Here is a 57,671-nt window from a genome sequence, read left to right as displayed (position 1 = left end):
AACAGAAGACATCTTTGCTGCCCTGGCACGTGACATTTCTGGAGACTCCACCGGCGGACGGCTTGATCAATACCGCCTGCCCTATCAAGCTGAAACAGAGCTTGACCAATGGATTACTGACAGCGCACGCCGCGCAGGCGATGTAGCCATCCTACCATTGCCCTCTCCCGAGGGTAGCGATATCGTGCCGGGCTACGCCCTTGTCTACTTCCGTGAATTCTCCGAACTGGACACATGGCAGTTCTTGGTGCGTGAACAACTGCTTCAAAGAGCCTATCACGGCGACCCCGCGCCCGGCACCGATGAAGAGGAAGACCCGGCTAGAAACATTGGCTTCCTGGCCGAACAAATGGAGGAGCACCCCATGCCCATAATCCGTTGGCCGGCGCGTATGTTCTCACTAGAGCGCAGGCTGTAAACCACAATTACACTCATATTCGCCGCTTTACGGGCGACCGTTCTTGGTCGCCCTCCACTCTGATTGCCAAACGATAAGGAGAATCATCATGAAAACTTGGCTAAAACTTGCCCTGCTCATGGCCGCGATAGCCGCCATTGCCTTGATTGCTTTCGGTTGTTCGCGCATTGATGACGAAAATGAACCCGGCACCCCAACCGGCCCGCCGGCCATCACCGCGCCCACGCCCAATCCGGCGTTCCATGAAACGGCGCTGGTTATCGATGGCGTGGAAATCTCGGTCATTGAATACAACTATTTCTACGCCCGCCTATTTGGCGCTTACATGGAAAGCACGCAAGGCCTCGGCGCCGATTTAACAGTCCCGCTTGACCAACAACCCTCCATGTTTGACGAAGAGCAAACCATCGATGAAATGCTGCACGAACAAACAGTATCGCAAATCCGCACCATGATTGCGCTCTCTAATGCCGCTGATCGTGCCGGCATCTCACTGGATCCATCCGATCATGACGAAATCCGCCAATATCAAACGGCTGTCGAAGAGCAGGCCGCCGAGATGAATGTCACTCCCGACGAGTTGATTGCCTACCACTTCGGCTACGGTGCCGATATGGCATTGTTGCTGCATGACATGGAGCGCTCCATCTTGGTCAACCGCTACGTCGACCAATTCCGCGACAACTTGACTTTTACCGACGCCGAGCTGGAAACTGCCTACAATGAAGACCCCAATGCCGTTGACTTCGTCGACTTTCGTGTCTTCTCTTTTGACGGCACACCAACAGGCAATGACACCGAAGAGGACGCTATGGCACAAGCCCGCGAGCGCGCCGAAGCCATGATGGCCGCCGTTGATACCGAGGCCGATTTCATCGCCTATGCCAACGAAAACCGCCCACCTGAGCAAACCGGCTTTGACGGAGACCAACACACACTAGAAGTCGGTTCATCCTATACACGCACGCCTGTCTTGGTGCGTGAGTATTTGTTTGATACAGATCGCCAAGGCAGTGACATTACTGTCATTGCCGGTCAATCTGAATATTTCGTCGTCATGTTCCTGCGCCGTTACCGTCCCGAGGGTCCTGCCTCGGTTGATGATGTAGAATCCATCGACGTGCGGCATATCCTGATTGGCTTTGAGGAGCGTGACGGCGTGCCCGGCCACATGCGTGACGATATAACTGACGAAGAGCGCGACGATATACGCCATGCTGCCCAAGACATTCTTGACCAGTGGCTCGCCGGCGCAGCAACCGAGGCAAGTTTTGCCGACTTAGCACGCCAATACAGCGACTGCCCATCAGGTCAACAAGGCGGCATGCTCGCCAACACCCAGCGCGGACAAATGGTGCCTGAATTCAATGACTGGTGCTTCGACAGCACCCGCCAAGTCGGTGACTACGGCGTTGTCATGACCCAATTCGGTGCCCACGTCATGTATATGTCGTCCATCGGCACGCAATGGCAAGATTTAATTCGCCCGATTTTAGAACGAACTGCCGTCGATGAGCATATTGAGACACTCACCGAAGCCGCTGAGGTCGTCGAAAATGATGACTTCGACCGCACCTTTATGCTCACTTTCTTAGAAGAGCCCGAAGAGGCCGCTCCACCCACCAACGATGAAGAGGAAAACGAAGACACAGCCGAGGGTGATGAAAACACCGAGGAAGGTGAATAAAAAAAAAGCCGCCTACGGGCGGCTTTTCTCTTACTTAAAACTCACATCATCAATATACACATTGCCAATTTCGTCGGTATCTGCCTTAAAGCGAATGATTGCCTTAACCACACCGTGCGGCGCTTTACACGTCGTCACGCGGTAGTAGCCATAGCCACTGCACTGTGTGTTGAGATCGCCACGCCGTATTTCAACGACTGCGCCGCGTTCACCTTTGTGTCGCGTTTCAAACAACACCTCAGCCGTCAAACCGGCATTGCAATCGTCACTCTTAGCAAAGAATGATAGCTCGCAGCAAACGCCCTCATCCACATGATGGATGGTCTGGTAGATGCAACTGCGACGCGACAACGCCACCGCACTCTTGCCCGTATGCACAGTCCCGCGAGCTGTTGTACGCTCAATGCTTCCATGTGGCTCATAGCCCATATTCGGTTCAATGTGACAGCCTTCCCAATCACGCGGCAATCCGTTTATCCAAGTTTCAAAACCAGGATTGCTGACTCTTTCACAGGCATTACACGGCTTGCCGCGCTCGCCTCTCGGGCCTCGTTCACCCTGTTCGCCTTGCTCACCCCGACGTCCGCGCTCACCTTGCTCCCCGCGTTCGCCTTGATGCCCGCGCTTGCCGCGTTCGCCCGGCTCACCTTTTTCACCGCGCTCGCCTCTTTCGCCCTTCGGACAGTCACAAATCACGATACATTTTCCCGGTTTTGGCCTTATTCCGTGATGCTTGCCCGACTGCTCATCATCGTCATCATCACAGTCACAGCCTTTATCCGGTCGCTTTTCATCATAATCATCATCTTGGTCTTCGCCTTGACTGCCTTTTTGACCGCCGTCGTAATCTTCGTCTTGATTCTCATTTTGATTGTCTCTTTTGTCATAGTCTTCGCCTTGGTCATCATGGCCCCGCGGCACAAATCTTTGGTAAAAATTCTTCTCTTCCATAGTTAGTCTCCTTACAATGTTTTACTGATGGCATCCCGTCCATACTATGTCGAAATTCGCCGACATGACACATTGACACACCCCGCCTTTTCCTGTATGATAGAGATATTCAGGAGGTGACGCATGGAATTATCCGCCGCATGGGTGCAATCGCTTGCGCCCGACACCTTCGCCAACGCGCAAAAACTCGCCATGAGTAACGCTGCTTTAAGTGACTTACACATCCATCAAACCATCCTATCCGGCCAATGCGCCGGCAATGGTAACAAGATTTATCGCCTTTGGGTTGACTTCAGCAACAGTGCAATGCCCCTGTCGAAGTGCAGCTGCCCCAGTCGCAAAAAGCCTTGCAAACACGCCCTTGCTCTGCTACTCGCCTACATCTATACACCCCATCACTTCACAACTTCCGCCACCCCGCCCGAATACTTCACGCCGCGCAAGCCCTCTAAAAAAACAGCACTTCGTACCGATAACAACAAAAAAATGGTACAACAGCTTGATGGCATAACACAAGCGTTGACATTACTTGAAGCCATGGCAAAGCAAGGCTTAGCCTCCATCGACGGCAAAAGCCTATCTCACTACACCGCGCAGATACGCCTCTTGGGCGATTTCTATATCCCCGGCATCCAACAATCACTGTTGACTATGCTCGACAATTTCCTTATCATCGACACTGAAATCATGCACGTCACATTACACGAAAACGTATCGCGCCTCCACGCCGCCTTGTGCCGCTGCCAGCGCTACTTACAAGACCGCTTACAAGGCAAAGCACGTGACACAGCGTCTGACATTGAATCCTTTATCGGCACCGCGTGGCAACTGTCGGAATTAAAAACATTCGGCTTAACCATGACCGATGCAAAATTGATACAACTGGCATTCACTGTCTACGACAACGAACCGTTGTTGCGCTATGAGGATATAGGGTTATGGCTGTCGCTCAACGACGGCATCATCTACACCACACGCCACGTACGCCCCTATACAGCGGGCACACATCTACACGCTGAAGATAGCATAGAGACCATATTAACCATTCCGACACTGTACCGCTACCCCTCCGAAAACCTCAACCCTCGTATCCGTTGGGAGTCCGCGCCACATGCGCAATTACCAACCACCGACGTGTGGTCAACAATCATGTCACACGCGCAAAGCGACTGGAAATCAGCGTTGCATACCGCGCGCAAACAATTGATAAACCCTTTATGTCACAACGCCTGTTATATCCTGCTCACTTTTGATGCATTGGGACACGTTGATGGAAATCTAGCCATTCGGCAGAACGAAAGCTGCATTACACTGCACAGCCCCCTCTATGACGGCTTCCCACCCACCATACCAACATTGACGGCATTGGGTAGCCAACCCAAGTCTTGTATGCTCGTACAAATCACATGCCGCAACCACACCCTACAAATCGCGCCGATTTCACTGATAACTCGCACAGGATTAATTCATTTGCAATAGGTCCCACTCGGGCATCCCGCATATACGCTACATCGTGACTAAAAAGGAGCCATCTCATGTCCCTCGTCCAGGCCACAACAACAGAGCTGCGCCGCATAACACTTGCCGGCGCTCATTGCGCGCGCGGTGACGCCATATTACAAGCTCTCGCGGCACAGTTGACAGCTGCAGGGCAAAGCGTGCCCGTCTACGGTAAACTTGCAGTGTCATTGGGACAGTGCGCCGACGCTGCTACAATACTACAAGCCTCAGCATTGGCATTGGCCGTCAACGTCACCCAAGCCGAATACCTTGCATCTCTGGAAAACTTCAAGCCATTGCGTGGCAAGCCTTGTAAACTCTCCTCTCCCCTACCTCATACTCAACTGGCAGCCTTACGCCGCGCCCTTGAAGACCCTGCGCAACTGCCTCAATTGCAAGAAGCCTTCTATGCTGGAAAGTTACGTGACATTCGCCTCATTGCGCCACTATGTCAAGCCCTGCTCAATACTTCACACGGCATCGCCATGCTTGCAGCACAAGCGCTGTGCAGCGTAGACAATGCTTGCCTGCCGTTGCTCGAACCGCAATTCAACCCGCAAAATCCGCGCCATTCCATCATTCTTCGCGTGCTGGACGCATTAAAAAGCAGCGATAAGCTCATTAAGAAAACTTACACATCTGCGTGCCTCGAACTCCGCACCGTCGCCGTATCACTGATGGGCCGATACGAAACGCTTCATCCACTGCTAAACACCTGCCTGCTCGACAATGAAAAATCCATACGCCTCGCTGCGCTCAACGCCACAGTCATACGCGGCGACAAAGCTGCACTGCGTATCCTGCAGTCAACACGCAAACACATCATCTCAGATGAACGCCCGCTCTTCGACGGCTGCATCAAACTCCTCAAACTCCCCAAATATGCGCGCCAGCACCCCGATTTCTCCAATTTTACAAAAGGCGGTAATTTCTCATGACACAGCTGCGCCTGCCAGCCGAGCAGCAATATCAGGCCGAATTAAACGCACTCGTTGCCAACGACAGTGCCGAAAAACCATACGGTTGGCGCCTTTCGCCACGCGCCGTATTACTCTACATTACAGGCGGCCAATGCGGCGATATAAACATTACACCCAAGTACATCGGCCACAAACGCCTCGTTGAAATTGCTATTGCCACCCTGCAAACCGACCGCGGACTGCTGCTCACCGGCGACCCCGGCACAGCAAAATCGTGGCTGAGCGAACATCTTTGCGCCGCGATTACCGGACAGTCCACCAATGTCATTCAAGGCACCATGGGCACCGATGAGTCACAAATTAAATACGGCTGGAACTATGCCATGCTCATCGCCAACGGCCCAACGCCCGATGCGCTTATCAAATCGCCTGTCTACACCGCCATGGAAAACGGCGGACTGATTCGTTTTGAAGAAATTTCGCGTTGCGCCGGTGAAGTCCAAGATGCTCTGATTGGCATCATGAGCGAAAAATTACTCCCCATACCCGAGCTGTCACAAACGGTGCAAGCCGCCCGCGGTTTCAACATCATCGCCACGGCAAACACCCGTGACCGCGGCATCCACACCATGTCCGCGGCACTCAAACGCCGTTTCAACACCGTCATTCTGCCGTCGCCTGAAACACCTCAAATCGAGCAAGAAATCGTCACTGTCCGCGTGGCACAACTATCACAGCATCTACCCTTAACGGCGAAGCCGCCCAATGACGAAACCATTGCCAAAGTCATCAAAATCTTCCGTGAGCTCCGTGCCGGTGCCAGCGACAAAGAAAAATTCAAACAGCCATCAAGCCCTATGTCCACCGCCGAGGCCATCAGCCTGCTCATTAACGCTATGGCGCTGTCAAGCGGTTTCGGCGACGGTAATATCAATGATAGCGACCTTGCTGCCGGTCTCCACGGTGCCATTGTCAAAGAAGAACAAGACGCGGCCATTTTCAAAGAATATCTTGACATTGTTATAAAACACCGTGACAAGCCCTTATACACAGCGTGCCGGGAGTTGGTGTAGCCATGCAAATCTTCGGCATCCGCCACTTATCGCCTGCATCTGCGTTCCATTTGTCGCGCCTGCTTGATGCCGTCCAACCGCAAATCGTACTCATCGAAGGCCCTGACGACGCTACGGCGCATCTCGACACACTGACGCACTGCGAGACACGCGCCCCCGTCGCGCTCATGGCCTACACCATCGATCCGCCCATTCGCTCCATTCTCATGCCCTATGCCGACTATTCGCCCGAACTCATTGCCATCCGTTGGGCACACGCAAATGGCGTGACAGCACAATACATCGACCTGCCGTCAAGCATTTTTTGTGCGCTACACGGCAAACAGTCCGACAATGACCGCACAGACCCCAACGCCATTTACCACGATATTGCCCGCCGCAACGGCTATGACAACTATAATGCCTATTGGGAAGCTGTTTTTGAACATTGCGCAAGTAGCGAAGATTATGCCCTCGCCATATCGGAATTTGCCGAAACGTTACGAAAAATCCAGCCGCCCAACGCCATAAACTTGGTGCGTGAAGCCTATATGCGTCGTCAAATTGCGGCGGCGCGGCAGTCCGGTATACCCGATAATAAAATCGTCGTTGTCTGCGGCGCCTACCACGCCCCCGCTTTGTACAACGGTGACGGCATGACCGACCAAGAGCTCTCGCAGTTGCCGGCACTCGAAACTGCATTAACAGCCATGCCCTACGCCTATTCGCGCCTGTCAACTCAAAGCGGCTACGGTGCCGGCAACGAAAGCCCTCACTATTTTCAGCTATTATGGCAAGCGCTACAAAATAACACATTGACACAACTACCAACTATATTCCTAACCCAAGTCACCCGCCAACTGCGCAACCAAGGCAACATACGCTCAACCGCTGAAATCATTGACACGGTGCAACTGGCGCGGCGATTAGCAGACTTACGCAATGCCGAACAGCCTACGCTACAAGACTTGCGCGCCGCTGCCGTTACCTGCTTGGGCCAAGGCGAACTGTCCGTTATTTCTGAGGCAATGCACCACGCCGAAATCGGCACAGCCATGGGACAGTTGCCCGTTAACACCGCCCGCACAGCATTGCAAAACGACTTTGCTCACCAACTGCGGCAACTGAAACTCGGAAAATTTCACGCAGACGCCGCACGGACATTGACGCTGGATTTGCGCAAGCCGTTAGACCTGCGCCGCTCGTTTTTCTTGCATCGCCTGTACACGCTCGGTGTTTCGTTCGCCGCGCCCAAGCCCAATCACCAACACCACGCCACGTGGAAAGAAACTTTTACGCTACAATGGTCACCCGACATCGAAGTCGAACTTGTCGAAACTTCCCTACTCAGTGCAAGTATTGAGCAGGCAACATTGATTTTCTTGCATGAGTCACTGTCAGAATGCAGCGATGTGTCTGACATCACACGCATTTTGCAACAATCAGCATTGTGCGGATTGCCCGACACCCTGCGGCAAGCACAGCAACAGTTGGCAGAATACGCCATCGACAATGATGATCTGCCCACACTGGCCAACGCTGTGCAAGATATGTCTGCCGCCATCACCTACGGCAGTTTGCGCCGCGTCGATGCTGCACCGTTATCCAACTTGCTGGCGCAACTTTTCCTCAGAGCTGTGCTGCAAGCCCCTGCCGCATGCAGCTGCAATGCATATACCGCCCCGCGCCTACAACGCGCTCTGCACACCTTGCATATAACCGCCGACACACATTCTGATATCGTCAACATATCGCAATGGCACGAAACTCTGCGTGAATTAACCAAACGCGATGACATCAACCCGCAACTGGCCGGCTACGCAACAGCAGTGCAACTCAGCATCGGGCAGCTCAATGAGGCAACACTCGACATGCATCTGCACCACCGGCTCTCCGTCGGCACCCCAGCACCGCAAGCCGCCCAATGGTTCGAAGGCTTAGCGACACTCAACCATTACGCCCTATTGCTCAACCCACTGCTCTGGCAACTGCTCAACACCCTCATTGAAACCCTGCAAGATGAGGATTTTTTGCGGATCTTAGTCGTTCTTCGCCGCACTTTTTCCAACTTTTCGCGCCAAGAGCGACGCAATATTTGGCAACATTTAGGGGAAATTTGGTGCGTTTCGGACGATGCTGTCGAATACATAATGTCACAAGAATTATTAACCAACGACTTCAATTTCGAGGAGTACAGCCTATGACAAATCTGCAAACTCGCTGGCGCCTGATTCTCGGCAATGACGTCGAAGGCCTGCCTGATCCCACACCCCAAAACACTGCTCTCGACCGTGCCCTGTCCGTCGTCTACAACAGCCAAGATGCCAGTTTAGACCATAGCGCACCTGCTGTGACGCAATGGCTGACAGATATTCGAAATCTCTTCCCCAATGATGTTGTCAGCGTCATACAACATGACGGCATAGAGCGCAAAAATCTCACCCAACTACTGCTTGAGCCTGAGACACTCGCCGCTGTCAAGCCTGACCTCAACATCGCCGCTACGCTGATGCGCCTGCGCCATAACATCCCCGATAAATCCAAAGCCATTGCGCGATCTGTTATACAAGCCGTGGCAGACGACATCAATGAGCGTCTACAAGACGACCTGCAACATGCTGTCCACGCCACTATCAACCGCAACAGCCACAATCCAACAGCTCGCGACATCGACTGGCAGCGCACGGCACGTAAAAATATAAAACACTACGACCCGCAAGCCCGCCGCATTATACCCGAGCGCATATATTTTTACGACCGCACCAATCGCCGCAAACAATGGACTGTCATTTTGGGTATCGACCAATCGGGTTCAATGGCCGAGTCGGTTATCTATGGCTCAATCTGCGGCAGCATTTTGGCATCAATGGCAAGTACAAAAACACACGTTGTCACCTTTGACACCGCGGTACACAACTTCACAGAATTATGCGCCAATGATCCAGTCGATATGCTCTTAGGCGTGCAACTCGGCGGCGGCACAGACATTAACAATTGCGTCAAACACTGCCGTCAATGGATAGAAAATCCGGAAGAAACACTACTCATCTTACTTACCGACTTATATGAGGGCGGCAACCGATCACAGTTATTGGCGCAATTAGAGCATCTGCACCGCAACGGCGTTAAAGTACTTGTTATGACAGCACTTAGTGACAGCGGCGCACCGGCTTACGATGAAGCAACTGCTAAGCACATTGCCGCGCTGGGCATTCCATGCTTTGCATGTACACCCCAAAAATTACCCGAGATACTGGCCGACGCATTGAGATAGCATAGATTCATAGAGTACATCTCATCTGCATCATTCTACACGCTCATACCACTCCGATTGGGCATAAAACATCTTAGCGTAAACACCATTTTGCAAAAGCAAATTTTCATGCTTGCCCTCTTCTGCGATTTCGCCGTCTTTCATTACGATAATCCTATCGGCAATGCGCGCCGACCCCAATCGATGCGTCACAACAACGGCCGTCTTGCCCTTGGCTAAAGCACCGAACTTTTTATAGATGCGCGTTTCTTCCAATGGGTCAATGGCCGCCGTCGGTTCGTCGAGAACAATCATATTATGCCGGCGATACAAGCCACGTGCCAAGGCCACACGTTGCCACTGACCGCCCGACAAGTCAACCCCCTCAAACTCTCGACTCAGCATTGTCATCATACCCTCCGGAAATACATTCACATCATCGAGCGGTAAGTCAGCAGCATGTACACTCTCAATTTGGCGCACATTGTCATTAAGCACGCTGTCGCTGATATCAATATTTTCACTAAGCGTCATCATGTAGCGTTGATAGTTTTGAAACACGGCAGAAACTGGCGAAGTACCAATAGCACTTACGTCATGACCGCCTCTTGTAACTCGTCCTTTAGTCGGTGTATAAATGCCCAGTAACAGCTTAATTAAGGTCGATTTTCCCGCGCCATTTTCACCAACAATGGCAAGCGTCTCACCCTCTTTAATTGTCAAATTTACATTCTGTAATGCTAAATGCTCACTGTTAGGGTAAATAAAGCTGGTATCTTCAAAAACAATGTCACCTTTTTCGGATATCTCAGCCGGCTCTCTTTCAGGTAGTTTCATAAAGGTCACATAATTTCGGACCACGCCAAAATAATGAATCATAGTGCCAAGTTGCCAACGCGCAAAGTCCTCCATCATACTGAACAAGCCGCCGAGCGCGCCGAAAACAGCGGCAAATGCCCCAATGCTGACCTGCCCATTGAATAAGGCAAAAAACAGCATAATAATGCAGCTTATAAAGCCTGCCAATGACAATGCGCCCGTACCAAGCTCAATCCATAAGTTTTTCGACTCTGCCTTCCACTGCTTTTGATTTAACAGCTTAATCAAAAACATATACATATTCTTAAAGTTTGGAAAAATGCCGAGAATCCGCGTTTCCTTAAAGAATTCACGGCTGCATGTCATTTCCTCATACGACCAGTATTCACGGTTGACAGGTGCCAATTCATCTTGCAATTTAGTGTTAATACGCATTCGTATAAACTGTGACAAAAACGCCGGAACCAATGTAAAGGAAAGCGACAGCACAAAGATAGGCTCAAGCGAAAAGAGAAATATGCCAAATAGAATAAAATACGGAATGTTATAAAACAAAATCGAAAAGATGTTGGTGCCCAGCCATGCGCTATAATTTAGCCCTTCTTGGGCCTTGACCATCTCATCAAACAACTTGGGGTCTTCATACAACAGCGGGTCGATTGATGCCGACTTTCTGAGCATTTTTACATTACTGTATCGCTGGTAATGTAAATTTCTTTGGTCGTGCAGATAATCGCCAATGCCTTGATTGACAACATTAATGACCATAATGCCGAAAATCGCCAACAACAAAAGGAGAGCAACAGAAGTGCCCGCCCCCGGCGTAAGCGACGCCTCAATGTTTTCAAACAACATCGCCGCAAGCACAATTGAAAGCACTGAAAAAGCTGCCCCCAACGTATCCATTGTTGCACGGACGATAGAAATAACCGGCTTTGCGCGGATTAAATCCATAAACACATAGCTGTATGTCGCAAAGAAAGAAAGTTTTTTTGTTTTGCCCTTCATTCATACCAGCCTTTCTGGCTCTCGAACATCTCGGCATACAGCCCTTTTCTCATCATGAGTTCCGCATGGCTCCCCTGCTCGATAAGCTTGCCTTTATCGATTACCAAGATTTCATCAGCTAACTTTGTCGAACCTAGCCGATGACTGATAAAGAGTGTTGTTTTTCCTGCACTTAGCGTCTCGAATTCGCCATACACACGACTCTCGCTCAATGGGTCAAGCGAAGCCGTCGGTTCATCCAGAATTTTAAACGGTGCAAGACTCATCATTGAGCGTGCCATCGCCACACGTTGCCATTCGCCACCAGACAAGTCAACACCATCTTGCTTGACTTTACCCAACGGCGTATCAATGCCTTTGGGTAACTTGTCCGACGCGTCGTCAAGTGCAATAAATGCAAGCACGTGTTGCCATTCAGCGTCAGTACAATTAGGGTTAGCTGCCCGACCATACGTGATATTATCGCGCAAACTCACGGGATATTTGGCAAAATCCTGAAATACAACACTGTATAATGACTTTAATTGCGCTTGCGAATACTCACGAATAGAAATGCCATTAATCAAAATGTCGCCCTCAAAATTATCATACAAACCAGTGATCAACTTAGTAATCGTCGTCTTTCCAGAGCCATTGATGCCCACAAGCGCATAGAGCTTTCCTTTTTTTAGCGTAAAATTAATACCGTCAAGGATAATTGCTTCCATTTCAGGATAGGAAAAGCGTACATTGCGAAACTCTAAACTTTCAAAGTCCACAGGCGGCGATGCCGGAAATTCCAGTCCGCCGCTTGTTTCCTTAAAATTCATAACAGTAGTCAAATCACGAAAAAATTCACGCTTTCGGGCTAAATCTTTAACCTGCCAAGGGAGTTCCCAACTAATCAAAGGCGCAAGACTGTTGCCTGCCGTAACCAACGCGATAAAAGTACCAATGCTTACAACACCTGCTTGCACCGGCCCAATCAGCGTCGCTATGATTGTAAAGACGATAACCGCCGTAATAATTCCGCCTGTATGGTGCCTAATTAAATTCAACTTTTGTGTATGGCGGCGTATATTATGTGCCACTGTAAAATTTTCAACGGCTTTATGACCAATTGCTTCACTATATCCAAACAACGTACGTTCCAGCACACCTTCGCGATTATTCAGTACATAACTGTAGTAATTCCAGCGGCGGTCATACGGTGAGCACTCTTTTTCAGCATCATAAGCCTTTTTGCCCGCCCGTTTGGCTATAAGCAACAATGGCGCAGAGGCTACCAAAATAATAGGCACAGAATACCAGACTTGCAATGCAAAAATCAATAAAATTGAGACAATCCTAATACTCATATTAGTGATATTTGCAAATCTGTAATAGCCGTAAATCACTTCAAATTCTGGGTCTTGAATAACACGCGACAAAGCATCCAATGACTCTGGACTTTCAATATATTGGTAGTCGACGGCCGCACGCTTTTCAAAAATTTCGAGGCGCAATGTCGCCCGCAATTTCAGTGGAATTTTATACGTCACAAAATTGAGGAAAAAGTCTATAAGCCTCGGATATGCTTGAATGGCAAGCAGTAACCCCAAGGGGAAGTATATATGACTGAACGGTTGCGAATCAGCTATAATCGACGATGCCGTATCAATGAAGTTGGCCATCACAACAATGGTAAGTGCAGGCGTTAACGCCTGCACAATATGATACAGTGTAATAATTGATGTCAGTCCGGGTATATAAGCAAATGGCAGCCGAATACAATCGAACAATGTGTATTTTCGGGCAGTCAAATAACGTTTGGGCTGCATAAGTGGTCTCCTAATTTCTATGTAGTGTGTTAGAAATCACTGTTCTGAGGTCCTAAATTTTTCACGCTGTATCATTGTGTTTATCGTATCATGCATACTGGTGTTTGTCAATATAACAATTTGTAAATTTCCAAAAACTTTAAATGCGTTTACATGTATTTTAGACTTGCATATCATGTCATTTTGTGTTACAATTAGACCGTTTGAATAAAGAGAGATAAAGGAGAAGGATTATGCCAAACAGAAAAACCACCGCACCGTTCAAAGGCACGCCCGAGCAAGAAAAAGAGCTGCGTGCCATGATTGACAAGCACAGATCAACACCGGGGCTTGTCATGCCTATCTTGCAAGAGGCACAAGAAATTTACGGCTATCTGCCCGAGCAAGTATTGCATATCATCAGTGAGGAAATTGATGTATCTGTGTCGGAGTTATATGGCGTTGTATCGTTCTATGCACAGTTTTCCACCGATCCCAAAGGCAAGCATCAAGTTAACGTATGTATGGGCACACCTTGCTACGTCAAGGGTGCACAAAACTTGCTTGACCGCGTGGAGGCCAACTTAGGCTGCAAAGCCGGCCAAGTGAGCGATGACGGGCTGTTTTCTATCGAAGGTGTACGTTGCGTTGGCGCTTGTGGACTCGCACCACTGATGATTATCGATGGCAACGTATACGGTCGTCTTACGCTCGACGATGTCGACGGCATTTTGGCAAAATATAAATAATTACGGAGGGTACTCTTTCATGATGAAAAAGACTTTACAAGACCTCAAACAAATACGCGATACTTTGCGCCCTAAGCTCAGCGTACGGCAAGAAATTGGTTCAGAAAGCGCCACGCACGAGCCGATTGCCAACACAAGCAGTGATCGTTCACACATCCTCGTTTGCGGCGGCACTGGCTGCTTAAGCGCCAAAAGTGACGCCATTGCCGAAACTTTTAAAGAGCATATCAAAGCACATGGCTTGGAAAATGAAACACAAGTCATTCTGACCGGCTGCTTCGGGCTCTGCGCACTCGGTCCGATTGTGGTTGTCTACCCTGAGGGAGCATTCTACTCTAACGTGGAAATCGACACCATCCCGCGCATTGTTGAAGAGCACATCGCGGGCGGCAAAGTCGTTGCCGACTTGGTTTATGAAGAAACCCGGCTTGAAGACGGCAAAATTGGCTGTCTCGGCGAAACGGGGTTTTACAAAAAGCAAATGCGCATCGCTTTGCGCAACTGCGGCTTGATTGATCCCGAATGCATTGACGAATACATTGCCTATGATGGCTACTTCGCATTGGCAAAAGCCTTGACTGAGCAAAAACCACAGGATGTTATTGATACGGTTAAAGCCTCACAAATTCGCGGACGCGGCGGCGCAGGCTTCCCGACAGGTATTAAATGGCAATTCGCGGCTGATCAGCCAGCAGGCAAGAAATACGTTGCCTGCAACGCTGACGAGGGCGATCCTGGCGCGTTTATGGACAGAAGCATTCTCGAAGGCGATCCCCACAGCATCATTGAGGCTATGGCACTTGCCGCTTACGCTATCGGTGCCGATGAAGGGTGTGTATACATCCGCGCCGAATACCCCATTGCCGTTAACCGTTTTGAAATCGCGCTCAAACAAGCACGTGAATACGGATTATTGGGCAAGGGCATCTTAGGCACGGACTTTAACTTCGATTTGAATGTTCGTCTGGGCGCAGGTGCTTTTGTTTGCGGCGAAGAGACGGCACTGCTGATGAGCGTCGAAGGCAAGCGCGGCGAACCACGCCCGCGTCCGCCATTTCCGGCCGTTAAGGGCCTGTTCGGCAAGCCGACGGTACTTAACAACGTTGAAACCTACGCCAACATTCCGTGGACTATCCTCAATGGTGCCGAAGCCATGCAAAAAATCGGCACAGAGAAAAGCAAAGGCACCAAAGTGTTTGCCGTAGGCGGCAAGATTACAAACGTCGGGCTGGTTGAAGTGCCAATGGGCATCACGTTTCGCGAAATCGTTGAAGAGATCGGCGGCGGTGTCCCCAACGGCAAAAAATTCAAGGCAGCGCAAACGGGCGGCCCTTCGGGCGGCTGCATTCCCGCCGAGCATCTTGACACCCCCATTGACTTTGACAGCTTAATGCAAATTGGTTCAATGATGGGTTCTGGCGGCCTGATTGTTATGGACGAAGACAGCTGTATGGTTGACATTGCCAAATACTTCCTTGACTTTACCGTTGAAGAATCGTGCGGCAAGTGTGTTCCCTGCCGCGTCGGTACCAAGCGTATGCTGCAAATCCTCGACCGCATTACCGAGGGTCACGGCAAGATGGAAGACCTTGACACATTGGGAGAATTGGCTGCCCATTTGGCACAAGCCAGCCTATGTGCGTTAGGTCAAACAGCACCTAACCCCGTTGTGTCAACACTCAAATACTTCCGCGACGAATATATCGCCCATATCAAAGACAAAAAGTGTCCCGCCGGCGTATGCAAAGAGTTGCTGGAATATGTGATTATCCCTGAGAAATGTGTTGGCTGTACCTTGTGTAAGCGTGTGTGTCCGACCGACGCCATCAGCGGCAACGTCAAAGAAGTACACGTCATCGATCAAGAAAAGTGCACAAAGTGCGGTCTCTGCCTGCCTGCATGCAAGAAGTTCGGCGCAATTATTAGAGAGTAGAGGTGAGTGAAATGGAAAATATAAATGTAAAAATTAATGGCGTCAACTTCGAAGTGCCTAAGACTTCGACCGTGATGGACGCTTGCCGCGTGGCCGGCATTGACATTCCAACATTGTGTTACATGAAAGACGTCAACGCCATCGGTTCATGCCGTGTTTGCGTGGTTGAAGTCAAAGGCGCGCGAACATTAGTTGCCAGCTGCGTGTATCCCGTCGCCGACGGCATGGAGATTTCCACTAACAGCCAAAAAGTCATTGAGTCACGCAAAACAACACTCGAATTAATTCTGTCCAATCACCGCATGGACTGCTTGACTTGTCTGCGCAACCAAAATTGCGAACTGCAAAAGATGGCAAAAGACTTCGGCATCCAAGATATACGCTTTGAATGCGATAACGATGTGCCGCGCATTGAAGACTCCGAGCAGCACTTGGTGCGGGATAACTCCAAATGTATCATCTGCCGCCGCTGCGTATCAATATGCAAAAACAATCAGGCTGTTGCCGTTATCGGCCCCAATAACCGCGGCTTCGATACTCAGATTTCTTGCGCTTACGACCGCAACTTGGACGAAGTGCCTTGTGTGTCATGCGGCCAATGTATCGCGGCTTGCCCGACTGCGGCGCTTACAGAAAAAGACCATACTGAACAGGTTTGGCAAGCACTTGATGATCCGAGCAAGCACGTTGTAATTGCCGCCGCACCGTCCATTCGCGTAACGTTGGGCGAATGCTTCGGAATGCCCATCGGCACAAACGTTGAGGGTAAAATGGTTGCTGCTATGCGCCGCCTTGGTTTTGACGGTGTATTCGACCTCAATACAGCGGCTGACTTAACAGTCATGGAAGAGGGGCCGGAGTTACTGAGCCGCCTAAACAACGGAGGCAAGCTGCCGATGACAACAAGCTGCTGCCCCGGCTGGATTCGTTACTGTGAACAGTTCTACCCCGAATTTATCCCCCATGTGAGTTCTTGCAAAAGCCCGCAGCAAATGTACGGTGCGATCATGAAAACATATTATGCCAAGAAAATGGACATTGACCCGAAAGATATCTATGTGGTATCTGTCATCCCCTGCACAGCCAAAAAGTTTGAAGTGACACGCGATGGCCAATCGGCCGTTGAGGGCTTGCACGACATCGATGCCGCGCTCACTACGCGTGAGCTTGCACGCATGATTAGCCGCGCCGGCATTATGTTTTCTGAGTTGCCCGATGAGGGACTCGACCCGGCGTTTGGCGTTTATTCCGGCGCCGGCGGCATCTTTGGCACAACGGGCGGCGTAATGGAGGCAGCATTGCGTACCGTTTCTGAGCTCGCCACGGGAAAGCCCGCACCCTCCATTGATTTCACTGATGTGCGCGGTTTAGAAGGCATCAAAGAAGCCAGCTATACATTGGGCGATAGAGAGGTTAAAGTCGCCGTAGCATCCGGTCTGGTCAATGTCCGCCGCTTGCTGGATAAGATTAAAGCCGGCGAAGTACACTACGACTTCATCGAAATGATGGCATGTTCAGGCGGCTGTATTAACGGCGGTGGCCAACCTGTACAAGCCGCGCCCTTGCACAAATATAACAACTTACGTGCCCTGCGCTCTAAGCCGCTCTACGACCAAGATAAGGCAATGACGTTGCGCAAAGCGCACGAAAATCCGGTTATCAAAGAAATCTATCAAGAAATCGGCGAACCGGGCGGGCACACGGCACATGAATGGCTGCATACCACGTATACGCCAAGAGCAAAGTATAAGACAGATTAACACGACACTAAAGACACCGCATTGGCTTAGCAATGCGGTGTCTTTCTTCTGTACGGCACTCTTCTGAGGCGTCAACATACTCCAACAAAAAAGGCAGATGGCTCTTCCATCCGCCTTTTTTAGCGCAAAGTTTATTCCTCGCCGGCTTCTTCTTCGTTAGTCTCTTCGCCGTTTTCAACGCCATTATATTCGCCGACGTCAACCGTTTCTTCGCTGTTTTCGGCAGGTTCTCCGCCGCTATCAGCTGCAAACACGACACGCAATTCCGGCGCAACCATACGTGCCAAATAGAGTGCCGCACCATGACTGCGCGTAACGTTGGCCTGCGGTTCAAAATCAGGCGTCAGTACGCCGGCACGCATGAGGTTCAACACGGCGTCGTACCCGCGTGAGCCGGGTTCCATGCTCGGCACAGCGTCAATGTCATTGATGATAGGTAAAGCATCGGCCGGCAACGCTCGGTTGAACAGCATTGCCCACTCCAAGCCCATCAAGACATCGGTGTTCTCGTAGCCCACCCAACCATCAGCTAAAATACCATGCTCCCGTGCATAAGCAAAGAACGGTGCATACCATGCATCATCGTCAACAGTCGGCAAACGATAGCCGTTGTAAATACGGTGAATATCCACAGCAATGGCCACGCCCTGTACATACGGCATTGTGCCATCAGCGTTGAACAAATAACCACCGGATTCGTCTTCCACACCGCTAATCAATCCAAGTGCTGTAACAAGATTCAGTGCCTCAAAGTAGTCGTCAGTCTCACTGACATCATTGAATTCTATTGGGTCTCGCTGTTCAACGAAATTGCCAAACGACGGCTCGGCGTCAATTGGGGGCGGCTCTTGTTCAGGCGGTGTGACTTCGCAGGCAAACATCATCACCAACAATGCCGCAATCACCGTCAATATCGCTACTGTTTTCAGCATATTTAACCTTGTTGTATTCTCAACTCAGGCGAAATCATACGCGCCAAAGCAACAGCCATTTCCCAACGGTAGACATCTTGCGAGCCATCAAAATCAGCCGCCAAAACACCGGCACGCATCAATAACAGCGTTTCATCAAAACCAAATGTACCGGGCGTCATACCGGGTACTTCGTTGATGTCGTTGATGACAGGGAACATCTCAGGCGGGAATGCGCGGGCAAAAACAATTGCCATCTCATTGCCGAACAATTCATCACCGGGCGTGATTGCCATCTCATCCATCTCTTCTTCTGTGAAAATGCCATGATACTCTGAATATGCTAAAACATTCTCTTCCCAGCTGCCCTGATCGCCTTCTGGATATGGATCATACCCGCCAAAAATACGGTGCAACGAATTGGTGATTGACAGACCGGCACGGAATTGCAAAAGACTATCGGGGCGAAATTCTCCAAGTTGGTCACCTTCAGCCGGCACAACGCCGCTAATCAACCCACGTGCAGTAACAAAATCCAAATATTGCTTATATTCGGCGTCGTCCGGTACATCGGCAAAAGCCAACGGCTCGCGTTCCACTACAAACATATCCAACGCATCATCCGCAAGCGGTTCTTCCAGCACAGCCGGCTCTACCGGCGGGATGGGGGTGGGTTCATGCTCTTCCTCAGTAGGATCATTAGGTTCAGTAGGTTGCACCACATCGGTAGGACCGTTCACTTCTGTACCGTTTCCATTTTCATTAGCAGGGTCATCGTTGTCAGCGCAGGCTGTCATAAATGCCGCCAGCGCAACCAGTACCAAAGCCAGGATAAGTAATTTCTTCATGGGGTTTCTCCTTTCAAATTTGCCAATCGGCAGTATTGTGAGTAGTATATCAATTTGCGGTGTATCTGTCAACCCCTAGTTGTGCGTCGAGCCAGCGCCTTCTGTCCCTCAATAAACAACAACATCACTACGCATAACCCAAGCACGCCAAACCACTGCTGCCACGCCAATGTACTTAATCTAAAAATTGTCCGCGTTGGCGCAAACAACACAACACTCACCTGCAATAACGCACTACCCGCCACAGCACCGAACAGCGCTCTATGTTTTCTCGGCTCAATGGCAAACACGCTCACGCGCTCGCTCTGAAATCCCACGGCGGCAAAGAGTTGCGTCAGTGATAACGTCATAAACGCCATTGTTGTGCCAATGACACCACGTCCGCCGAGCAAAAACGCCGCGATAGTCAACGCCGCTTCGACAGCGCCAACTGAAAGTACGCGTCCCCACGTCTGTCTATCAAAAAATGGCAAATTGCTGTTGCGCGGCTTGCGCTGCATGATATCAGGCTCCTCCGGTTCAACGCCCAGTGCCAGCGCGGGAAATGTATCAGTGACGAGGTTGACCCATAATAAGTGTATCGGCAACAAAAACTGCTGGTCCGCTGTCATCCAGCCGAGCAGAGTTGCAGCCAGTATGACCAATACTTCACCAGCATTAGACGACAGCAGGAAACGCACAGCCTTGTGAATATTATCAAAAATGCGCCGCCCCTCACGCACAGCTGATACGATTGTAGCAAAATTATCGTCAGTGAGCACCATATCGGATGCGCCCTTGCTTACGTCGGTTCCGGTGATCCCCATGCCTATGCCGATGTCGGCGGCTTTCAGTGCAGGTGCGTCATTCACACCGTCGCCTGTCATGGCAACGACTTTTCCCTGTGACTGCCACGCCGTAACAATCCGTGCCTTATGCTCCGGTGCAACACGAGCATATACTCCCACATTCTCCACCCGCCAATCATCACTTAACGCATCCAATTCTGCACCAGTAATTGCCGCTCGACTCTCTCCTAACATATGTAAATCTTGCGCAATAGCAACTGCCGTCACCTTATGATCACCGGTAATCATAACAGGCAAAATGCCTGCTTCGTGGCAGGTTTTAATTGCACTTTTGGCTTCGGGCCTTGCAGGGTCAATCATGCCAACCAGCCCAATAAAGTGCAAATCATATTCGGCATCATTGGCATTAAATTTCGGCGCATCTTTATAAGCAAACGCCAACACTCGCAAGGCTTGTGTTGCCATAGTTTCATTAACACTTTCAACTTTTACACAATCTTGTTCTGACAGATTACAGCGTTGCAACAGCACATCGGGCGCACCTTTGGTGTACACTCTAACGCCACTTTCCTTCTCTACTGCGACTGTTGATAATTTCCGCCCTGAATCGAACGGAATGTCACCTATCCTTGGTGCACCAAGATCATCGCGCCTTATGCCATTCTTTAACAGATAATCCCAAAGTGCCGTTTCGGTCGGATCGCCAATTGTTTTTCCGTCGTGGTCAATTCGCGCGTCGTTACAGTGTTTCATGGCTTCGCCAAGTAAGGTTTCGTCACCATGAAGTTGTACAACGGTCATTTTGTTTTGTGTTAACGTGCCGGTTTTGTCGCTACATATAATCTGTGTTGCTCCCAGCGTTTCAACTGCGGGCAGGCGACGAATAATCGCACCTTGTTTCGCTATACGGCTCATACCCATGGCAAGCACAATCGTAACCACAGCGACTAACCCCTCAGGAATCGCCGCCACGGCAAGGCTGACTGCCGTCATAAAGGCATTAAGCATCTCACCGCGATCGCGCAGCAAAATCAGTCCAAAAATTACGCCGGCAATGCACAACACACCAATCGACAGCATATTTGAAATGTTATTGAGCTGTTTTTGTAACGGTGTGATTTCTTTTCTAGTGTCAGCAAGTTGCTTGGCAATTTTGCCCATCTCTGTGTCCATGCCGACAGCTACGACAATGCCCTCACCGCGCCCATATGCCACGCCCGTACCCATAAACGCCATGTTGATACGGTCGCCCAGCGGACAATGTTTATCTTCCAATACGCCGACAATTTTTTCGCTCGGCAAACTTTCGCCTGTCAATGCCGACTCCTCGATTTTCAGCGAACTCGTCTGTAATAGACGCAAATCAGCGGGCACAGCATCGCCTGTTTCGAGCAACACGATGTCGCCAACCGTCAATTCGGCGGCGGGAATTCGGTGAATCTTTCCACTGCGCTTGACGTTACAAGTTGGAGCTGACATGCTCTGCAAAGCCTCCAACGCCGCTTCGGCGCGCGACTCTTGAATTGTACCCAACACGGCGTTGAGCAACACAACTATACCGATAATCAAACTGTCGGCCATTCCATGAGCAACAAGTGCGGAAATCACTGCCGCCGCAATCAATATCCAGATCATAAAATCGCTGAACTGCGACAGAAAGATGGTAAACAAACTCTTTTTCTTCTCGCCTTCAATGGCATTATCTCCATACTGTCGACGACGCAGGACGGCTTCATCATCGGTCAAGCCTTGCCTGTCCGTTTTGAGGGTTTTTAGGGTGTCGTACTCGGTGGCGACGTGGTAGGTCATGAATACAATTCCTCCGCAATGTTGTATAGGGCACTTACCAGGCATCTCGTGACAGAAAATTGGGGCGCTCGGGTGTGCGCCCCTACAATACTTAAAATAATAGCTTACTTTGCCCGCATTTTTTGGCGGTTTTTGGCAGGTCGTCCCTAAAAAATCCGAAAAAATATCTAAAACGTGGACAAAAATGGGTTTACAATGAGGGCATTGTATGGTATACTGTCATGGTTTGAAAAATGAAAAAAATTAGGAGGCACATTATGGCAAGACAACTCAAAACCATGGATGGCAACACCGCGGCAGCGCACGTTTCGTATGCGTTTACTGAGGTGGCGGCCATCTACCCTATCACACCATCATCGGTTATGGCGGAGCTAACCGACATTTGGAGCAACCGCGACGACTTGAAAAACATTTTCGGTCAGTCGGTCAAAATCGTTGAAATGCAAAGCGAAGCGGGCGCAGCCTCGGCTGTGCACGGCAGCTTGCAATCAGGTGCTTTGACCACGACATACACCGCGTCGCAAGGTCTGTTACTCATGATCCCCGGTATGTATAAGATGGCGGGCGAACTGCTGCCCGGCGTTATCCATGTTTCGGCGCGTGCGCTGGCCAGCCACGCGTTGTCAATTTTCGGTGACCACAGTGACGTCATGAGTTGCCGCAGCACCGGCTATGCCATGATGGCGGCCACCAACCCGCAAGAAGTTATGGACCTCGGCGCGGTCGCACACTTGGCATCGATCAAAGGCCGTGTGCCGTTCTTGCACTTCTTTGACGGCTTCCGCACTTCACACGAGGCGCAAAAGATTGAAATTTGGGACTTTGACACCCTTAACAAAATGGTTGACCATGACGCGGTACAAGCCTTCCGCGACCGCGCGCTCAACCCCGACCATCCCGTACTGCGCGGCACGGCACAAAACCCCGACATCTTCTTCCAGGCACGTGAGGCTTGTAACAGCTACTACGACAACCTGCCTGCCATTGTAGAAGAGTATATGGGCAAAGTCAACGCCGAAGCAGGTACAGACTATAAACTATTTAACTACTACGGCGCGGCCGATGCAGAGCGCATCATCGTCGCCATGGGTTCGGTATGCGACACCATTGAAGAAACCATTGACTACATGAACAAAAACGGTGAAAAAGTCGGCTTGGTCAAAGTGCGCCTGTATCGCCCGTTTGTCGGCGCGAAATTCGTGGCCGCGCTGCCCAAAACATGCAAGACAATCGCTGTGCTTGACCGCACCAAAGAGCCGGGCGCATTGGGCGAGCCGCTCTACCAAGACGTGATGACTTCGCTGGCCGAAGAGGGCGTAACCAACATCAAAGTTGCCGGCGGCCGCTACGGTTTGGGCTCGAAAGACGTTCCGCCGTCAAACATCATCGCTGTGTACAAAAACCTCAATAGCGCTGATATGAAAAAGCGTTTCACCATCGGTATCAACGACGACGTCACCAATCTTTCACTGCCTATTGACGAGAACCCCGATACCACACCGGAAGGCAACATCAGCTGCAAATTCTGGGGTCTGGGCGCAGATGGCACCGTTGGCGCCAACAAAAATACCATCTCGATTATCGGCGACAAAACCGATGATTACGCACAAGCCTACTTCTCTTACGACAGTAAGAAATCGGGCGGTGTTACCATCAGTCACTTGCGTTTTGGCAAGCAACCCATCAAAAGCACTTACTATATCAACAAAGCTGACTTTGTGGCCTGCCACAACCCGTCGTATGTCGACAAGTATGACATGACGAGTGACATCAAGCCGGGCGGTACATTCCTGCTCAACTGCGCTTGGGACGTCAATGATTTGGATAAGATCCTGCCCAGCAACGTCAAACGTCACATTGCCAATAACGACATTTCAGTCTACACCATTGACGGCATTGCGTTGGGCGAAGAAGTCGGTTTGGGTAAGCGCATCAACACCATCTTGCAAGCGGCATTCTTTAAGCTCAACCCCGGCGTCATGGACATTGACAAAGCCGTTGAATACATGAAAGCCGCGGCGACCAAGAGTTACAGCACGAAAGGCGAAAAGGTCGTGGCTATGAACCACGCGGCCATTGACATCGGCGTCAAGAACGTCAAGAAAATTGATGTGCCTGAGGCATGGAAAACAGCGAGCGGCAGCGACTTGGCCATTAGCAAAGCTGTCGATTGCGACCGCCCTGAATTGAAGGCCTTTGTTGAAGACGTTATGATGCCCATCGCGGCGCAAAAAGGCGATTTGCTGCCTGTCTCGACATTTGCAAACGTTGAAGACGGCACTTTCCCGCAAGGCAGCGCGGCCTTCGAAAAGCGCGGCGTTGCCGTCAACGTACCCAAGTGGATCCCTGAAAACTGCATTCAGTGTAACCAATGTTCATATGTCTGCCCACACGCGGTTTGCCGGCCGTTCGTCTTGGACGCGAAAGAGCTGGCCGCCGCGCCGGAAGGCTATCAAGCCATTAAGATGATGGGCAAAGGCTGCGACAGCTATCAATACGCCATCAACTTGTCGGTCAACGACTGTTACGGCTGTGATGTCTGCGCCAATGTCTGCCCCAGCAAGCAAAAAGCGTTGGTCATGGAGCCGTTGCATACGCAGCTTGACGAGCAAACACGTTATGACTACGCGTTCGCCAACGTCACCGAAAAAGAAGAGGTTGCTGCGGCATTCAACAAAAACACTGTCAAAGGTTCGCAGTTCCTGCAACCGTTGCTCGAATTCTCGGGCGCGTGTGCCGGTTGCGGCGAAACACCTTACGCCAAGTTGATTACACAACTCTACGGTGACCGTATGTACATCGGCAACGCAACCGGTTGTTCATCAATTTGGGGCGGTAACGCACCGAGTACGCCGTACACCGTCAACAAAGAGGGCAAAGGCCCGACATGGTGTAATTCACTGTTCGAGGACACGGCGGAGTTCAGCTACGGTATGTTACTTGGTGTCAATCAGCGTCGTGACAAGGTTGAATCGTCAATTAAGGCACTTCAAACTCTCGGCATGACGCCCGATTGCTTTACCGAATGGCTCGACAACAAAAATTGCGGTGACGGTTCAAAAGCTGCCAGCAAGAAACTTGAAGCGTGGCTTGACGGCGCAATGAAAGATTGCGGCACATGCGGCTGTGACTGTGATAAGCATTTGCAATTCCTCAATGCCAACCGCGACATGTTCGTCAAAAAATCGGTTTGGGCATTCGGCGGCGACGGCTGGGCTTATGATATCGGATTTGGCGGCCTAGACCACGTTATTGCCAGCGGTGACGACATTAACATGTTGGTATTCGACACCGAAGTTTATTCGAACACCGGCGGACAAGCATCCAAAGCATCACAAATCGGCCAAGTCGCACAGTTCGCGGCTGCAGGCAAAGGCATTGATAAAAAAGACCTTGCATCGATGCTGATTGCCGCCTACCCCTACGCCTATGTCGCACAAATTGCCATGGGTGCCAGCCAAAAGCAAACCATCGACGCCATTGTCGAGGCGGAGAGCTATCCGGGACCGTCTATTGTTATTGCATACTCGCCCTGTGTGGCGCACGGCATGAAAGGCGGCTTAGGCATCTCACACGCACAGACAAAGCGCGCTGTTGAGGCCGGCTACTGGCACAACTTCCGCTATGACCCCCGTCTTAAAGCCGAGGGCAAGCAAGCTTTCCGTATGGACAGCAAAGCGCCGACAGCCAGCTACAAAGACTTCATCAGCGATGAGACACGCTATACGTCACTGAAAGTCTTGTTCCCCGAGCGCGCCGAGGAACTGTTTGACAGAGCCGCTGAAGCGGCGGCGGATAAGTACAAGGTTTTGGAGAAGTATCAAGATATTTATTAGGCACTTACTGAATCAGCAAAAAGCACCGATGGCATAAGCCATCGGTGCTTTTTTAGGTGCATTCCTCCCACGCGTAAAATAAGTATATCTTCATAAAAAATTCCTTGTCAAGCCTTGCGCAATTTGTCAGCTTATGGTATACTGAGTTGTTGGCTTTATGGAGAGGATGGGAATGCATGATACAATTTGGCACGGGCGGGTGGCGCGCTATTATCGCTGATGGTTTCACCAAAGCAAATGTACAACTGCTGGCGCAGGCACTGGCGGATACAATGAATGCTGAGCAGGCTAATGAGCTTGCTTTGGGCTATGACCGCCGGTTTTTGTCGCGCGAAGCGGCGATGTGGGCGGCGGAAGTCTTGGCGGCTAATGGTATTCGCGTCCATTTCATCAACAAAGACGCGCCCACGCCATTGGTTATGTATGTTGTTAAAAAGCGCGGACTGCCTTACGGTATGGCAGTGACGGCCAGCCACAATCCTGCTGTTTACAACGGCATTAAGTTGTTTATCAAGGGTGGGCGTGATGCCGATGAAAACATAACGCAAGCCATGGAGTCACGGCTGGCGACGATGGCCAGCAGCCAAGTTAAGGTTATGACATTTGAGGCCGCCTTGGCAAACGGGCAAGTAATGGTCATTAAACCACAGAATGAGTATTTGGATTCGATTATCGACATGATTGATATAGATGCTATTCGAAAAAAGAACTTACATGTCGCGCTTGACCCGATGTTTGGCGTCAGCCGGACAAGTTTGCAAACGCTGTTGATGACAGCACGGTGCGATGTTGATACCATTAACGAGAGGCGCGATACACTGTTCGGTGGGCGACTCCCCTCCCCTAACGCGCACACACTCAACGATTTGACAAATTTCGTGAAAGAAAACGGCTGTGACATCGGCATCGCGACTGACGGCGACGCTGACCGGCTGGGTATTATCGACGATTGCGGTGCGTTTGTGCATCCCAACCAAATTTTGGTATTGCTATACCATTATCTGTTAAAATACAAGGGTTGGCGCGGCGCGGCAGTGCGCAATATTGCCACCACGCATCTGCTTGACCGTATCGCAGCAGCTTATGGCCAAACGTGCCACGAAGTGCCTGTTGGCTTCAAGCATGTTTCAGGAAAAATGGCGGAAAATGACGCGATTATCGGCGGCGAAAGCTCTGGCGGCTTGACCGTTCGCGGTCATATTCAAGGCAAAGACGGCATTTACGCGGCCATGCTGCTGGTTGAAATGCTTGCCGTTAGCGGACGGAAATTGAGTGCCATCTATCAAGACATTACCGACGAGTTCGGCGCATGTTATACTGATGAACGCGATTATAGCTTTACAGCCTCGTGCAAAGACGCCATATATCAGCTGCTGATGGTGGATAAAAAATTGCCCGATTTTGGCATTGAGATCGAAACTGTGAGTTATATAGATGGCTGCAAGGTCTATTTTTCCAACGGCGGCTGGATTATCGCGCGCTTTTCAGGCACAGAGCCGTTGCTGCGTATTTTTAGCGAGATGCCGAGTCAAGCGATGGCGACATCGGTTTGCGATACGCTTTGCGGGGCATTGGGAATGTAAAGAATTAAAAAATCCGTTCTGTGCCGTTGACAAACGGGCACAAAACGGGTATAATAGCAATCGGTCGTTACCCTTAATAACGCTTGTGTGGCTCAACGGTAGAGCAGCTCATTCGTAATGAGCAGGTTGCCGGTTCGATTCCGGCCACAAGCTCCATACAAGACCTCGCTAAAGCCTTGACATTTAAGGGTTCAGCGAGGCCTTTCTTTATTCAAAACTCTTTCTTTTCCATCCTTCATGCTACCGGATCATATCGAGACGAAACGATTGTGTTTAACGAAACATCTCCAAAAGAGCCTTGGGGTTGTATTGTCAAGGACTGTTTTTCGGGCATGGAAATACCCCATAGGGTAAAGGCGTGTAAAGCCTTGCCCTATGGGGTTTTGTGTGGATAATATCAATTTTTACGGCGTAGGTCGGCGGTTAGCCGTTAGGGTAGGAGTTTGCTTATTTAGTGTATGGGGATACATTAAACTAATTATATCCAAACCCTTTGCATTTATATCCGCAATTTTTACACATACCGCTCCAATATGAGGGTTTCCCACCGCATTTAGCACATAATCTGTTTCTTCGCCGCACTTCAATTTCATCAAAAGTCTGTACAATAACAGTTTTTGAAAGTATTTTATCGCATATACACAAATTCAAATTATTATGCGAATCGCGGGATAGTATATATCTTCCAATTACAAAGATAATATTACCAATATGAAGACTATTAAAATTTGCACACCCCCAATACTTTGATAAAATTGTATTGTTTGATTTTATAACTGCGTTTGCAATTTCTCGATTTGAAGTATGCGCAATTGTTTTGCCCCATTTTGATTTAAGTATCTCAGCAGTTTCTTGCCCTTCATCTAGCAACATCCTCACACATGGGAAATCTGCATTTGGACGAACACTCAATTGATGTATTATTATCAATGCTCCTTTATCTAATACTGTCCACAGTCTATTTGGGTCTGCGCTGCCATTTCGAATTTCAGCACAAATAACTTGTGCATTTGTTTCCCACTCAGCAATAAAGGAGCTATCTCCCAGACGTATTGCATTGTCTATATATTCCCTAGTCGGACAAAGCTGAGCCAACATACTCCAACCCCTTACATCGCTAGGATACTGCTCAACCATTTCCATAAAAACTTCAACAGCTTTTGTTTCATTTTTAAGGGTCAACCAATCTGTTGCTCTTTTATAAAGATTGTCCACTCCGTCTGCATTACCATATACATTAACTGTTGATGCAGTTATGTTGTTAGTAGTGTTGTATAAACTAACTGCTTTTTCAACAATAAATTGCGTCCCACAAAAGTTGCAAATTGCGGAGTCTTGTGCGGGATTGACTTCCAAGTTTGCCCCGCACGATTCACATTTCGCAGCAACTAACGGCATAGTAAATCATTCCTCTCATAAAACAAATTATAAATATGATACCACGCACCCCGCCGATGTGCTAAGTGCAGATAACAATACCACTATACCACATAACCGCCCCAAATACAAGCCTTTTCGATAGGCTGTGAAACACAGACCCATCGCTTGCCACACCTACCGCTCCATGTCAAGGTTGCGTGTTTTTGACCTCGGTTCTTTGGGTAGTAACTCCTCCACGGCTCGTTTGGTTTTGTGGACGTGGTTTATATCGGCTTTGAGTTTTTGGAATTGTTGGTTGCTGATAGTTTCATCTGAAATCCCCCTTTGTTATCATTAAGATGCATTACGAAACGACAAAGTACAAAAGCTTATCAAATTATGATGCCGGAAAGTATTGTATATGTATTCAATAAAGGGTTATATTGCCCATTCACCCTGTTTAAAAATAAAAATTTCTTCTCCAGCTTGGGTAGTGCCCATAATGTCCATATCTGATGTGCCTATCATGAAGTCCTCGTGAATAGAAGATTGATTGAGAATGCCTTTGCTTGCACCCTTGACCGAGTTAGGATAGGCATATCCTAATGCTAAATGACAAGACGCGTTTTCATCAAAGCTACTATCATACCAAAGAACATTTAGTTGAGAAATAGGGGATGAATGGGGCACAAGCGCCACTTCCCCCAGATAATCAGCATTATCATGTGTTGTTAACAATTCTTTTAATACATGTTTGTTTTCCTTGGCATCATAGTCTACCACCTTACCATCTTTGAAACGAAGCCAAAATCCATCAATAACCTTGCCCATATAAACCATGGGTTTTGTTGCATAAACAATACCATTAACTCCTGTACGTAAAGGAGCGGTAAACACCTCTTCTGTTGGTATGTTTGCAACGAATTTATTGCCCATTGTGGACTCTCCAACACAGGACATCCATACATGCTCTTGGGGCAATTCCACTTCCAAATCCGTGCCTGCATCAGTCTTAAAATGTAAGTGTTTAAAATTGTGAGCCGCCAAAGCATCTATTTTGTTCTGTAAATGTTCTATATGCTTATGCCATGTTTCCATAGGTTCGTTTTCGTCTATACGACAAGCGGAATATATTGCCTCCCACATGAGGCTCTCAGCCTCTTTCGTGTCTTTTGCATTTGGGAAAACTTTATTTGCCCAAGCGGTTGTCGGGACATATGCCATACCCCACTGCACCTTCCAGCCTTGATTATACAAAGGTTGTCGAGCTTCTTCCACAGCTTTTTGCTTCATTTCAATATGCTTTGGATTTACACCAACTGAAAGCTCAGAGTTGGGCGCATAAATTGTTAGCACATTATAGCTATCATCAACCCAATGCTTGACCCGAGCTTTTTCCCACTCCAAAACTTTGTCATAGTCGTCATTAGGCGATAACAAATAGTCGATTCTATCTGACACTTCATCTTCCCAACAAATAACAACATCTGCTACGCCAATTTTATAAGCCTGTTCCATTATCATACGTGCGAAATATGCAGCGTCCACCGGTGAGAATATTAACAGCTTCTGTCCCGGTTGAATATTAACGCCTATTTGAACTATTAGATTGACATACTTTTGAAGCTTATCCATAAATCGAAACCGCCTTTTCTATTTAATCAACACATTACATTGGCTAAACATTTACTTGTCCTCTATGTTCCGAAAATATAAACTACCGACCCTGCCAAAGGCAAAGCGGTGTAGCGTAGATAATGGTTCTACCTACGGCATGAGTGTACCACACAACCGCCCCAAATACAAGCCTTTTCGATGGGTCGTGAAACACAGACCCATCGCTTGCCACCATCACCCATCTAACCACTCGCATTTGCCATGAGTTAGATGGGTTTTATTTTCATTCTGTTTTATGTCCCCCCCCTTTTTACTGTACAGCTATTGACATGCTTTCTCTTTTGGTGTAAAATACTGTTAAGTCGTTATGTAAACTTACACCATTACGCATGGCTGTATCAATGGGCGAGGTATTTAGCATGCTCCTTTCCATACAACGTATACTTGACATTGCGAAATCAAAAAACCTATCCGAGCAAGCCATTTGCCGCCTGCTTGACGCCGACAGCAGTAAAGTTGAGGACTGGAAGGCGGGGCGAAGCATCCCTGTATTTGCAGAAATTGCTACACTTTCTGCCTGCTTTAACGTATCAATAGACTATCTGCTTGGTACGTCAGACGATCCCGTGCTCCAAGGCGCAAAAAAAGATCCCCAGCTTAAATGGGGCGAATTTCAATACGCAGTGTTCAAAGAAACCGAAACATTAACCGATGAGCAAAGACAATCTGTATTAGACTTTGCACAAACATTCAAGGCACGAAAGGATGAAAGCAATGAATGCACGGCAACAGATCATTGAGATGCACGATGAGGCAGAGCGGGATAAGATAACCGTCCTCTATCACCCGTTGAAAGGTACGCCATCTGTCTGCGTCAATGTTGAGGACAGCTACGGCATCGGCATTACGCCGTGGCTGACCGAACGCGAAGAGGCAGAGTGTCTGGCTCTCGAGATGGCACGTGCACACGAATCATTGCCGGATGCTGATGCGCCGGCGCCCGTGAAACAACGCGCTGAGCGTCGAGCCAGCCGCCGAGCCGCTGACCGACTTGTATCATGGGAAGACTTTCAAGCGGCATTGTCAAACCCGTGGAGCGTAGATGACGCATCCATTGCTGCCTACCTGGGCGTGAGCGTTTACACGCTGCACTGTGCTGTGGAACATTTTAGGCACAAGGGCTTATTAGATTGGTAAGTATACAATGGCAGCCCCAAGTCATATTCATCCGAACCCTGTTGGCATCGGGTTCGGATTTATTTATGTGACTGCCCGCACGACATTGTGAAACGTGCTGCACTATGCTATACTGTCTGTACATTGAGCGCCAAACCAGTACACAACAAAAATATTTTTTGCCAACTGCAACTTTCTTGAGATGTTTTTAGTGTTATGGGTGTATGAGGTGACAGAATGAACGATGGATTGCAACTCGAGAGCAGCCATGTTGACACGCTGATACAACGTCTTAGCAGCATGGTCTACCGTCTTGCTTTTTCTTACGCGCGCAATCGAAACGATGCGGAAGATATCATGCAAGAAGTATTTTTGCGGTTTGTCAAATACAAGCCCGAATTTAACGACGGAGAACACGAAAAGGCGTGGTTCATCAAAGTCACTATCAACACGGCCAAGTCACTTCACACCTCACCTTGGCGCAAGAAGACGGTTCTTATGCCGGCGGAGGAAGTCAATGCAGAAAAACAAGAGGATATTTCGGAAAACTCGTACATCGCCGAGGCCGTCGCCAAACTCAACGACAAACAGCGGCTTTGTATCCACTTGTTTTACTACGAGGGCTATGCCATTGTCGAAATTGCGCAAATGACGGGCTTTAACGAATCAACGGTCAAATCGCATCTGCGGCGCGCCCGAGAGTGCCTCAAAAAAGAATTGGGTGAGGCAAATTTCTGAAAGGAGAAATTGACATGTTCAAAGATGATTACAACAAGTTTATGGATGGCCAATCGCCGCGCCAAGAGTCTCTTGACGCGGTCAAGAAAGAAATGGAACATCACGACAGCACACAAGTCGACGCACAAGTGAAAGGCGGCCGCATTTTGCACCTCCCGATTTGGAGACGAACAGTGGCCGCAGCAGCATGCTTGGCATTGCTTGTGGCGACCATTCCCTTTGTCATCAGCTCACAAAACAACGGCTCACAGCCCAACCCAAATTTGCCGCAAGGACAACACAATGAACTCGCGGCTGCCGCCAACTTTGAGGAGATATACAGTCTGATCAGCAACATTAGCACTGAGGCCGTCTATGGATTGCCCCGCTCGGCCACCGAAGAGATGGTAATGGCGGAGGACATGGACACGGCAGCTCCGGCCCTGCGCGAAAACCCGGCGACCGGCACGACCGGCAACAGGAGCTCATATTCTGAAACGCCTGATTTCAGCGACACAAACCTGCAAATGCTGGGCGTACAAGAGGCCGACATTGTCAAGACTGACGGGCGGCATATTTATGCTGTTTCGGACAACTTTATCAACATCATCAGTGCCGTCGACGGCAGATTAGAGTTATTTTGGCAAATTGAGCGCCAAGATAACGTAGGAGTTATCCAAAACCGCAGACGGCAGACTGAAAATCCCCGTGATCGCGGCCGCGATACCTTTGAAATTTATATCACCGACGGCCGGCTGATTTTGTTGTCGCGTACATGGGATGTGGACCATAATGAACTCGCACGCGCCGGGTCAAGCAGAATTGCTGACTGGGGTCGGGGCGGTTGGTGGGGCTGGGGGCCAAACCAAGCCGTTATTGCCGAGATTTATGACGTGTCTGACATGAACCAACGCCCTGTTAAGCTGGGCGAAGTCGGGCAAAGCGGGTCGTATATCTCCTCGCGCATGATTGGCGAAACGCTGTATCTCGCAACCAACCATACGTCATGGGAAGACCCTGACCTTGCGCGCCCTGAAACCTTTATTCCGCAGATTATTGAAAACGGCGAGCGTCGGGTCATCGCGCCGGAAGATATCATTCTCAACGACAACCTTGACCGCGTGCAGCATACCGTTATTTCGGGTATTGACACGAGCGGCAGCGGCAACGTGATTTCCACGCAATCGCTGCTGGGCTTTGGCTGGAATATTTATGCCAGCCACAACAATATTTTTATCACAAATACTGAGCATGTGGGCGAAAATTCAGAGCATGGCGAATCGACAAGAGCGCGGTGGAGCCATAGCCATACCATGACAAATATCACACGGATTTCGCTGGACAACGGCATTGTCAGAGCTGAAGCATCGGCGACAATTGCCGGCAATATCTTAAATCAGTTCTCTATGGATGAATACAACGGCACATTTAGAATTGTTACGACATTCCATCAATGGTGGTCGAACACTGAACGGTATTACGGGCCAACAGACCGGTTTAGCCGCAGTGATTGGGATGGCTCATTTTGGCATTGGGAAGATGAAACAGAGATTGAAGAAGGCGTATTCCAATGGGTATATTATTTCAGCGATTGGGAAAACCGCGACAGAGTATACCGTGAAACCTGGACAGAAACCAGTACCAACAACCTCTATGTCCTTGATATGGACTTAAATATCATCGGCGCCGTTGAGGGTCTGGCACCGGGTGAGCGGGTTTTCTCGGTCAGATTTATGGGCGACATTTGCTTCTTTGTGACATTCCGTGATGTCGATCCGCTGTTCGCAGCCGATCTCAGCGACCCGACCAATCCTGTTATCCTCAGTGAACTTAAAATACCCGGTTTCTCCGATTACTTGCATCCGTTTGGCGACGGGCGATTGTTCGGTTTTGGACGGGATGCCGCCGAAGAGACGGGCATGTGGGGCTATTTGAAGCTGTCAATGTTCAACACCGACAACCTCTTGGATGTTTATGAACGACACACATTGAGTCTTGACGGCTTCTGGTGGTCGGAGTCATCATATAATCACAAGGCCATTCTTATTGATGTGGACAGAAACATTATTGCATTCCCATCGGAGAACGCATACCTTGTTTACGGCTACGACGATGTGTACGGCTTCTTCCAGCGAGGTATCATCGAATTTGACAATGAATACGATGAATGGGGCTGGCAACGCTGGTGGGGTCAAATGAGAGGGCTGTATATCGGCGACTACCTCTATGTTCTGACCGGCAGCCACATTGCCTCTTTCTCGCTGACGAGCTTTGAGAGTGTTGACTTTTTACGGTTTGATTAAAACACATAAAACTGCCGGAACCGCAATGGTTCCGGCAGTTTTTCTGTCTGTTTGGTTATGCGCCTAAATAGGCTTTGCGCACTGCATCGTTTTCGAGCAGGCTTTTTGCATTATCAGCCAGAACGATTTTACCTGTTTCCAGCACATAGCCTCTGTCGGCAACATTTAGCGCCATATGGGCATTTTGTTCGACCAGCAGGATGGTTACGCCGGCATTGTTCAACTCGCGTATAATGCCAAAAATTTGTTCGACCAAAAGAGGCGCGAGACCCATCGACGGCTCGTCAAGCATTAACAGCTTAGGACGCGACATCAGAGCCCTGCCCATCGCCAGCATTTGCTGTTCGCCGCCTGAAAGTGTACCCGCAATTTGTTTCCGCCGCTCCTGTAAACGAGGGAAACGTTCATAGACTTGCTCAATTCTCTTATGCAATGTGTTGCCGGCTTGCGTGTAGTGTCCCATCTCTAAATTTTCTTGCACACTCATTTGCAGAAAAACACGCCGCCCCTCGGGCACTTGCGCCAACCCTTGTTTGACAAGCGTATGCGGCGGCGCATTGCCGATTTCGAGACCGTTGAACTCAATTGAGCCTGTCTTGCTTCTAAGCAGGCCGGAAACGGTCTGCAAAATGGTGCTCTTTCCGGCACCGTTTGCACCGATAAGAGTGACGATTTCACCCTCGCCGACTTCAAAACTCACGTCTTTGACGGCGTAGATATTACCGTAATATACATTCATATTGGTGACTTTAAGCATGCGCTTCGCCTCCTCCCGAGCCCAAGTACGCCTCAATAACCTTGGGATCTTTTTGCACTTCGGCCGGCGTGCCTTTGGCAATCAGCTGCCCGTAATTGAGTACGGCAACGCCCTCGCAAACACCCATGACCAAGTGCATATCATGCTCAATCAAGAAAATCGCGATTTGGAATGTTTCGTGTATTTTTTTGATGGTTCGCATAAGATCTTCTGTTTCGGCGGGATTCATGCCGGCGGCAGGTTCGTCTAACAGCAGCACTGCGGGATTTGTCGCCAGTGCTCTCACAATTTCCAAGCGGCGCTGTGACCCGTAGGGCAAACTACCGGCTTTGTGCTCGGCCATATCCTGCATACCAAAAATGGACAGCAGCTCCAGCGTTCTTTCCCGGGCAATACGCTCAGCTCTCCAATAGCGTGGCAATCGCAGCAACGCGCCGCTCAGGCGGTAATCCATCTCATTGTGTAAGCCGACCAGCACGTTTTCCATCACGGTCAGCTCTTTGAAGAGCCGGATGTTTTGAAATGTTCTGGCAAGTCCGGCTTTGTTTGCCTGCATGGTGTTCATGTTTTTGGTGTCTTTGCCGTTGAGGATCACTGAACCACGCGTCGGACGGTACACCTTTGTCAACAAATTAAAGATCGTGGTCTTTCCCGCACCGTTTGGACCGATAAGACCGCAAATCTCAGTCGCTCCGATGGTGATGTTGAAATCTTTGACGGCAGTTAGTCCGCCAAAATCAATGCCGAGATTGACGCATTCCAAGACAGGGCGGCGCTCTTTGTCGCGCTCCGGCAGAAACGGCAGCGCAGGGTTATGTTTAATCATTGCGCTCACCCTCCTTTTCCGGCTTTCCTCTTCTGAGGCGATTGATGGCTTTCTCTAACAACCTCGACAGTGAGAAGTCATACGACCCCAACAATCCCGATGGCTTAAAAATCATGACAAGCACCAACATCAGCGCATAAATGACCATGCGATACTGGTCGAGAAATTGCATCATAATGGGCAGACTGGTCAACACCGCCGCCGCAACGACAGAGCCGGCCATCGAGCCCATTCCACCCAATACGACAATCATCAAAATGTTGATGCTGGTCATAAACCCAAACTGTCCCGGCATCAACATCCCCAAGTCTCCTACGAAAAGCGCACCGGCGACACCGCCGAAAAACGCCGAAACGGCAAAGGCCATGACTTTGTAATACGTGGTATTGATGCCGCAGCTTTCGGATGCAATTTCGTTTTCACGAATGGATAAAATAGCCCGCCCGTGCCGGCTTTTCATCATCAGGTGAATGACGGCACAAGATGCGATGACGCAGACGTAGACGACAAAAAATGTCGATATATTGCGTGGTATGCCATGCAGTCCCATCGCACCGCCGGTAATTTCTAAGTTGTTGATGACAACGCGGATAATTTCACCAAACCCCAGTGTGATGATGGCAAGATAATCGCCTCGCAAACGCAGTGCGGGGATGCCAATGACAACACCGAATGCGGCGGCCACCAAGCCGGCCAAAATAATGCCGACCGGCGTAGCAAGACCTTGTGGCAAAATGCCCGACCGCCAAAAGATGCCGGCTGTGTATGCGCCGACAGCCATAAATCCGGCATGACCCAGCGGCAGCTGGCCCAAATACCCGGTGGCTACGTTTAGCGAAACGGCCAAAATAATAAAGATGCCGACTTGAATCAGCAGTGAATTCTGCACACCGGTGAGCATATTTCCACCGGTGAGAATGTTGCCGACCAACAGAAAAGCGAGCAGCAACAGCGTATTGATTCCATACCGCGCGGGCATGGGGATTTTCACTTTATTTGCTTTATTCATGGCTTATACCTTTTCCATCAGATTGCGGCCCATAATGCCGGATGGCTTTACGAGCAACACAATAATCAAAATTAAGAAAACTGCGCCGTCGACCCAGCCCGACCAACCAATGCTTTTGACTAAAACTTCCAGCAATCCAATTGCAAAGCCGCCAATCATTGCACCAGGGATTGAGCCGATGCCGCCCACAACCGCCGCAACAAAAGCTTTTAATCCCAGCATAACACCAAGTGTCGGCTCTATCCGCGGGTAGCCCGCACCGTAAAGCAGCGCGCCGATGCCCGCCAACGCCGCGCCTATCGCGAAGGTGAAGGTGATGATCGTGTTTACATTAATGCCCATCAGTTGCGCCGCACCGGTATCTTCGCTCACGGCGCGCATGGCTTTGCCCAGCTTTGTCTTCTGCACTAAAATGGTCAGCGCCACCATTGACACAAGCGAAACCAAAATGGTAATCAGCGGCACATAGCCGATTTGCAGCTCGCCAATTTGCAGCGACGTCGTATCATCCGTTATAAAGGGAAAAAGGTCTCTTGTGGGGAAGAATTGAGGACTTGCGCTAAAGATAAGTTGCGCCAAGTTCTGCAAAAGAATCGACAGGCCAATGGCGGTAATCAGCAAAGACAGCCGCGGCGCGAAGCGAATGGGCCGATAGGCCAGTTTTTCCATGACAACGGCTAAAATCATGCAACCCAGTACTGTCGCTAACGCCGCGACGACGGGATGCCACCCAAAAGACAGCGCGTTCAGCGCAATGTAACCGCCCACCATAATGACATCGCCGTGGGCGAAGTTGAGCAGCTTAATAATACCATATACCATGGTGTAGCCCAGGGCAACCAATGCATAAATTGAGCCCAATTGCAGCCCATTAATCAGTTGAGAAACAAATACCATGTATGTACCTCGTGTTCATAGACATAGATTTAACACTAGGGGAAGAAAAAATTTTCTTCCCCTAGTGTTTTGCTAAATCCTTAGAAGTAACCCCAGAACGTCTCTTTACCATCAACCATATTCAAGATAACGGCCGTTTTTTGCGGGTTGTTGTATGCATCAAAAGTAACATGACCCGTTACACCGGTCAGGTCAGTGACAGCCATTTGCGCAATCAGCGCGGCTTTGAACTCGTCGCTGCCGGGCACGATGTCGGTATCGGCGGCCAATGTACGTTGAATCGCAGCAATTAAAATCATCGCGGCATCAAAGGCCTGTGCGGCGAACATATTGGGCGCTTCGCCCCAACGTTGGGTATAGTCGGCGATAAACTGCTGCACCATCGCGTCTTCCGCGTCGGGCGAGAATCCGGTCAGGAAATACGCGCCTTCGATGCTGCTTGTGTCCCCCATAAAGTCACCAATGGTCGCCCAACCGTCAGCACCCAGGAAAGTGGTGTCGTCAAGCCCAACTTCGGCGCTCTGCGGCCCTATCAAGCCGACATGGCGATAATACGCCGGCACAAACAGCACATCGGGACTGGCTTGCGCGATGTTGGTCAGCTGCGCTCTGAAATCAACGGCTTGGTCGGCAAAGCGCTCTTCGGCTACGATTTCCAAGCCGAGCTCCCCGGCCTTTTGGACAAACGCGTTTTTCAACCCGACAGAATAATCAATCTCATGGCTGTACAAGATAGCTGCTGTTGTCGCCCCCAATTCTTCGACAGCAAACAGGGCCATCTTCTCACCCTGGTACGGATCAATGAAGCAAGCGCGGAACATATTGGTAAACACGCTTCCGTCTTCGGCATTGACCGTTACGTTTGCGTGTGTCGCCGTTGCGGTAATCATAGGCATACCGTCTTCAAACGCGCGCGGTACCACGGCCATCGTCGGGCCGCTGGTCACGCTTCCGATAATGGCGGTCACGCCAAAGTCGACCAAGCTGTTGTATCCGATAACGGCACGCTCAGGAAGTCCTTCTTCATCGAAAAGCCTTGTGTGGATTTGCAGACCGTTGTCTTGCGCGTTGAACTGCTCGATGTAAAGGGTAAGGCCCTGATACACCGCTACGCCAAACTGCGAGGCATCGCCCGTCTTCGGCGCCAAAATACCAATGGTCACCTCTTCCCGCGTGTTGACTGCCGTTCCCCCTGCGCAGCCTGCGAGCAAAGCGGCCAGCATTGCGGCGGCCAGCGCCAAAGCCAAAATTTTGCGTTTCATCATTGTTTCCTCCCATAATCATTTTTTGCGGCATGACAGCCGACTAAGCCATTATTATAGCCCTTACGTTGAAAAATGTCAAGGGAGGTCGTTTGCACCGGCTATTTCTTGCTGTTGCTCTCTGAATTTTCCCACCATATCCATTTTTCATCGCCCGTTCGCAATGTCTCCATCCGATAGAACATCACAGCTTTAAAGAACGCCAGCGCTTCGGCGCCGGGGTTGTGGAAAATGATCTTATTGTTGCAGACATTGTCAAGCACTTTGCCGAGCACGGTGAGCGTCACCATGTTGCTGCAGTTTTCTCTGCCGCAGTCGCAGCCGTAACAGCGGCACATGTTGTCCCAAAGCGCCGACTGCAATCCCTCGCGCTCGATATAGGCGAAAAACGCGTCATCGAACTTAATCTCGGGACGCAAAAACCATTCGCCGTTTCGCACACTCATGGTAAACAAACGCTTACCCTTATATTGCGCCGACCAACGATTGCGCCCCGCGCTGCTCAACGACCGTTTCAGCGTCTGCGTATACGTGACAAGGCCCAACACCTGCTGCTGTTGCTTAATACTCAATTTCTCTTGAATGATATCTTCAATTTTCGGCTTAATTTCGGGCAAATTACGCTCAAGGACAGTCAACGCCAACACAGCTTTGACATCGTCAAGCGTCGGGTTTTTGAATACGAAAGAACGTCCGCAACGATACCGCTGTTTGCCGTCAATCTTATAATATAACCGTCCACCGCACTCTCTGTTGTGACAACAAGTTTCGGTTGAATCGGGATCGTCAAATGAGGCAAACGCCTGCGGGAAACGCTTGACCAACGCTTTGACTTTTTGGGGCTCGGCATCAAATACTTTGTTGAGCTTGACTGTCAGTGCCACATGTTTGTCGCTGTACTCGTCGTTTTTATTGCCAAATAAAACGCATTTATCTCGGTCACAACATTTCTTTGATTTGATATCCTTAAACGAAATCAATTGGCCGCAAGAGATTCGATGCGGATTGAGCTGAAGCCCATAGCTGGATGCATTTTCACGCAGCCATAAGACGATATCACGCGCTTCGTCACCCAGCGTGTCGGCTTCGATGAGAAATTCCGTTTCGTATGCCTGTGTCGCTGCATCCTCAAAATGGCGGTAGGAAAACAAATGGCTGCGCAACATGCTTTGCCGCGGGCAAGCGCCCTCCTTGCGCTCACATCCGGCGCACCGCCGGCAAAAATGTTGTTCATACCGTCGGCCGTAAGTTTTTAGCACATCCATCACATACGGGTTGTCCGGATAGGACACGCGAAATGTTTCCGATTTAGCGCTATATCCTTCGAACGCCAAGCCCAAACTCTCCAACCCGGCAATGACCAACGGAATTTTCTTTCGATTTTTGATCATAGGGTTAAAGTACCGTCCCTCAACGATCAAGACATGATTGTCAAGCGTCGAGGCAACGCCGAGCGAAACGAGCACATCGCTGACGCGCGCCGCAAGCTGCTCTTTATCAAACGCGCTCGGGAAACCCCAGGCAAAAGCATCCTGTTCGATATCGAAATAGGCCCCGATTAAAATACCTTGCAAATCGCTAAATGCCTGAACAAACTGCTCATTGGTCAAACCGCCCAGCCACATCGAATCGATTTTAACATCGGCAGGGATGGGATACATGGCTTCGCAAGTAAAGCGCGCCACATCTGCTGCACGGTCTTGAAAAAACTGCGTACTGTACGCCTTAACAGGTGCAATCAACGCATCAGTTTCAAAATTACCCGCATCAAGCTGAAGAAAATCGGTCAATTCAAAGAAAAACTTGTGCGCCGTTTTGTTAAACCACCCTGCCGCTCGATGCGGCATCATCGGAAAAAGCCGCGCCAAATCACCCATCGTCACGCTGCCATCATTTTCAGCTATGATGGCATTGAGCTGCTCGGCCAATGCGCCGTTTGTGCTCCTCGGTTCCTTTGCCGTACCCGTTGTCGCGCAAATACTCTTGATATGATTGTATGTCTATCATGTATACTGTCTCCCCGCAAAATCACTTTCGAAACTAATGTACTGCATTCAGTATATCACACCGGCTAAAAAATAACAAGTACATCTTTGCCCTTGCGTTTTCTGACACAATGTGCTATACTAGGTCGTTAAATAACATTTCAACAAGGAGCGCATTTCCCATGTCCGAGAAAAAATTCCACTTTGACTGCATTTTGTATTATATTGCAGTAGCGTTGCTGCCAAGCATTTTGTTGTTTCGTCTGTACAACCGCAACCACGCCGACAGCTTCCTTTTTTTCACTCATGTGCTGATTGTCGCTGCGTTTTTTGCCGTCGCAAGTCTGCTCTTCTTTATATTCTTGCAATTGTTCCTCAAAAGCCGGCAAGCCGCGCTGCTGGTCACCCTTGGATTTTGGGTAGCTTTTTGGCTTTTTGAGCCTGTTTTTCGCTTCTCTTCGCGCATCGGCCGGATATTCGGCCGTCGCATCACACTCATAACTTTGCTGTTCATCGGCTTCGCCGCCGCAGTGTTGCTGCTCCGCAAGTTCAAGCCGCCCTTCGAAAAAATCCGTCCCGCCTTCGACGCATTTACTTTTGCCGTTATCGCATTATTTTTGTTCAATCTGTTCCCCGGCGTCAACCAACAAATCATACTCGCCCGCGCCCGCGCCAATGTTGAAAATGAAACACTGTTTTATATCAAACAAGGCTTCAATGTCGACCGTGACATATCTCGCCCCGACATCTATTGGTTTCATATGGACGGCATGATGAGCCTCGAAACGGTGGAAGATTTTTGGGGCGAAGACCAGCAAGCCTTGCGCGACGCCCTTGCTGAACGCGGCTTTTTGATTTATCCCAACGCCTCCCTCAACGCGGGTTTCACGTATGCGGCGTTGCCGGCTCTGCTCTCTCCGGCATTTTACGACAGCTTTTGGGGTGAACTCTTAGCCAAACACGAAAACGAATTGCGCGCGTCCAAAACACAAGCCTTGTCAGATGCGTTGACGCAAGTCGGGCTGACTTATGTCGACAATCTTATTCCCAACTACGAACTGTTTGCCGCGCTTATCGCCGCCAGGTATGATATTGAAATCATCGGCAATGTGCGCGATCGCATACCGTCTAATCTTGATCATCTAAGCGTCGAACACCGCTACACCCTGCCGCTTTGGCGCCGCTTTCCCGACGGCGATTTGGCGCGGCTTTTAACATTGGCAACACCCCTCCGTTTCGATCCTGAACCGGAACGTATATTGGTGCAAACCCGTGATGAAAATTTCGTGCCCGAAGCGCATTTTCTTTGGCGGGAGTTTATGTACACACACTTGCTTGATAATCCTTTGACCGGCGGCAGTTCCAGATACTACCTATACCCGCCGGCATTTGAGTACGCCACCGAACAAATGCTGTATCACATCGACCTGGTGCTGAGCGAAAATCCAAACGCCGTCATCGTGCTGCAATCCGACCACGGGTTTCACCTCCCGGGAACTCAGGGACATTTGGTCGAACAAGGCTACCCGATGGAGCAAATCTTAACGCTAATCCACTCCACGTTCAGTGCCGTACGAATCCCCCCTGCATATGGCGGCTTGGACGCCCCCCTCGAACCGCGAAACATCACCCGCGAGCTTGTCAATCGGTTTGTTGGCGAAAATTACGCGTTGTTGCCGTAACATGGGGCGCGGTCACCGAATGTGCCTCTGACATCTAAATAAATATTCTCACACAAAGGATGAAAACATTATGTATCTGGACCCGGGATTTGGCGGCATGTTGCTGCAAGTAATTATCGCCATCGTCGCCGTGGGCGGCGGCCTTTTGTTTGCCTTTCGCCGTAAGATTCGCGGCCTGTTCTCCCGCGACAAAAACGCGGGCAACACACCGCAAAATGATGTTCAAGAAGACGCCGTTGACATGCTTGACGACGAATGATTAACACGGTTTTAGGCACACCCTTAGGATTTATCATATACATCCCCTATCGCCTGTTCGACAGTTACGGACTGGCGATTTTGGCGTTTGCCGTCATTGTCAAGGCTGTTCTGTTTCCCATCATGCTTGTCGCGCACAAAAACTCCATTCGCCTGCTTCGCCTGCAACCCGAGCTGTATATCTTGAAACAGCGCTATACCGGCGACGCGCTGCACGAAGCGCAATACGACTTGTTCAAGCGTGAAAAATACAGCCCGCTGGTCGGGCTGTTGCCGCTGCTTGTGCAGTTGTTTTTGATTATGGGCATGCTGCAAGTTATGTACCACCCATTGCAACACATGTTGCGCCTGGACAGCCAAATCATTGATACCCTGGTGACCACCGTGCGCGGTATGGATGGCTCTTCAGGCGGATTCGCAGCGCAATTGAATGTTCTCGAAGCTTTCCAACACCCCGAAAATTGGCCGGCTTTCCGTGAAGCATTGTCGGCATATCCCAATGGCTATGAGGTGTTTGCTCAAATACAGGGCACGAATCTGCACTTTCTTGGCCTCAATTTAGGTGCGACACCGTCACTGGCACAACCCTCGATTGAATTGATTATCATTCTGCTGTCGGGGCTTGCCGCGCTGATTTTCTCACTGGTACAAAATGCTATCAGCCCCGGCGCCATCAGTCAAAGCCGCCGCACCAACTACGGTTTGATTATCTTTACCGTCTGCCTATCTGTCTATTTCGCCGCTGTTCTGCCAGTGGGTGTCGGGCTGTACTGGACGATCGGCAACCTCACTGCCATTGGCGTGGTCTATTTGCTGAATGCACTTCTGCCGCCCAAAAAGCTGGCCGGTGACGCCATCGCCCACATCCAGGCTACACGCAAGACGCCCGAGCAACTGCGTCAAGAGCGCGTGCGCAACAAAGGGCTCAAATCCCGTGAAAAAGCTGACGCAGCACGATTTGCCGCAGCGAAAAAACAGCTTGTCTTTTACGCCCTCAGCGGCGGGCAGTATAGGTATTATAAAAATATCATCGACTATATTTTGGCGCACAGCGACGCGACCATCCACTACTTGACCAATGACCCAGACGACGGCGTGTTCAAGCACGACAACGACCGCATTATCCCCTACTATGCCGGCCAACGCAAAACCATCGGGCTTATGCTGCGCCTGAATACCGATATTATGGTCACCACTGTACCCGACCTGCAAACCTTCCACATGAAGCGCTCCATCGTGCGTGACGACATTGAGTATATCTTCATTCCGCACAGCATGGCAAGTCTGCACGTCACTATGAAAGAAGCCGCCTGCGATCATTTTAACACGATACTCTGCGTCGGCCAACATCAAAACAACGAAGTGCGCCGCCGCGAAGCGTTGGCCGATTTGCCGCGCAAGAAGCTGGTCAAGGCCGGCTACGGCTTATATGACCAACTGGCAGAATCATATCAAACTTTACCGCAAACGCGCAATGAAAAGCTTGCAGACGACAGTCGCCCCAAGATCCTCATCGCCCCGTCATGGCAGCAAGACAACTTGCTCGACTTGTGCATTGATCCCATGCTGTCATCGCTGATCGATCAGGGCTATGAGATTATCATCCGTCCCCACCCACAATATATCCGCCTCTTTCCCTCACGCATGAACGCCCTGCAAGAGCGATACGCCAACAACGGCGACATTACTTTCGTCTTGGATTTTGCCGACAACACCTCGGTCTTTACCGCTGACCTGCTCATCACCGATTGGTCCAATATCGCGTTTGAATTTGCCTACTGCACACTACGTCCCTGTGTTTTCATCAACACGCCGATGAAGGTCATGAATCCTAACTATGAGCAATTCGGCCCTGAGATCGAAGTCGTAGACATCGTTCTGCGCGACATGGTCGGCGTATCGGTTGACCCCGATGACACGGATAACCTCAACCAAACCGTCACACAACTGCTGTCAAACCAAGGCGGCTACAAAGAGCAGATCGTACAAGCCAAGGAAAAATACCTTTACCATCCCGGCCGCAACGGCGAGGCGGGCGGTAAGTATATTATTCAGCAGCTGGAAAGCAGGAAGCAGGCATGAAAGCACTTATCTTAAACTCCGGCCGCGGTGTACGCATGGGCAGCTTAACCGAATTTACTTGCAAGTGTCTCGTTGAGGTCGCCAATGACGCAACGATACTTGATGCACAGCTCAAACTGCTCATTGAGACGGGACTGACCGATATCTGCATCACGACCGGCGCGTTTGCCGAAAAGTTGCAAGCCCACATTGCGGCACGCTACTCCGACCTGAACATCACGTTTGTCCACAATGACAAGTTTGAGCAAACCAACTATATCTATTCGATCTATCTGGCCAAAGACATGCTGCAAGATGACATTTTGCTGCTACACGGCGATTTGGTCTTTGAGCGCAGCGTATTGCACAACGCGTTAGATTCACCAAACAGCATCATGGTCACAGACACAACATTGCCCCTGCCGAAAAAAGATTTCAAAGCCGTCGTACAAGACGGCCGCGTTCGCCGCGTCGGCGTACATGAATTTTGCGCACAGTCGCGCTATGCTCAGCCAATGTACAAACTATGCAAAGCCGATTGGCTGCTGTGGCTGCAAGAAATTGAACGGTTTTGCCTTGCCGGCAACACAAGCGTATACGCCGAAAACGCTTTCAACGAAATTAGCCATGCAACCAATGTTTTGCCTTTGGAAATCGGCGGCCGCGCCTGCTTTGAAATTGACAACGCCGATGACCTTGTCTATGGCCAAGATATGTACAGGAAGCTAAGCGATAACAGGCTGTTGTAAACAGCACATATCATTCTTGTTCATAATATAAAATCGGGATTTACAGATTGTTTACAAGCCACCTATTGACAATTGCTTGACATTTCGTGTATAATGAGCCTTACAATGTGCAAAACATATATCAAATATTAAGGAGATTTCTGTACATGAAAAAAATTCTGACACTTTCACTTTGCTTAGTATTCATGTTGGCCATACTGGCGGCCTGTAATGGTGACAGCGGTGGCGCAGGCAATAATGTTGATGTTGACCACAACTTTGCCAACACCGGCGCTATGCTGACTGCCATCATTGAAGAAGCCAACGCCAACCTCGACGATTTTGACATGTTGTTCCCCAGCATGATGGAATCTTTTCCCAATGAATGGATTGGCGAAGACGAGATTCCGGTGTATGTTGAAAATCAACTCGGCATTACCATGACGCAGTTTGAGAATGATGTTGTCAATGTTTCACACGCATTGTCCATGATTGCAACACTCCCCCAAGAAGCCTTCTTATTCGAAACGGAAAATGCTGCCGATGCCGCTCGTCTTGCCGGCGCGCTGGCAAGCGGGTTTGATCCGCGCAAATGGATTTGTGTTTCTCCCGACTGGTCAATGGTCATGCAGGCCGGCAACTATGTCCTCTTGGCTTCCGGAAAGGCCGGCCAACGCGATGCCCTTGCCGCGGCATTTAATGAAACACTCGGCGTCAATGTGACTGCCAACGTCTTCTTTGAATGGGACGGCGAAGTCTGGTGGGATGAAGATCCTGACGGCGGCTTTGGTTTCGGCGGCGGCATGGAAGACATTGGTGGCATGGAGATTGACGGCGATAGTGACTATGTTTTCGACGCCAATAACGGCGGCATTGATGTGATTGACAACGATAACGAATAGAGAATACTAAACACCTTACAAGGGCGGCAACTTATCTGCCGCCCTTGCCCCATTGTAGCACTGTGATATAGCACGGCTAGACATTTTTCTTTACACCGTACGCAAAAATAAAAATCCCCCTCTATTTTTTTAGTGAAGACAAATGTTTTCCGCCATCGCTTTCATACGCTTAACGACCGTCGTTCACCAAGGAGATCGCCTTATGATGTTCGCCAGCATTGAGTTCCTATACTACTTCTTGCCTGCCCTACTCATCATCTATTTTATAACGCCCAACAAGATCCCGTTGCGCAATATGGTATTGCTAATTGCCAGCATGGTTTTCTATGCTTGGGGCGGACCGAAATTTCTATTTCTGATTTTGGGTCAAGTCTTTTTGGCCTGGCTCTTCGGGTTGTTTATCCACAAATGGCATGGCACACTTAAAGCGCGTGTCACTTTGATTTTGAGCATTGTCGTCGGTCTGGCCGGGCTGATGTTTTTTAAGTATACCAACTTCTTTATCGAAAATTTCAACGCCATTACAGGCCTCGGCATTTCTGAACTGACATGGTTGATTGTACCGCTCGGCATCAGCTTTTATACCTTCCAGTTGCTGAGCTACAATATTGACCTCTATCGCGGCACCGTCCAAGTGCAAAAGAATCCGCTGACATTGGCGACCTATGTCATGCTGTTCCCGCAAGTTATGGCGGGCCCCATCGTGCGCTACGCCGACATCATACCGGCACTGACCCAACGTAAAAGTACATTCAATGATTTTTACGAGGGCATACGGCGTTTCACCGTTGGTCTTGGTAAATCCATTCTGATTGGCGGCGCAATGGCCAATTTGACGACGGCTTTGGGCGCCGAGGCAAGCGTCCTCGCCATCGTACTGCGCTCGGCGTCCTTTACATTTCAAATCTATTTCCAGTTCTCGGGCTACAGCGATATGGCTATTGCCCTGGGACGTATCTTCGGCTTCCGCATTACCGAAAACTTTAACTACCCCCTTACTGCCCAAAGCATCACCGATTTTTGGCGGCGCTGGCACATCTCGCTCGGATTATGGCTGCGCGACTACATCTACATCCCCATGGGCGGTAATCGCAAGCGCCAATGGCTCAACATCCTCGTTGTTTGGTCTCTCATCGGCTTCTTGCAGGGCGCAGCTTGGAATTTCATCCTTTGGGGACTCTTCTTTGTTGTCGTCCTCCTCGTCGAGAAGAAACTGCTGGGCAATTTCTTAGCAAACCGCTCGGCCATCTTCCGGCACATCTATACACTGATCATCGTTTTAATCAGCTTTATGATTTTCCGCGCCAACAATGTTTTTGAAGCCCAAAGTCTGGCCGGACCATTGTCACTGTTTTATCTGCGCAGCTATGCCGTTTTGCTGGCACTGGCAGCCATCGGCTCAACTGAGCTGCCGCGGCGCCTGTTTATGACACGCTATGTACGGTGGTTAGAGCCGGTCGCCGTAGCGCTCTGTTTAATCGTCTCAACGGCGTTTCTGGTTGACACAACGTTCGACCCGCTACTCTATGTACGTTTTTAGGCAAACATTCAACTAATCCCGCCGCTTTACGCGCCGTTTTTAAGAAATTCTAAGAGGTTTGGACTCATGAGCACAGCAAAAATAAAATTACGTGAAATCATCACGCTGGCTGTCTTTTTCATCGTCATCGGCAGTTTTACCATGCTAAATTTCGTCATTACCCCGCCCGAGTTCATCGACAGCGAACGCCGCCGCCCCGCCCAATCGCCCAATTTTACGCTAAATACCCTCTTCAGCGGCGAATTCATGGTCGGCAACGACCACAATGTCGGCGGCTTTGACAGCTATGTAACCGATAATTTTGTTTTCCGTGAGCAATTGCGCTCAGTACGTGCTATGACTATGTTTCACATCTTCCGCCAAGCAAGCAAAGACGGTCTCTTCTTCACCCGCGAGGCAGGCATCGGCAGCCTCGAACAGCTTGACGAAGCGCAGTATCGCCGAAGTGCTGCACAAATCGGCAGTTTGTTTGAGTTGATGGACGGATTAAACTTGTATTTTTCCGTCATCCCCGGCAAGAGCTTCTACACACCTCACCATCAACTGGAGCTTGATCCTATTCGCGGCATGGCGATTATTCAAGAGGAGCTGCCCGACGTTGAAATGATTGACATCACCGCTGCACTGACTATTGGCGATTTTTATTATACCGACCTGCACTGGGATCAAACACGGCTATGGGATGTTGTTGCCGCTTTGTCGCAAGCCATGGACTTTCCCATGCCTCAACAAACTGATATTCAGACTGTCGGCGAATGGCGCGGCGCATACTACGGACAACTGGCTCTGCCCATGCGCCCTGATATAATGCGCATTCATGATATTCCCGGCGTCACGGCGTATTACTGGACACCGCAAGGCATTCAGCAAGGCCCTGTTCATGACGAGCGCGGCTTTCATAGCGTTGACCCGTTCAACATCTTCCTGCGCGGCCCACAGCCGCTCATTTGGCTGGAAACGGGGCATCAAACCGGGCGCAATTTATATGTTTTCCGCGACTCATTTGGTTCCAGTATTGCACCCCTTCTTGCACTGAGTGAGGGATATGACCAAGTCGTACTCATTGACCTCCGTCTGATTCATGGTCGAGTGTTGGATGATGTCTTTACGTTTACGCCCGAATCTGATGTATTGTTTTTATACAGCACGCAAATTTTAAATAACTCGGTACTGTTCCAAGGCAGATAATAATTTGCACTATTGATTTTCTGCATCTGATAATATATACTAAAATCATATGTACCCCCGTAGTTAAATGGATATAACGAGATCCTCCTAAGAACCCAATCTACGTTTCACTTTTTGCTCATTGGCCCTCATCGTACAAGGGATAGTACAAGCCCCTCCTAAGGACAAGACCGTTCGATTCTAAAAGCCCATAAATTCCGCATAAAAAGTGAATAAGCCTCCGTAACACAATGGATAGTGTACGCCCCTCCTAAGGGCGGAATGCAGGTTCGATCCCTGCCGGGGGTGCCATGCAAACGCCGTAGCCGCAGTGGTTGCGGTGTTGTTGCTTTCTTTCCACCAGAGTTTGATGGCAGCAAATGCGCGAATGAAATATTATACAATCTCGTTGCATGTTTGCTAATTAGAGTCGAACGCTTTAAGGGTATTTTGCTAATAAAACGAACCACTTTGCTAATGGGACTACATGGTATAGTACTCATTTTGAGTTCGACTCCAACATCTTAGCAAGCATTTCAATCATTTCCGGTGAGCTCTTTAACTGCTCAAACATAGCCGCTAAATCTACCGTAGACTTTTCCTGTTCAGGTGGGCGCACATCCCTTAAATCAGGGTTAGAGTAAAACGCCGCTTCAAACTTCTGCGCGTTCACCTTCCTATCCTCATCAAGAATATGTGCGTACACTTTGGCGATCATGTCGATTTCCGCGTGGCCGGTGTCGCCTTGGGTAGCTTTCAGGTCACCGTGATTGAGTTTCAGCTTATAAGTCGTGCTGGAATGTCGTAGGGAGTGAAACACCACATTTGGCAACCCAGCTTGCTCACGCAGCTTTTCAAACTCTTTCAGCAGAATTCTTCCCTCGCACGGGCGGCCGTTAGGCAAAGCGATGACCAGATTGTAATCCTGATACTCATCTCTAAGAAAATCTTTGAGTTCGTCCTGCGCATCTTTCCATTGCCGTAGGATGTGGGCAACTGTCTTTGGCAGCCACACTTTGCGGATGCTTGATTCGGTTTTGGGTTTCTTGAGTACAACGCGGGTGCTGGTGTTGCCCATCATCGGTGAAAAGATGTGTATGACATCCCGTTTGTCTAAAACCTCAAGGGAGCGTTTTGAGCAGCGCAGCAGTTCCTTATCGATGTAAACATACGCATCATCCGCAATGATGTTTTCATCGGAGATATGTACGTTATCCCAAGCCAGTCCTAAAATCTCGCCCTCCCGCATGGAACAGGCGAAGGCCAAATTCAGCGCTATGTACAGTTTGCTGTCTCTGCATTGATCCAAAGCCTTCCGAATCATATCCGCATCCCATATGTCACGCTTTTTATAGGCTACCTTTTTTATGGTGACATTCTCAAAAGGATTTCTTGCGATCATTTCCCAACGAACCGCCTGTTTAAAAGCGCACTTAAGCAGCTTATGAACCAGCGCGATCGTTGTGTCGGTAAGGTATTCATTCTTGGGCTTGCGATTCCGACTTTTAACCGGCTCAGTCTTTTTCAACTGCTTGTAATAAGCGTCAATGAATCTGGGGTCGCATCCTGAACCGGTGTGTCGCCGATTATCGGATTGATGTAGTTGCTAATCAGCCCGACGTTGCCATCGTAGGTAGACATACTCCAATTAGCTTCTCCGTACAAGGAAACGAAATCATATAGAAAGCCGGACACAGTCTGGTTCTGCGGCGGGATGAAAGTCCCTTCGTTCTGCTGGTTTTCAACCTCTGCCTTGCGCCGCAAGGCTTCCTTATGGGTTCCCCAAGTTTCCCACTTCTGCTGTTTATCTCCGTTTTCGTCTGTATAATAATAGACCACGGAATATTTACTTTTGCGTTTGATAATAGATGCCATAATAATTTCTCTCCTTTACGTGTTTTGGCTGTCCAACCACTCGTCAAAGGACTTTTTTGAAATTCGTATGGCGTTGCCGATGCGAACTGTCTTAAAATCCCCCTCCCTCACAAGTTTGTACGCGCTTGTTCTGCCAATGCCGAGGATTGCGGCAATTTCCTCAACAAGATAGGTGCGCCGCTCTCCCGGCTGCGGCGACCGGATATTGGATTGATACATGATGTGCCCTTTCCTTGCATATCCTAAGCGCGATGAACACGGTCACGGACAATGCAACTTAATAAAGATAAGGCAAAAGCATCATCTTTAAAAGCTGCGTTTTCGAATCAATTTGTGTAGTCAATTAGGTGTTCGTATCATTAGTATCTATGAGTTGGCCGGGATTGTCAAACTCCACCACAGCTATTAGGATGAATTTACCTTTCATCCATAGTATGTGCGTTCAGAAAAAAGTAGCCATTGATTTTCACCGCCTTTTTATCGAAATATGAAAGTGGTCATACATAAGTAAGCGTCAAATAGATCGACGTCTGCACAGGGGCGAGTTCGTGTGGTATGTTGATGTGGTTTGCCTGGGACGACATATCCGAAAAGTGAGCAATGTTGAGGGTGTAAATGCCGTCTTGCGGCATTTACACCCTTTTTTGTTCGCCGAAGCCGGTGTTTTCCACGCAAACTCGAAACGCTTAAGGCTGTTCTTGATGTTTTCGCTGACGCTTACAACCAATTCCGCCTTTCGAAAATGATGTTTCGCCAAAACTGTAACCCAAATTCCCGCGAATGGCCCTTCTCCGTGCTGAGCTTCTTGTAATCTGCGCAATGTGGCCTCTCCCCTTTCAAAAGGAGTGGCTAAATAGCATTCATGAGTCAGCGTAAAAGCACTCCATAAAAACGTTAAACCGAATGATATTTTCTTCTTGCGGTTCATGTTGTCGCTTTGGTGCAGGAAAAGGGATGATTTTGGCGGTGTTTTGGTTTGCCGGATTTTTGATAGCTGTGTTGTTAGTCATAATAATTGACTCCTTTGATAAATAAAATATTAAACATTATCAAGAACAGTCTCGAAGTTTCCCCATTGCAAGCCCATACTCCGAATCGTCTTTACATATGCTCAAACCTAATATGATTTCGCACATGCAACTCCAAAACGATGAATCCATGCCATGCTCGCCCTGCTGCGAATTGCTTGGTGCGGACGGATATATGGCGGATTATCACAAATGCTTAGAAGCCGGCTGCGATGCGGTTATGCTTGAAGAATTGCAAATCGACAGAGATACAGTGACTCGCTGGCAGCGATTGCTGGATTTGTCGGAAGTGGACTTTGACAAAGAAGGGATTGATCAGGATTGTACACTCGAAGTATGGAGCGTCGAATTTGACAATGGATGCGTCGCTGATTTGAAACTGTGCTCAGGAGACACCAGTTTATTTTTGGACCCAGTTTTATTTAGACCCTTGAATGGCGGGTTGATCGAAGAACTCGTTCTTGATTGCCCCGACAATATACTGGGCGACCATGTATTTGCGAATTATGTAATGCGTGTAACATTAAAAACAGAATAGCCATCCCACACAAGAGCCTTGTTGACAGGGCTCTTTTCTTTTATACGGTCATACATTCATCGGTGGCCGGGGTTTCCAAAGGGGCGGCAAGCCCACTTTGGCACACGATTTTGCTTGCAAAGTCTAGTGTGTTATGCCTGCCCGCCGACTGACGGGCAAAACCGCACCGCCGCCAATGAGTGTGGTGTGGTTTTGTTCGTCAGGAAAACGGGTCGCGGTTTTTGAGCGTAGCGAGAAAAGCAACTGCCCGGTTTCATAAGAAGGGTAAGGCATACCTTGCTTTTTCGTGCGACTTGTGGTAAAATTATTATTAACGAAATTTGCACTTATATCACAAATAATATCGGAGGGATACATACCATGTTTAAGAAAACTTTTAGCCTAATCCTGTGCGTCATGCTGCTGGCACTCTTGCCCGCTTCCGCTGCGGTGACGCCGACGGTAGAGTTAGCTGCGGCGGCGTTTACTACCGAGCCGATGATTGCGGCGGGAGAATTGCATACAGTAGCATTGCGCAATGATGGCACAGTGTGGGCTTGGGGGTCGAATAGGGAAGGCGTGCTGGGTAACGGCGGCTCTGTCTCAAGTAGAGAACCTGCTCCCCAGCAAGTTCGAAATCTTAGTGAAGTGACGGCTGTTGCAGCCAATGCGTCTCATACGGTGGCGTTACGTAATGATGGCACAGTGTGGGCGTGGGGAGCAAATTGGGATGGAGAGTTAGGCGACGGCACTACGCTTCGACGCACTCGCCCTGTGCAAGTACAAAATCTTAATAATGTGACGGCAATTGCGGCTGGTAAAAACTTTACCATAGCATTGCGTAATGATGGTACAGTATGGGCTTGGGGTTCAAATTACGAGGGGCGGTTGGGCAATGGTACCGGCGGTGTCTGGGAAGACCGCAGCACTGTTCCCGTGCGAGTACAAGGCCTTAGCAATATGGTAGCTGTTGATGTCAGTCGAGGCCATGCCGTAGCGTTACGTAATGATGGCACAGTGTGGGCGTGGGGAGAAAATTGCTGTGGGCAGTTGGGTGACGGTACGGCCGTTGACCGCTTTACTCCTGCGCGAGTGCAAGGCCTTAGCAATGTGACAGCTATTGCGGCTGGTGCGTTCCATACGGTAGCGTTGCGTAATGATGGCACAGTGTGGGCGTGGGGAGCAAATTGGGATGGAGATGGCACTAATGTCAGCAGCTATGCTCCTGTGCAAGTACAAGGCCTTAGCAATGTGACAGCTATTGCAAGTATACATAATCATACTGTGGCATTGCGTAATAATGGCACGGTATGGACTTGGGGCTGGAATAGTGAGGGGCAATTGGGTGACGGCACAATGACCAATCGGAATGCTCCTGTGCAAGTACAAGGCCTTAGCAATGTGACAGCAATTAATACTGGTATAGTACACACGGTAGTGTTGCGTAACGATGGCACAGTGTGGGCGTGGGGATGGAATGCTGAACGTCAGTTGGGCGACAACGACAGTGATGCCTGGCCTCGTAATATCACTACTCCCGTGCAGGTGATAGACCCAAATGATGACAGCGGCTTTTTTCACTTGCTGGAACTGATACCGTGCGATGACTGTGGCGAGTATCCGTCGATTTGCCCCGCGCCGCTCGAACCCTGCGATGACTGCGGTGAGCCTGATTGCGATGGCGACTGCGGAACGCAGCCCACCCGCACTCTTTGGGATTACGATTCCAACCCCAACAGCTGGGCACGCGAATATCTCGAAACAGCCTACGACATGGGCTTAATTTCCGAGCGCGTGTTGCAAAACAGCGTTTGGCGGGAGGGCATTCCGCGGCTTTACATCGCCGATTTGGCGGCGCGGTTTATCGAGGCACAGAGCGGCATGACGGTCGCCGACTTTGTCGCTTCACGCGACCCGGGCAGCCTGCACGAGATTTTGTTTGACGACAGCGCCGACCCCGATGTGCTTGCCCTGGCGCGGTTGGGCGTCATTTTGGGCGAGAGCTCGGTCAACTGGGAGGGCGTCCGATTCAACCCGAACGGTCTGGTCGACCGCCAAAGCGCGGCGGTGCTGCTGGGCCGGCTTGTCACCCTGTTCGGCGGCGAAGTGCCGGAAATCGGCGAAATTTCGCAGGTTGACTTGCCGTTCCAAGACGCAGTACCGAGTTGGGCGAGAGGCTCAGTATATTTCTTGTATCACCAAAACCCAAGAATAATGAGTAACACAAGCTCACAGCTAGGTGTGTATATTTTTTCACCGCAGATGCAGTTCCAGTGCCAAATGATGGTCATCGCCATGGTCCGCACAGGCAATGTGGTGGGATAAACGTGATGTTGTGTCACTTAAAAACAGTTGTAAGGGGTAACTTTTTGGAGCTGTTGACAAACCTCTATCATTTGCGCGTGAAATTTGCTATAATAAAGTCATCAAACATTCAGTTGAGGTTGCTGCGATGATGGCGAAACGTACAAACACACAAATAAAAATGCACTTCTGCACGATAGAGATGCTGATGCCGCAAGAACATTTCTTGCGCGATATTGCCGCTGCGATAGATTTTGAGTTCATCTACGAAAAGGTGTCGCACCTCTATTCGGCAGTTGGGCGCCCATCGATTGACCCGGTCGTGATTGTAAAAACGCTGCTGCTCGGCTATTTGTACGGCGAGATGTCTGAGCGTAAGCTGATGAGTGAGATACAAGTAAATATCGCGTATCGATGGTTTCTCGGCATTGATTTGGACGAGCCGGTGCCCAACCATTCCACGCTATCGCAATTACGCCGCCGAAAATTCAACAACTCGCGATTATTTGAAGATATTTTCGATGAAATAGTGAAAAAACGCATAAACGTTGGGCTTGTCACGGGTGAAGTTTTATTGACGGACTCTACTCATATTCGAGCAAATGCCGCAAATGATAAACGCGAAACAATCATCGTGCAGCACGAACCATCGGAATATATGAAAAAACTAGATGAAATGGCGTTAGCCGATGGGCTGATAAAAGAATCAGCTCAACCAAAGACAGGCGAAACAAAAGAAATAACACAAAGCACAACCGACGCGGATTGCGGTCTGATGAACCGTCCCGGCAAGCCAACCGGATTTCATTATTTGAACCATCAAACGATAGATGGCGGCAGCGGCATCATAACGGATGTATTCGTCACTTCTGGCAATACCCTTGATCATCAGCATCACGCCGCACGCATCAATTACCAAGTGGATAAATTTGGGCTTGCCACAACAGCCATTGGCGGCGATGCGGGATATGATGTGCCGGAAGTACACGCCGAAATGTACAAGCGTGGGATTAAGACATATATTCCACGCAAAGCCAGTAGTGCCAAGGAACTCGAAAGCATGTTTCCGCGTGAGGCGTTTGAGTATAATCATACGCTGGATGCCTATATTTGTCCGATTGGATGCTTGTTAAGTTTTAGCTCATTCAGAAAAGGGCGTGGTGTGAAACGCTATCAAAGTCGTGCTTCTGATTGTCGTGATTGCCCGCTTAAAGTGAGTTGTATTGCAGGCAAGGGCAAGATTAAATGTTTCGAGCGCTCCTATCATTGGACAGAATATGAGAAACAACACGAAAATGATAAGACAGAGCGTTATCTCGAAGTGCAAAAGCTGCGAAAAATATGGTGCGAAGACACTTTTGCACATCAAAAGGCGCGACATTGTCTAACGCGAGCGAAAATGAGAGGCATAGCTCAAGTATCTGAGCAATGCCTCCTCTCGGCGTGCGCGGTTAATCTAAAAAGGATGATTGCGACATTGAAAACTCCTCTGCCTGCATCATATTTCATCAAAAATCTCGTGCTACACACCATAGCACGAGATTTTTGATGGTGTTTGTCAACAGCTCCATTTTATACACCCCTTTGCATTGTTAACGAAAACCACCGGCTGAGGCAAGGTATAGTGAAATATCAATCTTTTTTCGGACTCCTGCACTCATCCGGAACCGCCTCACCCCAAGGCAGCAGCCTATCCAGTGTCCCGGTGGAGGTGTTGGGCACGGATTCAAACAGGAGCTTAAGGTATTCAAACGGTTTCAACCCGTTCTCCTTCGCCGTTTCAACAATAGAATAAACAACGCTGCTGGCTCTCGCACCCTTCTGCGTGTTGCAAAACAGCCAGTTTTTGCGGCCGATCACAAAGGGTCTGATGCGCAATTAAAGTTCAAAGAACGAGAGAATTTGCGGCTTCAAATGGAGGTTGACCTGCTAAAAAAGTTGGACGCCCTCGAAAGGGGGCGAGACAAGGGTTAAGTTTAGTGCGCCTTGAATCTGAATACTTAGCTGTGCAGAGCCTGCACAACGAGAAAAACTACCCAATTTCTGCACTTAGTGATGTGATTTCACTGAATCGTTCATCATATTACAAATGGCTGTG

At 49.5% G+C, this 57,671-nt stretch carries 42 protein-coding genes, 2 tRNA genes and 2 pseudogenes (1 of these 46 running past the window's edge); 28 read left to right on the top strand and 18 right to left on the bottom strand.

Translation table 11 applies throughout. The features are described 5' to 3' along the window. Nucleotides 1-418, top strand: partial view of a peptidylprolyl isomerase gene (locus tag FWE06_04210; protein ID MCL2546382.1) — the 3' portion only. It extends 1,388 nt beyond the left edge of the window; the window shows 418 of its 1,806 coding nt (coding positions 1,389-1,806); its start codon lies off the left edge, out of view; the stop codon is at nucleotides 416-418. A gap of 88 nt (nucleotides 419-506) precedes the next feature. Next, complete coding sequence (locus tag FWE06_04205) at nucleotides 507-2,105, top strand: peptidyl-prolyl cis-trans isomerase (GenBank protein MCL2546381.1); 1,599 nt, start codon at nucleotides 507-509, stop codon at nucleotides 2,103-2,105. A gap of 30 nt (nucleotides 2,106-2,135) precedes the next feature. Here the strand turns inward: FWE06_04205 and FWE06_04200 are convergent, their stop codons facing one another. After that, the gene (locus FWE06_04200) at nucleotides 2,136-3,056 is read right to left on the bottom strand and encodes a collagen-like protein (protein MCL2546380.1); all 921 of its coding nucleotides are present in this window, start codon (nucleotides 3,054-3,056) and stop codon (nucleotides 2,136-2,138) included. Nucleotides 3,057-3,179: 123 nt separating this feature from the next. Here FWE06_04200 and FWE06_04195 point away from each other — a divergent pair, with 123 nt between their 5' ends. From FWE06_04195 to FWE06_04175, 5 genes are read left to right on the top strand one after another with little or no spacing between them, the layout of a single operon-like run. After that, entirely contained in the window at nucleotides 3,180-4,535 is a 1,356-nt protein-coding gene (locus FWE06_04195) for an SWIM zinc finger domain-containing protein (protein MCL2546379.1), read from the top strand. Between the two features lie 56 nt (nucleotides 4,536-4,591). After that, nucleotides 4,592-5,494, top strand: a complete 903-nt coding sequence (locus FWE06_04190) for a hypothetical protein (GenBank protein MCL2546378.1) — start codon at nucleotides 4,592-4,594, stop codon at nucleotides 5,492-5,494. After that, complete coding sequence (locus FWE06_04185) at nucleotides 5,491-6,549, top strand: AAA family ATPase (GenBank protein MCL2546377.1); 1,059 nt, start codon at nucleotides 5,491-5,493, stop codon at nucleotides 6,547-6,549. Before FWE06_04190 ends, FWE06_04185 begins: the two co-directional genes overlap by 4 nt. Nucleotides 6,550-6,551: 2 nt before the next feature. Beyond that, nucleotides 6,552-8,732 (top strand): DUF5682 family protein, encoded by a 2,181-nt coding sequence (locus FWE06_04180; GenBank protein ID MCL2546376.1) that lies wholly within the window; start codon nucleotides 6,552-6,554, stop codon nucleotides 8,730-8,732. Continuing rightward, entirely contained in the window at nucleotides 8,729-9,802 is a 1,074-nt protein-coding gene (locus FWE06_04175; GenBank protein ID MCL2546375.1) for a VWA domain-containing protein, read from the top strand. The genes FWE06_04180 and FWE06_04175 overlap by 4 nt, the downstream gene beginning before the upstream one ends. A 30-nt stretch (nucleotides 9,803-9,832) precedes the next feature. Here FWE06_04175 and FWE06_04170 read toward each other — a convergent pair whose 3' ends face one another. Both FWE06_04170 and FWE06_04165 read right to left on the bottom strand, forming a co-directional pair. Next, entirely contained in the window at nucleotides 9,833-11,608 is a 1,776-nt protein-coding gene (locus FWE06_04170; protein MCL2546374.1) for an ABC transporter ATP-binding protein/permease, read from the bottom strand. Further along, on the bottom strand, nucleotides 11,605-13,407 hold the full coding sequence (locus FWE06_04165; GenBank protein ID MCL2546373.1) for an ABC transporter ATP-binding protein/permease: 1,803 nt from the start codon (nucleotides 13,405-13,407) through the stop codon (nucleotides 11,605-11,607). Before FWE06_04165 ends, FWE06_04170 begins: the two co-directional genes overlap by 4 nt. Nucleotides 13,408-13,640: 233 nt before the next feature. Between FWE06_04165 and FWE06_04160 the strand changes: the two genes are divergently transcribed. The 3 genes from FWE06_04160 to FWE06_04150 all read left to right on the top strand — a co-directional run bounded on the left by FWE06_04160 (nucleotide 13,641) and on the right by FWE06_04150 (nucleotide 17,828). After that, nucleotides 13,641-14,135: an NAD(P)H-dependent oxidoreductase subunit E gene (locus FWE06_04160; GenBank protein MCL2546372.1), complete on the top strand. Its 495-nt coding sequence runs from the start codon at nucleotides 13,641-13,643 to the stop codon at nucleotides 14,133-14,135. A 124-nt stretch (nucleotides 14,136-14,259) separates the two neighbouring features. Next, nucleotides 14,260-16,068 (top strand): NADH-quinone oxidoreductase subunit NuoF, encoded by a 1,809-nt coding sequence (locus FWE06_04155; protein MCL2546371.1) that lies wholly within the window; start codon nucleotides 14,260-14,262, stop codon nucleotides 16,066-16,068. A gap of 11 nt (nucleotides 16,069-16,079) precedes the next feature. Further along, nucleotides 16,080-17,828 (top strand): NADH-dependent [FeFe] hydrogenase, group A6, encoded by a 1,749-nt coding sequence (locus FWE06_04150; GenBank protein ID MCL2546370.1) that lies wholly within the window; start codon nucleotides 16,080-16,082, stop codon nucleotides 17,826-17,828. 131 nt (nucleotides 17,829-17,959) lie between these two features. On the opposite strand, the gene FWE06_04145 is transcribed toward FWE06_04150, so the two are convergent. The 3 genes from FWE06_04145 to FWE06_04135 form a co-directional block, all read right to left on the bottom strand. Beyond that, nucleotides 17,960-18,760, bottom strand: coding sequence for an S-layer homology domain-containing protein (locus FWE06_04145; protein ID MCL2546369.1), 801 nt, complete (start codon nucleotides 18,758-18,760; stop codon nucleotides 17,960-17,962). Nucleotides 18,761-18,762: 2 nt separating this feature from the next. After that, nucleotides 18,763-19,587 (bottom strand): hypothetical protein, encoded by an 825-nt coding sequence (locus FWE06_04140; GenBank protein ID MCL2546368.1) that lies wholly within the window; start codon nucleotides 19,585-19,587, stop codon nucleotides 18,763-18,765. Nucleotides 19,588-19,655: 68 nt separating this feature from the next. After that, nucleotides 19,656-22,184: a cation-translocating P-type ATPase gene (locus FWE06_04135; GenBank protein ID MCL2546367.1), complete on the bottom strand. Its 2,529-nt coding sequence runs from the start codon at nucleotides 22,182-22,184 to the stop codon at nucleotides 19,656-19,658. A 257-nt stretch (nucleotides 22,185-22,441) separates the two neighbouring features. Between FWE06_04135 and nifJ the strand changes: the two genes are divergently transcribed. The 3 genes from nifJ (at nucleotide 22,442) to FWE06_04120 (ending at nucleotide 27,759) form a co-directional block, all read left to right on the top strand. Then, nucleotides 22,442-26,020: a pyruvate:ferredoxin (flavodoxin) oxidoreductase gene (gene nifJ / locus FWE06_04130; GenBank protein MCL2546366.1), complete on the top strand. Its 3,579-nt coding sequence runs from the start codon at nucleotides 22,442-22,444 to the stop codon at nucleotides 26,018-26,020. A 176-nt stretch (nucleotides 26,021-26,196) separates the two neighbouring features. Further along, nucleotides 26,197-27,603: a phosphoglucomutase/phosphomannomutase family protein gene (locus FWE06_04125; GenBank protein MCL2546365.1), complete on the top strand. Its 1,407-nt coding sequence runs from the start codon at nucleotides 26,197-26,199 to the stop codon at nucleotides 27,601-27,603. An 81-nt stretch (nucleotides 27,604-27,684) separates the two neighbouring features. Beyond that, nucleotides 27,685-27,759: transfer RNA gene (locus FWE06_04120), tRNA-Thr, on the top strand. 318 nt (nucleotides 27,760-28,077) lie between these two features. Here FWE06_04120 and FWE06_04115 read toward each other — a convergent pair. Both FWE06_04115 and FWE06_04110 read right to left on the bottom strand, forming a co-directional pair. Further along, complete coding sequence (locus FWE06_04115) at nucleotides 28,078-29,001, bottom strand: hypothetical protein (GenBank protein MCL2546364.1); 924 nt, start codon at nucleotides 28,999-29,001, stop codon at nucleotides 28,078-28,080. 399 nt (nucleotides 29,002-29,400) lie between these two features. Further along, complete coding sequence (locus FWE06_04110) at nucleotides 29,401-30,597, bottom strand: aminopeptidase (protein ID MCL2546363.1); 1,197 nt, start codon at nucleotides 30,595-30,597, stop codon at nucleotides 29,401-29,403. A gap of 401 nt (nucleotides 30,598-30,998) precedes the next feature. Here FWE06_04110 and FWE06_04105 point away from each other — a divergent pair, with 401 nt between their 5' ends. From FWE06_04105 to FWE06_04090, 4 genes are all read left to right on the top strand, one after another. Then, complete coding sequence (locus tag FWE06_04105) at nucleotides 30,999-31,379, top strand: hypothetical protein (GenBank protein ID MCL2546362.1); 381 nt, start codon at nucleotides 30,999-31,001, stop codon at nucleotides 31,377-31,379. Beyond that, nucleotides 31,354-31,776: a hypothetical protein gene (locus tag FWE06_04100; GenBank protein ID MCL2546361.1), complete on the top strand. Its 423-nt coding sequence runs from the start codon at nucleotides 31,354-31,356 to the stop codon at nucleotides 31,774-31,776. Before FWE06_04105 ends, FWE06_04100 begins: the two co-directional genes overlap by 26 nt. A 216-nt stretch (nucleotides 31,777-31,992) precedes the next feature. Beyond that, a complete protein-coding gene (locus tag FWE06_04095; protein ID MCL2546360.1) occupies nucleotides 31,993-32,493 on the top strand; it encodes an RNA polymerase sigma factor in 501 nt (166 codons plus the stop codon). Nucleotides 32,494-32,507: 14 nt separating this feature from the next. Next, a complete protein-coding gene (locus tag FWE06_04090; protein ID MCL2546359.1) occupies nucleotides 32,508-34,775 on the top strand; it encodes a beta-propeller domain-containing protein in 2,268 nt (755 codons plus the stop codon). Between the two features lie 55 nt (nucleotides 34,776-34,830). On the opposite strand, the gene FWE06_04085 is transcribed toward FWE06_04090, so the two are convergent. The 6 genes from FWE06_04085 to FWE06_04060 form a co-directional block, all read right to left on the bottom strand. Further along, nucleotides 34,831-35,532: an ABC transporter ATP-binding protein gene (locus FWE06_04085; protein ID MCL2546358.1), complete on the bottom strand. Its 702-nt coding sequence runs from the start codon at nucleotides 35,530-35,532 to the stop codon at nucleotides 34,831-34,833. Then, nucleotides 35,525-36,358 (bottom strand): ABC transporter ATP-binding protein, encoded by an 834-nt coding sequence (locus FWE06_04080; protein ID MCL2546357.1) that lies wholly within the window; start codon nucleotides 36,356-36,358, stop codon nucleotides 35,525-35,527. The genes FWE06_04085 and FWE06_04080 overlap by 8 nt, the downstream gene beginning before the upstream one ends. After that, nucleotides 36,351-37,367 carry a branched-chain amino acid ABC transporter permease gene (locus FWE06_04075; GenBank protein MCL2546356.1) on the bottom strand — a complete coding sequence of 339 codons (1,017 nt, stop codon included), beginning with the start codon at nucleotides 37,365-37,367 and terminating at the stop codon, nucleotides 36,351-36,353. The genes FWE06_04080 and FWE06_04075 overlap by 8 nt, the downstream gene beginning before the upstream one ends. A gap of 3 nt (nucleotides 37,368-37,370) precedes the next feature. Then, entirely contained in the window at nucleotides 37,371-38,264 is an 894-nt protein-coding gene (locus tag FWE06_04070; protein ID MCL2546355.1) for a branched-chain amino acid ABC transporter permease, read from the bottom strand. Between the two features lie 80 nt (nucleotides 38,265-38,344). Further along, nucleotides 38,345-39,529: an ABC transporter substrate-binding protein gene (locus FWE06_04065; protein MCL2546354.1), complete on the bottom strand. Its 1,185-nt coding sequence runs from the start codon at nucleotides 39,527-39,529 to the stop codon at nucleotides 38,345-38,347. Nucleotides 39,530-39,627: 98 nt separating this feature from the next. Continuing rightward, nucleotides 39,628-41,454, bottom strand: coding sequence for a hypothetical protein (locus FWE06_04060; protein ID MCL2546353.1), 1,827 nt, complete (start codon nucleotides 41,452-41,454; stop codon nucleotides 39,628-39,630). 239 nt (nucleotides 41,455-41,693) lie between these two features. On the opposite strand from FWE06_04060, the gene FWE06_04055 reads away from it, so the two are divergent. The 8 genes from FWE06_04055 (at nucleotide 41,694) to FWE06_04020 (ending at nucleotide 50,161) form a co-directional block, all read left to right on the top strand. Then, nucleotides 41,694-43,193, top strand: coding sequence for a hypothetical protein (locus tag FWE06_04055; protein ID MCL2546352.1), 1,500 nt, complete (start codon nucleotides 41,694-41,696; stop codon nucleotides 43,191-43,193). 70 nt (nucleotides 43,194-43,263) lie between these two features. Then, a complete protein-coding gene (locus tag FWE06_04050) occupies nucleotides 43,264-43,452 on the top strand; it encodes a hypothetical protein (GenBank protein MCL2546351.1) in 189 nt (62 codons plus the stop codon). Then, nucleotides 43,449-45,533, top strand: a complete 2,085-nt coding sequence (locus FWE06_04045) for a YidC/Oxa1 family membrane protein insertase (protein MCL2546350.1) — start codon at nucleotides 43,449-43,451, stop codon at nucleotides 45,531-45,533. The genes FWE06_04050 and FWE06_04045 overlap by 4 nt, the downstream gene beginning before the upstream one ends. Beyond that, nucleotides 45,530-46,261: a sugar phosphate nucleotidyltransferase gene (locus FWE06_04040; GenBank protein ID MCL2546349.1), complete on the top strand. Its 732-nt coding sequence runs from the start codon at nucleotides 45,530-45,532 to the stop codon at nucleotides 46,259-46,261. The genes FWE06_04045 and FWE06_04040 overlap by 4 nt, the downstream gene beginning before the upstream one ends. Before the next feature lie 146 nt (nucleotides 46,262-46,407). Next, nucleotides 46,408-47,142 carry a hypothetical protein gene (locus FWE06_04035; protein ID MCL2546348.1) on the top strand — a complete coding sequence of 245 codons (735 nt, stop codon included), beginning with the start codon at nucleotides 46,408-46,410 and terminating at the stop codon, nucleotides 47,140-47,142. Nucleotides 47,143-47,344: 202 nt separating this feature from the next. Beyond that, on the top strand, nucleotides 47,345-48,682 hold the full coding sequence (locus FWE06_04030; protein MCL2546347.1) for an MBOAT family protein: 1,338 nt from the start codon (nucleotides 47,345-47,347) through the stop codon (nucleotides 48,680-48,682). Between the two features lie 66 nt (nucleotides 48,683-48,748). Beyond that, nucleotides 48,749-49,870: a hypothetical protein gene (locus FWE06_04025; GenBank protein ID MCL2546346.1), complete on the top strand. Its 1,122-nt coding sequence runs from the start codon at nucleotides 48,749-48,751 to the stop codon at nucleotides 49,868-49,870. Nucleotides 49,871-50,086: 216 nt separating this feature from the next. Beyond that, nucleotides 50,087-50,161: transfer RNA gene (locus FWE06_04020), tRNA-Arg, on the top strand. 187 nt (nucleotides 50,162-50,348) lie between these two features. Here FWE06_04020 and FWE06_04015 read toward each other — a convergent pair. From FWE06_04015 to FWE06_04005, 3 genes and pseudogenes are all read right to left on the bottom strand, one after another. After that, nucleotides 50,349-51,724 (bottom strand): annotated as a pseudogene (locus FWE06_04015) (site-specific integrase). A 15-nt stretch (nucleotides 51,725-51,739) separates the two neighbouring features. After that, nucleotides 51,740-51,943, bottom strand: a complete 204-nt coding sequence (locus tag FWE06_04010; GenBank protein ID MCL2546345.1) for a helix-turn-helix domain-containing protein — start codon at nucleotides 51,941-51,943, stop codon at nucleotides 51,740-51,742. Nucleotides 51,944-52,584: 641 nt separating this feature from the next. Beyond that, nucleotides 52,585-52,734: a hypothetical protein gene (locus FWE06_04005; GenBank protein ID MCL2546344.1), complete on the bottom strand. Its 150-nt coding sequence runs from the start codon at nucleotides 52,732-52,734 to the stop codon at nucleotides 52,585-52,587. A 124-nt stretch (nucleotides 52,735-52,858) separates the two neighbouring features. Between FWE06_04005 and FWE06_04000 the strand changes: the two genes are divergently transcribed. The 3 genes from FWE06_04000 to FWE06_03990 all read left to right on the top strand — a co-directional run bounded on the left by FWE06_04000 (nucleotide 52,859) and on the right by FWE06_03990 (nucleotide 57,122). Beyond that, nucleotides 52,859-53,290, top strand: a complete 432-nt coding sequence (locus FWE06_04000) for a hypothetical protein (GenBank protein ID MCL2546343.1) — start codon at nucleotides 52,859-52,861, stop codon at nucleotides 53,288-53,290. 360 nt (nucleotides 53,291-53,650) lie between these two features. Continuing rightward, nucleotides 53,651-55,594 (top strand): hypothetical protein, encoded by a 1,944-nt coding sequence (locus tag FWE06_03995; GenBank protein MCL2546342.1) that lies wholly within the window; start codon nucleotides 53,651-53,653, stop codon nucleotides 55,592-55,594. 127 nt (nucleotides 55,595-55,721) lie between these two features. Further along, entirely contained in the window at nucleotides 55,722-57,122 is a 1,401-nt protein-coding gene (locus FWE06_03990; GenBank protein ID MCL2546341.1) for a transposase, read from the top strand. Nucleotides 57,123-57,205: 83 nt separating this feature from the next. Here FWE06_03990 and FWE06_03985 read toward each other — a convergent pair. Next, nucleotides 57,206-57,445: pseudogene (locus FWE06_03985) on the bottom strand (transposase domain-containing protein). Between the last annotated feature and the right edge of the window lie 226 nt (nucleotides 57,446-57,671).

The sequence above is a fragment of the Oscillospiraceae bacterium genome (assembly GCA_009780275.1).
Classification (GTDB): Bacteria; Bacillota; Clostridia; order Oscillospirales; family UBA929; genus WRAI01.
Note: the sequence above shows the minus strand (reverse complement) of the source record. Positions and strands in the feature narration are given on the sequence as shown.

What these genes read in the sequence shown, in the direction of transcription:
- FWE06_04065 (MCL2546354.1), bottom strand. Translation starts at nt 39,529, where the DNA reads ATGATGAAACGCAAAATTTTGGCTTTGGCGCTGGCCGCCGCAATGCTG.
- FWE06_04140 (MCL2546368.1), bottom strand. Translation starts at nt 19,587, where the DNA reads ATGAAGAAATTACTTATCCTGGCTTTGGTACTGGTTGCGCTGGCGGCA.
- FWE06_04055 (MCL2546352.1), top strand. Translation starts at nt 41,694, where the DNA reads ATGTCCGAGAAAAAATTCCACTTTGACTGCATTTTGTATTATATTGCA.
- FWE06_04090 (MCL2546359.1), top strand. Translation starts at nt 32,508, where the DNA reads ATGTTCAAAGATGATTACAACAAGTTTATGGATGGCCAATCGCCGCGC.
- FWE06_04075 (MCL2546356.1), bottom strand. Translation starts at nt 37,367, where the DNA reads ATGAATAAAGCAAATAAAGTGAAAATCCCCATGCCCGCGCGGTATGGA.
- FWE06_04025 (MCL2546346.1), top strand. Translation starts at nt 48,749, where the DNA reads ATGAGCACAGCAAAAATAAAATTACGTGAAATCATCACGCTGGCTGTC.
- FWE06_04080 (MCL2546357.1), bottom strand. Translation starts at nt 36,358, where the DNA reads ATGATTAAACATAACCCTGCGCTGCCGTTTCTGCCGGAGCGCGACAAA.
- FWE06_04085 (MCL2546358.1), bottom strand. Translation starts at nt 35,532, where the DNA reads ATGCTTAAAGTCACCAATATGAATGTATATTACGGTAATATCTACGCC.
- FWE06_04100 (MCL2546361.1), top strand. Translation starts at nt 31,354, where the DNA reads ATGAATGCACGGCAACAGATCATTGAGATGCACGATGAGGCAGAGCGG.
- FWE06_04070 (MCL2546355.1), bottom strand. Translation starts at nt 38,264, where the DNA reads ATGGTATTTGTTTCTCAACTGATTAATGGGCTGCAATTGGGCTCAATT.
- FWE06_03990 (MCL2546341.1), top strand. Translation starts at nt 55,722, where the DNA reads ATGATGGCGAAACGTACAAACACACAAATAAAAATGCACTTCTGCACG.
- FWE06_04195 (MCL2546379.1), top strand. Translation starts at nt 3,180, where the DNA reads ATGGAATTATCCGCCGCATGGGTGCAATCGCTTGCGCCCGACACCTTC.
- FWE06_04180 (MCL2546376.1), top strand. Translation starts at nt 6,552, where the DNA reads ATGCAAATCTTCGGCATCCGCCACTTATCGCCTGCATCTGCGTTCCAT.
- FWE06_04165 (MCL2546373.1), bottom strand. Translation starts at nt 13,407, where the DNA reads ATGCAGCCCAAACGTTATTTGACTGCCCGAAAATACACATTGTTCGAT.
- FWE06_04110 (MCL2546363.1), bottom strand. Translation starts at nt 30,597, where the DNA reads ATGGATAAGCTTCAAAAGTATGTCAATCTAATAGTTCAAATAGGCGTT.
- FWE06_04125 (MCL2546365.1), top strand. Translation starts at nt 26,197, where the DNA reads ATGATACAATTTGGCACGGGCGGGTGGCGCGCTATTATCGCTGATGGT.
- FWE06_04135 (MCL2546367.1), bottom strand. Translation starts at nt 22,184, where the DNA reads ATGACCTACCACGTCGCCACCGAGTACGACACCCTAAAAACCCTCAAA.
- FWE06_04145 (MCL2546369.1), bottom strand. Translation starts at nt 18,760, where the DNA reads ATGCTGAAAACAGTAGCGATATTGACGGTGATTGCGGCATTGTTGGTG.
- FWE06_04175 (MCL2546375.1), top strand. Translation starts at nt 8,729, where the DNA reads ATGACAAATCTGCAAACTCGCTGGCGCCTGATTCTCGGCAATGACGTC.
- FWE06_04105 (MCL2546362.1), top strand. Translation starts at nt 30,999, where the DNA reads ATGCTCCTTTCCATACAACGTATACTTGACATTGCGAAATCAAAAAAC.
- FWE06_03995 (MCL2546342.1), top strand. Translation starts at nt 53,651, where the DNA reads ATGTTTAAGAAAACTTTTAGCCTAATCCTGTGCGTCATGCTGCTGGCA.
- FWE06_04185 (MCL2546377.1), top strand. Translation starts at nt 5,491, where the DNA reads ATGACACAGCTGCGCCTGCCAGCCGAGCAGCAATATCAGGCCGAATTA.
- FWE06_04205 (MCL2546381.1), top strand. Translation starts at nt 507, where the DNA reads ATGAAAACTTGGCTAAAACTTGCCCTGCTCATGGCCGCGATAGCCGCC.
- FWE06_04000 (MCL2546343.1), top strand. Translation starts at nt 52,859, where the DNA reads ATGCAACTCCAAAACGATGAATCCATGCCATGCTCGCCCTGCTGCGAA.
- FWE06_04040 (MCL2546349.1), top strand. Translation starts at nt 45,530, where the DNA reads ATGAAAGCACTTATCTTAAACTCCGGCCGCGGTGTACGCATGGGCAGC.
- FWE06_04170 (MCL2546374.1), bottom strand. Translation starts at nt 11,608, where the DNA reads ATGAAGGGCAAAACAAAAAAACTTTCTTTCTTTGCGACATACAGCTAT.
- FWE06_04030 (MCL2546347.1), top strand. Translation starts at nt 47,345, where the DNA reads ATGATGTTCGCCAGCATTGAGTTCCTATACTACTTCTTGCCTGCCCTA.
- FWE06_04150 (MCL2546370.1), top strand. Translation starts at nt 16,080, where the DNA reads ATGGAAAATATAAATGTAAAAATTAATGGCGTCAACTTCGAAGTGCCT.
- FWE06_04200 (MCL2546380.1), bottom strand. Translation starts at nt 3,056, where the DNA reads ATGGAAGAGAAGAATTTTTACCAAAGATTTGTGCCGCGGGGCCATGAT.
- FWE06_04010 (MCL2546345.1), bottom strand. Translation starts at nt 51,943, where the DNA reads ATGTATCAATCCAATATCCGGTCGCCGCAGCCGGGAGAGCGGCGCACC.
- FWE06_04035 (MCL2546348.1), top strand. Translation starts at nt 46,408, where the DNA reads ATGAAAAAAATTCTGACACTTTCACTTTGCTTAGTATTCATGTTGGCC.
- FWE06_04050 (MCL2546351.1), top strand. Translation starts at nt 43,264, where the DNA reads ATGTATCTGGACCCGGGATTTGGCGGCATGTTGCTGCAAGTAATTATC.
- FWE06_04045 (MCL2546350.1), top strand. Translation starts at nt 43,449, where the DNA reads ATGATTAACACGGTTTTAGGCACACCCTTAGGATTTATCATATACATC.
- FWE06_04115 (MCL2546364.1), bottom strand. Translation starts at nt 29,001, where the DNA reads ATGCCGTTAGTTGCTGCGAAATGTGAATCGTGCGGGGCAAACTTGGAA.
- FWE06_04005 (MCL2546344.1), bottom strand. Translation starts at nt 52,734, where the DNA reads ATGACTAACAACACAGCTATCAAAAATCCGGCAAACCAAAACACCGCC.
- FWE06_04190 (MCL2546378.1), top strand. Translation starts at nt 4,592, where the DNA reads ATGTCCCTCGTCCAGGCCACAACAACAGAGCTGCGCCGCATAACACTT.
- FWE06_04160 (MCL2546372.1), top strand. Translation starts at nt 13,641, where the DNA reads ATGCCAAACAGAAAAACCACCGCACCGTTCAAAGGCACGCCCGAGCAA.
- FWE06_04095 (MCL2546360.1), top strand. Translation starts at nt 31,993, where the DNA reads ATGAACGATGGATTGCAACTCGAGAGCAGCCATGTTGACACGCTGATA.
- nifJ (MCL2546366.1), top strand. Translation starts at nt 22,442, where the DNA reads ATGGCAAGACAACTCAAAACCATGGATGGCAACACCGCGGCAGCGCAC.